Below are 52,507 nucleotides of genomic sequence, written 5' to 3' on the forward strand. Positions count from 1 at the left end.
CGCCCGGTTACATTCCGAACCCGGAAGCTAAGCCTCACAGCGCCGATGGTACTGCAGGGGGGACCCTGTGGGAGAGTAGGACACCGCCGAACAATTTTTGAGAAAGGCCCACGCCGGATGGCGTGGGCCTTTCTGCGTTTTCAGAAGTTCACGTCGGCCGTTTTCACCGTTCCGCCCCGACGACCGGGTGCGCGCTGGCCGCTCCAGTAGAGATTGGTGTGGGCGATCACCTTCTCGGGGGCTGGCGCGCCGTACTCGGTGAGGTCCTGTGTGGTGTGCGCGTCGGCGACGAGCGTCGCGTCGTAACCCCGCGCCAGGGCGCCGTGCAGGGTCGAGCGGATGCAGAAGTCGGTCTGGGCGCCCGTGACGAGGAGCCGGCCCACCCCGCGCTCGGACAGTACGGATTCAAGGTCGGTGTCCTCGAAGGAGTCCCCGTAGCTCTTGTCGATCAGGGGCTCCGTGGCGAGTCGCTTCAGTTCGGGGACGTACTCCCAGGCCTCCGTGCCCGGCACCAGATCCTCGTCCTGGTGCTGGATCCAGACCACCGGCACGTCCGCCGTACGAGCCCTGTCGATCAGAATGTTGATGTTGGCGATGACGTCGTCGCGGTGTGGGGAACCCGGCACCACCACGCCGTTCTGCACGTCGATGACGAGGACGGCGGTGTTCGGTCGTTGGGACAGAGTTGTCATGGCGTCCACAATATGTGGATGCCTCCGGGCGTGTGGGGCACTACGGTGACCCCATGAGTACCAGCTATGACTACGTCGTTCGGGCCATACGCCCTGGGGAGTGGGCCGAGGTGAGGCAGCTGCGGTTGGACGCGCTGCGGGACCCGGTCGCTCACCTCGCCTTCCTGGAGTCGTACGAGGAGGCCGCGGGCCGGGCGGACGCCTTCTGGCAGGACCGGGCGGTCGGCTCGGGTGAGGGGTCCACGGCGGCCCGGCAGTTCATCGCCGAGGCGGCCGACGGTGTCTGGGCGGGCACGGTCACCGTGCTCATGGAGGAGGCAGGGACGACGGACTGGGCCGGGTATGCCGTCGATCGCCGGCAGGGGCATGTGGTCGGCGTGTACGTCAGGCCCGAGCACCGGGGGACCGGGCTGATCAAGACCCTGTTCGACGTGGGCGTGGAATGGGCGCGGTCGCGGGGCGCGGAGCGGGTGCGGCTGTTGGTGCACGAGGACAACTCGCGGGCCCAGGCCGCGTACCGCAAGGCGGGGTTCGTGCCGAGTGGCGTGGTCGTGCCGTTCGTGAAGGACGCGACGCGGAACGAGCTGGAGTTCGTGCGGGAGTGGCCGTCCTAGACCGGCAGTTCCCGGTGTGGCCAGCGGGAGCGGGCCTGTTCGCGGGAGCGGAGCAGGGCGAGGGTCGGCAGGCCCTGCTCGTTGCCGGTCGCGAGCAGGTCGGGGAGCTGGGGGAGCGGGGCCACGGCGGCGATGTCGTCCAGGACCAGGGTGAGTGGTGGGTCGAGCCGACCGGAGGATGACCGTTCGGCCATGCGCCGGCCGCGCTCGACCACGCTCGAGACGAGGGCCGTCAGGAGGGGCATGGCACCCGGGTTGGTCCTGGGGTCCTCGATGGATTCGCCTACCACATAAAGCGTGCCCCCTTCGTGGACGAAGGAATCCAAGGCGAGCGCATCAGTTCGGTTTGGACTGCAGGCCTCGCGGACGTTGACCGTGAACAGGGCCGACAGGGCGCGGCTGGTCAACTCCTGGGCGATGTCGCGGCGTTCGGGATGGGCGGTGAGCGCTGCCTCGAGTTCGCCCGCGGCGCCGGGAGCGGCCTTGGCGTGGGTGCGGAGGGTGCGTACGGCCTCCTGGACCTGGGTGCCCTGGGACCAGCGGTGGACATGGCGGATGGTGCGGTTCTCCAGGGCCGCCGCGTGGAGGTAGCTGCGCAGGAGGGTCGTTGCCGTCTCGGCCACCGTCTGGTCGATCTTGGCGGTGGGCTGTACGGGAGTGAGGAGCGCGGTTGCCCTCTGCAGGGCCGTTTGCCTGTCCTCGCAGCCGGAGACGGGGGACCAGTGGAGGCGGGCCGGGGTGTCGCACAGGTGGGTGGGGTCGTAGAGGAGGGTGGGGCCCAGTTTGGCTCGGGCGTCCTTCGTCTCCGACCAGAGGGTGGGGTTCGAGGTGACGACGAGGGCGGGGCCCGGAGCGTCCTGGATGGCCTGGGCCGCGGTCGTCTGGCGGCTTTCCCTCGGTGCTGTGAGGACCTTCTCCCACTTGCCCACTCGTTCGTCGTCGGCCGGCGGGGCGCCCGGCCCCTGAGGGGCGGGGTCGGGCTCGCTGCGGGGCGCGGGCACGCCGTGCTGAGGCGCGGGTACCTCGTGCTGAGGTGCGGGCGGGCTCACACGTACCGGGGCAGGGGTGGGCGCGGTGACCTGGGGTGCCGCTCCCGCTGACGCCGCCGTTGCGGCCTCCGGCGCCACTTTGTTCTCGGCCCGTCGTCTGGCCCTTCCTGCCCGCCATCTCGCCACCGTTCCCAATACGAACATGGTGAGGACGAACAGGACCATCAACTGAGCTATGAACAGGCCCCAGAACAGTCCCCAGCCGGACAGGTGGGAGGCGGGGGTGTCGGGCCAGGCGCCGGTGATGTCGTGGGGCCGGCCGATGAGGTGGCGCATGGCCAGGGGGGTGCGGGTGAAGGTGACGCCCTCGGGCCAGGCGCCCTTGGCGAAGAGGGCCGCGAGGCCGGTGGCCGTCCACACCAGCACGGTCATGCCGAGGAGGAACGCGAGTATGCCGATCAGGAGGCCGTCGGGGATGCCGCCCTGGCCGTCCCGGCGGTCCTCGCGGCGGTCGCGAGCGTCCGGTCTCACCGTTCCTCCCCTGCCTGTGCCCCTACGCCACCGTCGATTCGGAGTCGCCGAGGTGCTGTTCCACGAAGGCCGCCGCCCGCTGCTCGGCCTCCAGCTCGGCGGCGCGCAGGGCCTCGTCGGCCGCCAGGTCGCTGGAGGACTCGGTCATCGCGCGGTCGGTGAAGACCAGCGGGCGTTCCGTCTCCGTGATCAGGTGTTTGACCACCTGGACGTTGCCGTTGACGTCCCATACGGCGATGCCGGGCGTCAGTGTCGGGATGATTTCCACCGCCCACCTCGGCAAACCCAGCACCCGGCCGGTGGCCCGTGCCTCGTCGGCCTTCTGGGCGTAGATCGTCCTGGTCGAGGCCATCTTCAGGATCGCCGCCGCCTCCTTGGCCGCCGCTCCGTCCACCACGTCGGACAGATGGTGGACGACCGCGACGAACGAGAGGCCCAGCCGGCGGCCGAACTTCAGCAGGCGCTGGAACAGCTGGGCGACGAACGGGCTGTTGATGATGTGCCAGGCCTCCTCGACCAGGAAGATGCGCTTCTTCCGGTCGGGGCGGATCCAGGTGTGCTCCAGCCACACGCCGACGATCGCCATGAGGATCGGCATGGCGATGGAGTTGCGGTCGATGTGGGACAGGTCGAAGACGATCAGGGGCGCGTCGAGGTCGATCCCCACCGTCGTGGGGCCGTCGAACATGCCGCGCAGGTCACCGTCGACCAGACGGTCCAGGACCAGGGCGACGTCCAGGCCCCAGGCGCGTACGTCGTCTATGGCGACGTTCATCGCCTCGGCCGACTCCGGTTCGGGGTGCCGTAGCTGCTCGACGATGTCGGAGAGGACCGGCTGGCGGGCGACGATCGACTCGTTGACGTAGGAGTGGGCGACCTTGAGGGCGAAGCCGGAGCGTTCGTCGAGGCCGTGACCCATCGCGACCTCGATGATCGTCCGGAGCAGCGCGAGCTGCCCGGTGGTGGTGATCGCCGGGTCCAGGGGGTTGAGCCGGATCCCGTGGTTCAGGGCGGCCGTCGGGTCGAGCCGGATGGGTGTTATCCCCAGCTCCTCGGCGATGAGGTTCCACTCGCCCACGCCGTCCTCGCCCTGGGCGTCCAGGACGACGACCTGGCGGTCCTTGAAGCGCAGCTGGCGCAGGACGTACGTCTTCTCCAGGGCCGACTTGCCGTTCCCGGACTCGCCGAGGACGAGCCAGTGCGGGGCCGGGAGCTGCTGGCCGTACAGCTGGAAGGGGTCGTAGATGTAGCCCTTGCCGGAGTACACCTCGCGGCCGATGATGACGCCGGAGTCACCGAGGCCGGGTGCGGCCGTCGGCAGGTAGACCGCCTGGGCCTGGCCCGTGGAGGTGCGTACCGGCAGCCGGGTCGTCTCGACCTTCCCGAAGAGGAAGGAGGTGAAGGCGTCGGTGAGGACGGACAGCGGATCCCGCATCGGCGAATCAGCCCCTACCTGCGGATGCCGGTGGCGAAGGGAAGTGTGTTCACGAAGGCGCGGTGGTGCTCGCGGTCGCACCACTCCAGCTTCAGGTACGACTTTCCGGCGGAGGCCCTTATGGTCCGCTTGTCGCGGTTGAGGGCCTCCGGGGAGCGGGCGGAGACGGTGATGTAGCCGACGAGGTTGACGCCGGCGGCACCGCTGGCCAGGTCTTCGCCTCTCTGGTCGAGGCGGTTGTGGGCGGCGACGTCCCGCGGGTCCACCGTCCGGTTCATCTTGGCGGCGCGGGAGGCCTCGGCCTCGTCGTTGGTCTTCTCGGTCAGCATGCGTTCGATGGCTACCTCGGTGGGTTCGAGATCCATCGTGACGGCGACCGTTCGGATGACGTCGGGGGTGTGGACGAGGAGGGGCGCCAGGAAGTTGACGCCCACCGGGGTCATCGGCCACTCCTTCACCCAGGCGGTGGCGTGGCACCAGGGGGCGCGGGTGTTGGACTCGCGGGTCTTGGCCTGGAGGAAGGTGGGCTCGGTGGCGTCCAGCTCGGCCGGCCAGGCGTTGCGCTGGGTCATGGCCTGGATGTGGTCGATGGGGTGGTCCGGGTCGTACATGGAGTGGATGAGGGACGCCAGCCGTCCTTGTCCCAGCGGCTGCCGTACCCGGATGTCGGCCTCCTGCAGGCGCGAGCAGATGTCGGTCAGCTCGCGGGCCATGACGACGGCGAGGCCGGCGTCCCGGTCGACCTTGCCGGTGTGGCCGCGGACGGCGCGGGCCATGGCCTGGGCCTCGGCGGCCAGTTCGCGGTTGTAGTGCATACAGGCGACGAGATAGGCGCGGTGCTGCTCGCTGCTCGTGGACACCATGGACTGCAGCTGGTCGTAGGACTGCTGGAGCCAGTCGGGGGAGCGGCTGTCGCCGCGCAGGGCGACGTCCTTGGCGTGCGCGTCGGGGTCGGCGGGCAGGGTGCGGGCGAGCATCTGCAGCCGGGTCACGAACCCGTCGCCGTTGGCGACGTGCTTGAGCAGGGTGCCGAACCGGTCGACCAGGGCCTCCTGGTCCTCGGAGTCGCGCAGGCCGACGCCCGGGCCCTCGATCTCGATGGCGGCGGTGACCGTCTTGCGGTCGGCGTGCAGGAGCACGGCGATCTCGTCGGGCCCGAAGGGGGCGGCGAGCCAGGTGATGCGGCCGATGCCGGGCGGCGGGCCGACCTCGACCTCCTGCCCGTCGAGGGCGGTGCCCGCCTCCATGGCGCCGGACCGGTAGACGGCGTTGCCGCCCTTGGCGGTCCGCTTGAAGCTGCGGTTGATCTCGAACCACTTGTAGAAGGTGCGGCGCTTGTAGGGCACGTAGACCGCGGCGAGCGCGAGCAGCGGGAAGCCCGTGAGCAGCACGATCCTGAGGGACAGGACCGGGACGAGAAGGCCGCACATCATGCCGAGGAACGCGCCGACGATGATCAGCGCGATCTCGCCGGACTCGCGGTTCCGGCCGACGATCGCGTTCGGCCGGGCGCGGCCGATCAGATATGTACGGCGGGGCGTGACCGGATGGGACAGATGGGACTCGGTCGTCAACGCCCTTCACCTCCCGTGCGGTTGTTGCGGGTGTTGCCTGCGTGCGGGGTGTTGACCGGGCTGGGCGCGCGGGGCGCGGGCGTGGCGGAGGGGACGGATCCGCCGCCCCCGGTGGGGGTACGGCTGCTGTGGGCGGCGACTCCGCCGGTGGCGGGGTTGGCCGGGCGGGGGGCGCTGCTGGACTGTCCCGCGCCGGCTCCGTTGTTGTCGGCACGGGTGCTGTGGGTCTTGATGCCCTGGGCGACGAGGGTGGCGGGCGAGCTGATGACGGCGGCGGCCTTGCTCTCGGCGCCCTGCATGATGCGGTTGTTGCGGCCGTTCGCGATGTCGTCGCCGAAGCCGGGGACGAAGCGGTAGATCATCGCGCTGGCGAAGATGGCGAGCAGGATGATGGCGAGGCCGGAGACGACGGCGGAGAAGGCGTCGGGGCCGTTGCCGCTGGACAGGGCCCCGGCGAGGCCGAGCACTATCACGATGACGGGCTTGACGAGGATCACGGCGATCATGATTCCGGCCCAGCGGCGTACGTGGCCCCACAGGTTCTTGTCGACGAGGCCCGCGTAGACGACGGTGCCGAGGAGGGCGCCGACGTAGAGGAGTGCGGCCCTGATGACCAGCTCCAGCCACAGGACGCCGGCGGCGAGGATGCTGACCAGGGAGACGACGATCAGCATGATGGGGCCGCCGCCGATGTCGGTGCCCTTGCCGAGGGCGCCGGAGAAGGTGCCGAAGAACGTGTCGGCCTGGTCGCCGGTGGCCTTGGCGAGGACGTCCGTGACGCCGTCCGTGGCCGACACGACCGTGTACAGGATCAGGGGGGTGAAGGCGGAGGCGAGGACGGTCAGCCACAGGAATCCGACGGCTTCCGAGATCGCGGTGGTCAGCGGCACGCCGCGCACGGCTCGCTTGGCGACGGCCAGCAGCCAGAGGAGGAGGGTGAGGATCGTGGACGCGGCGAAGACGATGGCGTACTGCTGCAGGAACTTGGGGTTGGTGAAGTCGACGTTGGCGGTCTCCTTCACGGCGTCACTGAGCTTGCCGATGGTCCAGGACGCAGCGTTCGCACATCCCTTGGCCAGGGAGGAGAGGGGGTCGAGGGTGTCGGTGAGGGGGTTCTGGGGCCCGGTGAGGCCTTTGTTGGAGCCGCCGCTGTCGTTCTGGCAGTACTTTTTGGCGGGCCCGGCGATCAGAGAACAGGGGTCGCTGCTCTTTGAGGGGCTTGGTCCAGGAGCTGCGACTGCGCTCGTGGAGAGGAGCACGACGGCGGTTTGGAGCGCGGCCACTAGGCCGGTGAGCTTGAGCGCTGTGTGTCGGCTACCGGGCATAGGTGAAGCCTCCGAACTCCTGGACCGCCTTGCTGATCTCGTCGGCTCCGGACACAGGGTTGTCACCGGTGACAGGAGTGGGGCCGGTCTTCTGGGTGGATGCCACGACCTTCCAGTCCCCGCTGCTCCAGTTCAGCGTCATGGTCACGGTGAACCAGCTGCTGGTCACCGGATTGGTCGAACTGGCGCCGGCGAGGCCGAAGAGGCCGTTGCACCAAACCTCGACCGTGGCCGCGTTGGTGCTGAGCGATGTGACCTTGGTGCCGGCCGGCAGGGTCCGGTTCACGAATGTGTTGCCCTTGGGAGCGCTGCCGTCGTTGTTGAGCCCGACCTTCTTCAGGAAGGCTGCGGAGTAGTCAGCATCGAATCCGGACTGCAGGCTGCTCAGACTGCTGGGATCAGCGATGGCCTGCACGATTTCGTGCCGTCGGACGGTATTGAACATGCCGTCAGAGCCCAGGACGGTCGCATAATTCGCCGCCGCACTCTCCGCCCCCTGCTCCGTATGGGCGAAGCCCGAGGGGATGCCGCTGGTCTTTGTGTCCACCGGGCGGGTGCCCGTGGGGGCCGTAGGGGCGGTGCTGGGTGGGGAGCCCTTTGTTGTCGTGTTGTTGGCAGACGAACCACCCCCCCTGTTGGCGAAAGCGATTGCTGCGATCAGGAGGGCCACTACGCCGACCACCGTGACCAGGCTTCGGGAGGAGGAGCGGTGGGGGGTGCGGCGGGGGGCGCCGCCGTAGGGGTCGGTGTCGGGGAGGCGGGTACGGGTGTGGCCGGTGTCGCCGTAGGCCTGTTCGTCTCCGGGGTTCATGCCGCGTACGCCCTCTCCACCTCGTAGAGATACGACGGTAGCCGTGCTGGTTCCCGCGCGGGCGCGGTGTGGTGACTCGACATCAGGGACGCGTCAGACCGCCATGCCGTACACGATCGTGAACAGGGTGCCGAGGGAGCCGATGATGAAGACCCCGGTCAGGCCGGCGATGATGAGGCCCTTGCCCTGCTCGGCGCTGAAGGTGTCGCGGAGGGCCGTCGCGCCGATGCGCTGCTTCGCCGCGCCCCAGACCGCGATGCCCAGGCACAGGAGGATGGCCACGGCCATGACCACCTCGATCATCACCTTGGCCTCGTTGCCCAGGCTGCCGAAGGGGCCCCAGTCCGGAGCGATCCCGCCGATGATGGTGTTGATGTCTCCCTTGTCGGCCGCGAACAGCATGTAAGTCACCGCCCCTGGTGGGTAGTTCCGCTGGCCCCCTGCGGTGTGCAGAGGTCAGGCCTCATTGTCGCCGACAACGTCGCCAACGTATGTCGACTTGACGTCATTGACTGGCGGGTTTCGTACGAATGGCGAGTACGGTCACTCTGTGTATCACGGCAGGTCACGCCGGGCAACGAGGTGCGACCGGAACCTGTCGTGTGGTTCGGTCGTTGTCCTCCTTTACGACCTGGTCCGGTTTCTGACGGCCGGTCGGGTGAGGCGTCGAGATGATGTTCTCACGGGCGGGGGAGCGAGAGCCTTCGACGTGCGTGGTGTGCTGCTCGGCGTACGGCACCAAGCCTGCCAAGAGAGCCGGACAGGGAAGAACGGGCCGCGGCTGGTTGCCGTGGCCCGTCTTCCGCTCCGCGCCGCCGAGGGGACCCCACGTCCCCCTCACCTGGCGGCTCCCCGTGACCCGACGGGGTGGTTCAGGCGGTGCTCAGCTCGCGCCGAAGGCGCCCGTGCCCTCGGGGGTGCCCCAGCCGGTCGGGCCGTCGTAGCCGGACCTGGCGGTGCAGAAGTACGACGTCGAGCAGCTGCCGTTGCTGCCGCTGGTCACGTCGTTGAGGGCGGAGGTGCCGGCCGCGGCGTACGGGTACCGGGCCGGGTAGTCGCTGCTGCCGGGGGTGCCGGCGAGGGCGTAGACCGAGGCGATGATCGGCGAGGAGGCGCTGGTGCCGCCGTAGGTGTTCCAGCCGGTGCCGTCGGAGCCGTAGGTGTCGTAGACGGAGACGCCGGTGGCGGGGTCGGCCACCGCGGACACGTCGGCGATCATGCGCTTGGAGCAGCCGGAGTCGGTCTGCCAGCTGGGCTTGGCGTCGTAGCCGGAGCAGCCGGAGCCGGTGCCCTCGGTGCTGGAGGTGTTCCAGACGGACTCCGTCCAGCCGCGGCTGGTGGAGGACGTCTTGAGGGCGGTGCCGCCGACGGCGGTCACGTACCTGGAGGCGGCCGGGTACTCGGCGCCGTAGCCCTCGTCGCCCGCGCTCGCGGTGATGGCGACGCCCGGGTGCTTGTAGTACGAGGAGTCGTAGGTGGTGTCGGAGGAGGACTCCGAGCCGCCGTAGCTGTTGGAGACGAACCTGGCGCCCAGCTTGACGGCCTCGTTCACCGCGGTGCCCAGGTTGGCGTCGCTCGCCGACTTGGCCTCGACGAGGAGGATGTTGCAGTTCGGGCAGACCGCGCTGACCATGTCCAGGTCGAGGGACTCCTCACCGGCCCAGCCGCTGTCGGCGGCGGGCAGGGAGGTCGTCGAGCCGGTCTGGCTGACCTTGGAGAAGCAGCCGTTGTCGCTGGTGCAGTCCGGCAGGCCGTAGTACGACCGGTAGGCCGCGAGGTCGGACTCCGCGTTCGGGTCGTCGTAGGCGTCGACGATCGCGACGGTCTCGCCCGAGCCGTTCGAGGAGGCCGCGTCGGTCAGGCCGTACGCGGACTGGAGGTCGGAGGGGCCGTAGCCGGTCGGGGAGTCGGAGGCGGCCTTCGGCGAGACGGTCTTGGGCGTGACGCCCTTCAGGGCCGCCTGCTTCTCCATGAAGGCGGTGGTGCCGCCGGTGACGCGCAGGGCGTTGCAGGCGGCGTAGCCCTTCTTCGGGGTGGCGCCGCACGCCTTCTCGTACCGGACGTGGGCCTTGGCGACCTGGGCGGCGACGGCCTTGGCGCTGATCTTGTGGGGGGTGGTGACGGCCTCGGCGTGGGCCGCGGTGGTCAGGCCGGCGGCGAGGAGTGCGGCGGTGGCCGCTGCTGCCGAGCCGATGCGGCGCCGTCTGCCGCGTATGTGGGGGAAGTCGGGCGTGGTCGTACGCAAGGTACAGCCTCCTGGAAGTGGTGGACAGAGGCCTGCGGGTATGGGGGTCCACCGGTGGGTGACCGGTGGGGGCGGCGGCCCGCGAACGACCCTCGCTTGTTGAGTACGCGACAACAAGGGGCTTTCGGAATCCTGACTACCGCGTTACTGAAGGCGGTTGGGGGCTTACTGGTCAATGAAGGTGTGCTGGCGCTGTGCTGGGCGCTGCTTGACCCGGCGCACAGGGAGCACAGGGCGCACACACAAGGCGGTGCGCCTCAACGGGGCTTGAGGCCGTGCAGCAGCAGGTGGACGTGTTCGTCCAGGCCGCTCATGGCCTCCTCGGCGTCGAGTGCGCAGCCGGCGATGAGGGCGGCGAGGCCGTGCAGGCTCGCGGCGGCGACCATGGTGATCCGCTCGGGATCGCCGGCCACGATCTCGCCCTGCTCCTGGGCCGCCGAGATCATCCGGGTGAAGGAGCCGAGGGACTCGTCGACGGCCGCGGCGAGCTGGGCCGAGCTGTCGGGGTCGTGCTTGCGCGCGAACATCAGCTCCAGCAGCTCGGGGTTGTCGACGGTGAAGCCGAGGTAGGCCCGGGCGAGGGCGGCCATGCGCGCCTCGAAGGGGAGGCCGGGCTGTCCGGCGGCACTGCCCAGGGCCTGGTTCAGCCGTTCGTACCCGTCCAGCGCGAGCGCGTCCATCAGGGACTGCTTGTCCTTGAAGTGCCGGCCGGGGGCCGCGTGGCTCACGCCGATGTCCCGGGCCAGCTCGCGCAGTGAGAGCGCGCCGGCCCCCTTCTCGCGCAGGGTGCGCTCGGCGCTCCTGAGCAGGGCGGCGCGCAGGTCTCCGTGGTGGTAGGGGCGGCTTGCTGGCCGGGACGTGCGCGACATGCCGACCATCGTATCTCGATGTTGACGCTGTCAATATAGTGGGCGCCGCCATCATTGTTGTCATTGACAGCATTGTTGTCGATGCCTACATTGGCTCCCATGACTACTGACTGGAACGTGACCGACCTCCCCGACCAGACCGGCCGTACGGCCGTGATCACCGGCGCCAACAGCGGCCTCGGTCTCGCCACCGCCGAGGCGCTGGCCCGGGCCGGAGCGCACGTGGTGTTCGCCGTGCGGGACCTCGCGCGGGGCGGGGCCGCCGCGGCGAAGGTCGGCGGCAGCACCGAGGTGCGCCGCCTGGACCTGGCCGACCTGGACTCGGTGCGCGAGTTCGCGGACGCCTGGGACCGCCCGCTGGACCTGCTGATCAACAACGCGGGCGTGATGATGCTGCCGGAGCAGCGCACCAGGCAGGGCTTCGAGATGCAGTTCGGCACGAACCACCTCGGGCACTTCGCGCTGACCGGCCTGCTGCTGCCGTACGTCACGGACCGCGTGGTGACGGTGTCCTCCGGCGCCCACCGCTTCGGCGACGGAGCGATCCACTTCGCCGACGTCAACCTGCGCGGCCGCTACACCCCGGTCCGGGCCTACGCCCAGTCCAAGCTGGCCAACCTCCTGTTCACCCTGGAACTCCAGCGCCGTCTGGCCGAGTCCGCCTCCCCCGTACGGGCCCTCGCCGCCCACCCCGGCTACGCGGCCACCAACCTGCAGAGCCACAGCGCGAATCCCCTGGCCCGGGCCTTCATGGCCGTCGGCAACAGGGTGTTCGCCCAGAGCGGCAGGGCCGGCGCCCTGCCCACTCTCTACGCCGCCAGCCAGGACCTGCCCGGAGCGTCCTACGTCGGCCCCGCCGGCCTCGGCGAGATGCGCGGCGCCCCCACCCTGGTCGGCCGCAGCGCAGCGGCCAGCGACCCGCAGGCGGCCCGCCGACTGTGGACGCTGTCGGAGGAGCTGACCGGCGTGGAGTGGGGGCTCAGGCCGGTCAGCCGACCTTGATGTGCCGGTCCATGCCGAGCTGCTTGTGACCGTCGACGGGGCAGTACACGTCGTAGGTGCCCTTCTTCAGGGTCACCGTCAGCGTGGCCTCGTGGCCGCTGGGGATGGTCTTCGTCATGGCGTCCTCCACGCCGGGGCCGTCGACCGACAGCGCGTGCGTGACCCGGCCGTGGTTGGCGGAGACGAAGGTGTAGGTGCCCGGTGCGAAGGAGGACCGGGACAGTTTCAGCGCGTACTCGGTCTCGGTGACGGTCACGCGGGTGCCCTCGCCGGCCTTGGGGGTGCCGCTCGCGCCGCTCGTGTGACCGCCGACGCCTCCGCCTGAACAGGCGGCCAGGAGGAGGGCGGCGGCGCAGGCGGCCGCCGCCGTGCCGAGTGCCGTACGGGTCGTGGGGGTCGAGGTTGCCATCCGGCTCATCACCTTCTGAACCTTCTGAGTGAAAGGCTGCCTTTCCGAACAAAGGGCGCCCATTGGGAGTACGTCCGGATATACGAAAGAGTTCATCGGCGGGCCCCGGCCGCGCACATCAGAAGGTTTCACAGGAAAATCTCAGTGAAGTCGGAGCGCGTTTCTCACTTTCCTGGGACAGAGTGGGGCCTGATGGAGCGCATCTCACGCATCATGGTCACCTCGCGTCCCACGCTGCTGGGCGCCGTGGTGATGCTCGCCCTGACCTCGGCTTCCGTGGCCTCGGCCGATGACGGGCCGGGACCCTTCGGGGTCACCGCGGAGGTCGTCGCGACGCGGCAGAGCGCGCGGGTCGGGGCCCTGTTCGGCGCGGACCGGGTCGGCCGGCTGGCCGGCGGCCACTTCTGCACGGCCTCGGTCGTGCACAGCCCCCAGGGCAACCTCCTGGTCACCGCGGCGCACTGCGTGGACGGCGTCGACGGCGACCTGGTCTTCGTCCCCGGGTACCGGGACGGAGAGGCGCCGTACGGGGTGTGGGCGGTGGGGGAGCGGTTCCTGCCGGACGGGTGGTCGAGGGACCAGGACGAGGACAGCGACCTCGCGTTCGTCCGTGTGGAGGACAGGGACGGCAGGCGGATCGAAGACGTCGTCGGAGCGAACCGGTTCGTGACGGGGACGGCCACCGGCGCCACCGGCGTGACCGTCGTCGGCTACCCGGACTCCCGTGAGGTGCCCATCCGCTGCACCAACAAGCCGAGTCCGCACAGCCGCACCCAGCAGCGCATCGACTGCCCCGGCTTCGCCGGCGGCACCAGCGGCAGCCCCTGGATCAACGGCGACGGTCAGGTGGTCGGGGTGCTCGGCGGACATGAACAGGGCGGTTCGACCGATGACGTGTCGTACAGCGTCGTGCTGGGGGGCGAGGCGGCCGGGCTGTACCGGGACGCGGCCGGCGCTCCCTGAGCCCCGGCGGCACGCGCGTGGGTGATCCCGCGTCAGGGCGGTAGCGCGTCCGGGGGTGTTGTGCGTCGGTCCGGGGTTCTCGTCCCGGAGCAGGTCCGCTCTTAGACTGCTGCGGTGGACTGACCGGTGGCGAGGGGCGGTTGACGGTGCGTAAGGCGTGGGTCGTCGGTGGTGCCCTCGTGGGGGGCGGGCTGAGCTTCGTCATGCTGCTCGTCGTCGGCGTGTACGTCGTCGCCGGGAACCTCCTCGAGAGCGCCACCTCGGGCAGCAGGGGGCTCGCGAAGGGCGCCGTACCGGCCGCCTACAAGTCGCTCGTCCAGCAGTGGGGCAATCTGTGCCCGGCGCTCACTCCGGCGCTGCTCGCCGCCCAGCTGTACCAGGAGAGTGGCTGGAATCCGACCGTCGTCAGCCCCGCCGACGCGCGCGGCATCGCCCAGTTCATCCCCAGCACGTGGGACACGCACGGCATCGACGGCAACGGGGACGGCAAGCGGGACATCTGGGACCCCAACGACGCGATTCCGTCGGCCGCTTCGTACGACTGCGAACTCGCCAAGGACGTGAAGAACGTTCCGGGGAACGTCTCCGACAACATGCTCGCCGCCTACAACGCCGGTGCCTACCGGGTCATAAACGCGGGCGGTGTGCCGGCCATCAGCGAGACGCAGAACTACGTCAAGCGGATCCGCAGCCTGGAGCAGAGCTTCGTCGCGCCGGTCAGCCGGATCGACCCCACCCGGCAGGCCGCCGGGGCCATCGCCTTCGCGCAGAGCAAGCTCGGCACGCCCTATCTGTGGGGCGGCGAGGGTACGACCCAGCAGGGCGGCCGCTTCGACTGCTCGGGGCTGACCCAGGCCGCGTACGCGAAGGTCGGGATCACCCTGCCGCGCGTCGCCAACGACCAGTACAACGCGGGCCCGCACCCCTCGCGGGACCAGCTCCTCCCGGGCGACCTGGTGTTCTTCTCCACCGACCTCGGCGACTCGCGGGCCATCCACCACGTGGGCATCTACGTGGGCGGCGGCTACATGATCGACGCACCGCGCACCGGGGCCGTCATCCGGTTCGATCCCATCGACGCACGCGACTACTTCGGCGCGACCCGGGTCACCGAGGCCGGCGCGAAAGCGCTCCCCACCACGGTTTGAGATGGTGTGACCCAGCGTGAACCACCCCCCTGAGCTGCGGTGATGAGTCTCTCTTCGATAACGTCTGCGTGATCATTCAGTGGAGAGTGGAACGTATTAACGGGGGCTGTGCGTTCCTGACCACGGGGGTAGGAGCGGCGCACACGAAGTGCGTCCGGCAGACGACGAAGGGGCCGCAGCACCATGGCTGTACTCGCCGAATCCGGATCGAACCCCGACGTCGACCTGCTCTACGACATCAATGGCCTGGCCAAGGAAGCCCCGCACTGGTTCGACCGGGTCATGGAGTTCGTCGGCGAGTACGGCCTGCTGCTCGCCATGGTCCTGCTGGTGCTGTGGTGCTGGTGGTCCGTGCGGCGGCGGGGCGGCGAGGACGCCGCGGCCTCGGTCGCCGCCCTGGTGTGGGCGCCGCTCGCGGCCGGCATCGCGGTGCTGGTGAACGTGCCCATCCGGGGGTTCGTGGAGAGGCCCCGCCCCTTCGTGCAGCACCAGGGCCTGGACGTCCTCGTCTCCGGCAAGACCGACTTCTCCTTCGTCAGCGACCACGCGACGATCACCATGGCGCTCGGGGTCGGTCTCTTCGTGGCCCACCGCCGCTTCGGCATCGCCGGGATCGCTCTCGCGCTGCTGGAGGGCTTCTGCCGGGTGTACATGGGCGTGCACTACCCGACGGACGTCGTCGGCGGCTTCGCGCTCGGCACGGCGGTCGCGCTGCTGCTGTCGCCGTTGGCCATGGCGTTGCTGACCCCGGTGCTGCGGGCGGTGGAGCGGTCGCCGCGCGTGGGATGGGTGGTGCGACGCCGGTCCGCGCGGGAGATGCCGGTCGTCCCGGGCGCCCGTCGCGCGGTCACGTCCGAGGAACGGGACCTGGCGGCGTAGCCGGTACGGCGTCGCGCCACCCCCGCGGACCCCGTCCTACAACCCCTGGGCGTACGAGAAGAACCTCTGCGGGTCGTACTGCTTCTTCACCTTGCCCAGCCGCGTCGCCGCATCCCCGTAGTACGCCTTCTTCCAGTCCGTCAGCGTCGGGTCCACGTAGTTCTGGTACGCGGCGCCGGAGGCGTAGGGGGACATCGCCTGGTGCGCCGAGGTCAGCCACGACTGGGCCGTACCGCCGGAGGCTCCCGCTCCCCAGGACGCGATGTACTGCGCCAGCATCCGGGAGCGGCGGTGCACGAAGGCCGTCGCCGTGGGCGCGACGCGGTTGACCGCACCGCCGAGGGCGGTGAACGCGATGCTGCCCGCGCCGCCCCGGACCGAGCCGATCTGCCGCAGCAGGGTCTGGATGCCCGCCGAGGACAGGGAGCGGTCGAAGAAGTCGGAGCGGGCGGCGTAGGTCTCGCGGCCCAGGCGGCCCTGGGGGGAGCGGCCGGGCGTGCTGCCCGGGAGGTGGCACTGGGCGTCCGTGGAGAAGGAGGAGCAGTTGGCGTAGATCTCCATCGCCTCCTCGTAGCCCCGGCGGCGCAGGGTCACGGAGCGGGCGTCGGCGCCGGCCTTGTGCGCCAGCTGGTCCACCGCGTTCTGGAGTTCGCCGTAGGTGCCGAGGGAGAAGCAGGACACGGAGATCGACGGGGTGCCGCCCGGGGTGTTCGACAGGTGGAGGGAGGACCAGATCTCGTCGGGCTGGGACGGCCCCCATTCCTGCCAGGCCTTGATCACCGCGGCCGCCTTCGACCACGGCCAGGTCATGTAGGCGGTCACCGCCTGCGGCGCGGCGTGCGTTCTGAAGTGCAGTTCGGTGACGACGCCGAAGTTGCCGTTGCCCGCGCCGCGCAGGGCCCAGAAGAGGTCGGAGTGGTTGTTCGCGTCGGCTGTCACCTGGGTGCCGTCGGCGGTGATGAGCGTCGCCTGGGTGAGGCTGTCGCAGGTCAGGCCGTAGGCGCGGGAGACGACGCCGTGGCCGCCGCCGAGGACCAGGCCGGAGACGCCGACGGTGGGGCAGGAGCCCGCGGGTATGGTCACGCCCTTCGCGGCCAGCGCCCGGTAGACGTCGATCAGCTTGGAGCCGGCGCCGACCACCGCCTGCCCGCCGCTGACCCGGATGCGGTTCAGCCGGGAGACGTCGAGGATGAGGCGGTTGTCGCCGGAGGAGTAGCCCGCGTAGGAGTGGCCGCCGTTGCGTATGGAGATGCGTATGTTGTGCGCGTGGGCGTAGGCCAGGGTCGTACGGATGTCGTCGGTGTGCGCCACATAGGCCACCGCGGCCGGTTTCAGACCGTCGAAGCGGGTGTTGTACAGCTGGTGGGCCGTCTGCCACGCCGTGTCGCCGGGCCGGATCAGGGTGCCGTCGAGGTCACGGGCGAGGGCCGCCCAGTTGGCGGCGGCGTTCTCGCTGGTGGTCTTGAGGGCCGTGAGGGACGATGAGCCCGTGGTCGCCGACGTGGTGGACCTGCCCGAGCCCGAGCCGCACCCGGTCAGTGCGGTCGCGGCCAGTGCGGCCGTGCCGCCAGCGATGAACCTACGCCGTTCCATGCCCATCGTCGTCTGTCACCCTTTCGCAGGCCGCCTTGGCCCTTCCTTGGGTGAGACGGCCCTGTGGGCACGTCGGTTCGTAACAGTTCACACACAGGGAAACGAACGTCGAATACGTGTGCGCGTAACCCGATCGTCGGAACCTCCATGTGTTCTCCCCGTAAGCATTCCGTGACCTCACCGGGCCGACGGCAGGGGTTCACCCCTCGTTCACTTCCGGCCATCGGCGGCTTCACCTGTTCTGCCTAATTTCGGCCGTGCACGGTGCGGAGCGCGGTCGTTCATGCGCTGGCGCATCCCAAGACCTCGCACGCCGCCGACAGCGGCGGCTCCTGGAAGGAACTCCCGAAAGTGAAGCTTCAGCGCAAGAACCGGCTGCGCGCCCTTTCGCTCGGTGCGATCGCCGTGACCGGTGCCCTGGCCCTGACGGCGTGCGGCTCCGACGACAACGGTGGTGGCGGCAAGGCCTCGGGCAACCCGTCCGGCTCCGCCAACGCTTCCTCCGCCAAGTGCGACAACGCCAAGGGCCAGCTGCTCGCGGACGGCTCCTCCGCGCAGAAGAACGCGATCGACGCGTGGGTCAAGGCGTTCTCGCAGGCCTGTGGCGTGCAGATCAACTACAAGGGCGGCGGCTCCGGCGCCGGTGTCACCTCCTTCAACCAGGGCCAGCTCGCGTTCGCCGGTTCGGACTCCGCGCTGAAGCCGGAAGAGGTCACCGCCTCCAAGAAGGTCTGCTCCGGCGGCCAGGGCATCGACCTGCCGATGGTCGGCGGCCCGATCGCCCTCGGTTACAACGTCCCGGGTGTCGACAACCTGGTCCTGGACGCCCCGACGATCGCCAAGATCTTCGACAGCAAGATCAAGAACTGGAACGACCCGGCGATCAAGAAGCTGAACCCGTCGGCGAAGCTGCCCGACCTGAAGATCCAGGCCTTCCACCGTTCCGAGGACTCCGGTACGACGGACAACTTCACCAAGTACCTGATCGCCACCGCCCCGAACAACTGGAAGTACTCCGGCGGCAAGGCCTGGCAGGCGCAGGGCGGCCAGGCGGCCTCCGGCTCCGCCGGTGTGGCCCAGGGCGTCAAGCAGAACGCCGGCGCGATCGGCTACTTCGAGCTGTCCTACGCCAAGGACATGACCACCGTCTCCATCGCCACCGGTGCCAAGACCCCGGTCAAGCCGTCCGTGGAGAGCGCCACCGCGGACATCGCGGCCGCCAAGGTCGTCGGCACCGGCAAGGACCTGTCGCTGAAGCTGGACTACGCCACCAAGGCCGAGAACGCCTACCCGATCACCCTGGTGACCTACGAGATCGTCTGCGACAAGGGCAACAAGGCCGACACCCTGCCGGCCACCAAGGCCTTCCTGCGCTACATCGCCAGCGAGGACGGTCAGAAGGCGCTGTCGAGCATCGACTACGCCCCGATCCCCGACGAGATCATCGCCAAGGTCCGCACCACCATCGAGGGCCTGAGCTGACCTGATCCGAGAGTGCGGCCCGTGCCCGACAGGGCCCGGGCCGCACCGTCCGGTGCACCGCCGCCATGAGCCGCCGCCCGTGAGGGTGCCCGGCTCCGCAGACCGGAGAACCCGATGGAAATATCGACCAAAACCGACGCATCTCCCCCCACGCCCCACTCCACGGTGACCGAGCAGAAGCGCAACGCCCGCGGCGCGACCCGCCCCGGCGACCGCGTCTTCCTCGGCCTCTCCCGGGGCTCCGGCATCCTGCTGCTGGTGATCATGGCCGCCATCGCGGTCTTCCTCACCTATCGCGCCTCGCTCGCGATCAGCAAGGACCACGGAAACTTCCTGACCACCTTCGAGTGGAACACCAACCTCACCCCGCCGAGCTTCGGCATCGCGGTGCTGGCCTACGGCACGGTCGTCTCCTCGATCATCGCCATGGTCATCGCGGTCCCGATCGCCGTCGCGATCGCGCTGTTCCTCACCCACTACGCCCCGCGCCGGCTGAGCGGTCCCATCGCCTATGTGATCGACCTGCTCGCCGCCGTGCCGTCCATCGTGTACGGCCTCTGGGGCGCCCTCATCCTCGTCCCGCACATGACGGGCCTGTACGGCTGGCTGAACGACTACCTCGGCTGGACCGGCCTGTTCTCCTGGGACGAGGGTGCCCCCCGCGCCATGCTCACCGTCGGCATCCTGCTGGCGATCATGATCCTGCCGATCATCACCAACGTCAGCCGTGAGGTGTTCCGGCAGGTCCCGCGGATGCACGAGGAGGCCGCGCTGGCCCTCGGCGCCACCCGCTGGGAGGTCGTCCGCATGGCCGTCCTGCCCTTCGGCCGCTCCGGTGTGATCTCCGCGTCCATGCTCGGCCTCGGCCGCGCCCTCGGCGAGACGATGGCCGTCGCCACCGTGCTCTCCCCGGACTACGTCATCCACCTCAGCCTGCTGAACCCGGGCGGCGGCACCTTCGCCCAGAACATCGCCAGCAAGTTCGGTGAGGCCACCGAGCAGGGCCGCGACGCGCTGATCGCCTCCGGTCTCGTCCTGTTCGTCATCACCCTGCTGGTCAACGGCGCGGCCCGCGCGATCATCGCCCGCCGCAAGGAGTACTCGGGGGCCAACGCATGACCACCGCAGCCGTCACCGACAAGCGCCCCAGCTCGCTGCGCGGCGCCAGCCTCCCGAAGTGGTCCCCGTGGGCCATCGCCGCCGGCTCGGTCGTCGTCGCCGTGGCGATCGGCCTGATCGGCGGGCTCAGCAGCAAGATCCAGTGGGGTCTGATCGCCGCGCTCCTGTTCGTCCTCGGCACCTACGGCATCGCCGCCCGCGTGGAGGGCCGCCGGCAGGCCAAGGACCGGATCGCCACCTCCTTCGTCTGGGTCGCCTTCCTGCTCGCCGTCGTCCCGCTGGTCTCCCTGATCTGGGTGACCGTCTCGCGCGGCGTGAAGGTCCTGAACGTCTACTTCCTCACCCACTCCATGGGGGTCGTCGCCGACTCCGAGCCCGGTGGCGGCATCTACCACGCCATCATCGGCAGCCTGGAGCAGGTCGGTCTCGCCACCGTGATCGGTGCGCCGATCGGCATCCTCACCGCGATCTACCTGGTGGAGTACGGCCGGGGCAAGCTCGCCAAGTCCGTCACGTTCTTCGTGGACGTGATGACCGGCATCCCGTCGATCGTCGCGGGTCTGTTCATCCTGTCGCTGATGCTCATCTTCAAGATGGAGCCGTTCGGCTTTGCCGGTTCGCTGGCCCTGGCCATCCTGATGATGCCGGTCGTCGTCCGCTCCACCGAGGAGATGCTCAAGCTCGTCCCGAACGAACTGCGCGAGGCCTCGCTGGCGCTCGGTGTGCCGAAGTGGCGGACCATCCTGAAAGTGGTCCTGCCGACCTCCATCGGCGGTATCACCACCGGCGTCATGCTGGCCATCGCCCGTATCGCGGGCGAGACCGCGCCGGTGCTGCTGCTGGTGTTCGGCAACCCGTTCATCAACAACAACCCGTTCGAGGGTGCGCAGGCGTCGCTGCCGCTGTACATCTACCAGCAGTACGCGCAGAGCGCGGGAGCCAACGCGGCGTACGACCGCGCGTGGGCGGCGTCCCTCACGCTGATCGCCTTCGTGATGATCCTCAACCTCGTGGCCCGCGGCATCGCCCGCTGGAAGGCCCCGAAGACCGGTCGCTAAGGCGACTATTTCCGGCTCCGCCGGGCGGGGCCCCTCAGCGACCGAGCTTGAATTCTGGAAGTGAAGTAGACATGGCCAAGCGAATCGACGTAAGCGGACTGACCGCCTACTACGGCTCCCACAAGGCGATCGAGGACATATCGATGACCGTCGAGCCGCGCTCGGTGACGGCGTTCATCGGCCCGTCCGGCTGCGGCAAGTCGACGTTCCTGCGCACCCTGAACCGTATGCACGAGGTCACCCCCGGTGGCCGCGTCGAGGGCAAGGTGCTGCTGGACGACGAGGACCTGTACGGCAACGGCATCGACCCGGTGGCCGTCCGCCGCGAGGTCGGCATGGTGTTCCAGCGGCCGAACCCCTTCCCGACGATGTCGATCTTCGACAACGTGGCGGCGGGTCTGCGCCTGAACGGCAAGTACCGCAAGAGCGAGCTGAACGACGTCGTCGAGAAGTCGCTCAAGGGCGCGAACCTCTGGAACGAGGTCAAGGACCGCCTGAACAAGCCGGGCTCCGGTCTGTCCGGTGGCCAGCAGCAGCGTCTGTGCATCGCCCGCGCGATCGCGGTCGAGCCGAAGGTGCTCCTCATGGACGAGCCCTGCTCCGCCCTGGACCCGATCTCCACCCTCGCGATCGAGGACCTGATCGGTGAGCTGAAGGAGCGCTTCACGATCGTCATCGTGACGCACAACATGCAGCAGGCCGCGCGTGTCTCGGACCGTACGGCGTTCTTCAACCTGGCGGCGGTGGGTCAGCCCGGCCGCCTCATCGAGATCGACGACACCGAGCGGATCTTCTCCAACCCATCGGTGCAGGCGACGGAGGACTACATCTCCGGTCGCTTCGGCTGATCGTCCCTGATCCCCTCGCGGTGCTGCATGGCGGTGCCACCGCGAGGACGCAAGAGGGCCCGCCCCTGGCTCCCGGGGGCGGGCCCATTGCGTTCGGCGAGCGCTTGCGGACTGAGATCCAGCACCCGCACCGGCTCGCCGACCCACCGGCCCGGGGTGGTGGTGGCGATGATCGCTCCGTCGGGACGGTCGGGGGTGGGCTGAGCGGCGTACTGACAGTGCGCCGCGGCCCACGTGCTCTGCCGGGCCACCGCCAGGGCGGCGGGCAGGTCCAGGTCGAGAACGGTGATGGCGGGGAGGGCGGCGAGATGCTCCGCCGTACCCGGACGGGCCCGGTCGGCTTCGACCAGTGCGCACGCCGGGGCGTACAGGTACCAGCCGGCCTCCACGTGGGCGCGGTGGATCAACCGGGAGGCAAGGACGTTGCCCCGGCCGGCCGCGGCCATGGCGGTGTCGTCCAGGACGATGTGCATCGCGTCGCTCACCTGGCCGCCGCCTGGGCCAGCCGGCGGTCCAGCTCGCCGTCGAGCTCCCGTTCCTCCGCGGGACTGGGCGCGTAACCGGTCCACTCCCTCAAGGCGGCGCGGGCCTGCTCGGCCCGCTCGGCCCGCTCTGCGGGGGTGAGCAGGGTTTCGGCGAGTCGGGCCAGGTAGGCGCGCAGCGACATCCCTTCGGCTGCCGCTATGGCGGCGAGCCGGTCCCGGGCTTCCTCAGGGATACGGACGTTGGCGTCGGACATCATCGGACTCCTCTGCACACCGCGGGTACGGGTACGTACCCGTACCCCACGGGGTGGGGCGGAGCGTGCGGGAACCTACAGCGCCACCAGCTTGACGACGCCGAAGGCCAGGGCGGCGGCCAGCCCGGCGGCCGGCATGGTGATGAACCAGCCCAGGACGATGTTCCTGGCCACGCCCCAGCGGACGGCGTTGAGGCGCTTGGTGGCGCCCACGCCCATGATCGCCGAGGTGATGACGTGGGTCGTGGAGATCGGCGCCTTGAAGAGGTACGCCGTGCCGAACATGATCGAGGCGCCGGTGGCCTCCGCCGCGAAGCCCTGCGGCGGGTCCAGCTCGATGATCTTGCGGCCCAGCGTGCGCATGATGCGCCAGCCGCCCGCGTAGGTGCCGAGGGAGAGCATCAGGGCGGAGACGATCTTCACCCAGACCGGGATCGGATCACCGAAGGTCTCGTGGCCGGAAATCACCAGTGCCATCACGACGACACCCATGGTCTTCTGGGCGTCCTGGAGACCGTGGCCCAGGGCCATGGCCGCCGCCGAGACGGTCTGGGCGATCCGGAAGCCGCGCTTGGCCTTGTGCGGGTTGGCCCGGCGGAACAGCCACATGATGGCCAGCATGACCAGGTAGCCGACGATCAGGCCGACCACCGGGGACAGGAACATCGGAATGATGATCTTGTCCACCACGCCGTTCCAGTGGACGGCGGTACCGCCGGCCAGGGCCGCGCCGACCAGGCCGCCGAACAGCGCGTGCGAGGACGAGGACGGCAGGCCGAAGTACCAGGTGATCAGGTTCCAGGTGATGGCGCCGAGGAGCGCCGCGAAGAGGATGCCCATGCCGGTCGAGCCGGACGGGCTCTCGATCAGGCCCTCGCTGACCGTCTTGGCGACACCGGAGCCGAGGAAGGCACCGGCCAGGTTCATCACGGCCGCCATGGCGAGGGCGGCCCGGGGGGTCAGGGCACGGGTCGACACGGACGTCGCGATCGCGTTCGCCGAGTCGTGGAAGCCGTTCGTGTACGTGAAGAAGAGCGCGACCGCGATGGTCACGACCAGGGCGAAGGTGTCCATCGACGCCTCAGGACTCCTTGACGGCGATGGTCTCCACCGTGTTCGCCACGTGCTCGAACGCGTCCGCCGCCTCTTCCAGGACGTCCACGATCTGCTTGAGCTTGAGCACCTCGATCGCGTCGTACTTGCCGTTGAAGAGGTGCGCGAGGAGCTTGCGGTGGATCTGGTCCGCCTGGTTCTCGAGGCGGTTGACCTCGATCCAGTACTCGGTCAGGTTGTCCAGCGTGCGGAGGTTCGGCATGGCCTCCGCCGTCAGCTCCGCGGCCCGGGCCAGCACCTCGATCTGCTGCTCGACGCCCTTGGGCAGTTCCTCGACGTTGTAGAGGACGACCAGGTCGACGGCCTCCTCCATGAAGTCCATGATGTCGTCGAGGGAGCCGGCGAGGGCGTAGATGTCCTCGCGGTCGAACGGCGTGATGAACGAGGAGTTCAGCTGGTGGAAGATCGCGTGCGTGGCGTCGTCACCCGCGTGTTCCGCGGCCCGCATACGCTCTGCGATCTCGGCTCGGGCAGGTGCGTCCGCCCCGAGCAGTTCCATCAGGAGTTTCGAGCCGGTGACGATGTTGTCCGCGGATGCGGCGAACATGTCGTAGAAGCTCGTCTCCCTGGGGGTCAGACGAAAGCGCACGTGGGGTCCTCGGGGTGCTTCGGTTTCGGTCAGGCTGATGCTAGGCGCATCATCCGGCCACGGCTATCGGGCCGCATCCCAGTGTCGCCCATCGGGCAGCGTGATCAGCACGGGGGCGTACCAAGGGCTCTCTACCCCGGAAAATTCGTTACGATATACCCTGTAGGGGTATGTATCCGCAGCTCGTTCCGAGAGGGAGGCCCGCGATGACGACGACCGAGGCCGGCGCCACGCACGGCTACCACAAGCAGAAGGACGAGCACCTCAAGCGGCTGCGCCGGATCGAGGGTCAGATCCGCGGGCTGCAGCGGATGGTCGACGAGGACACGTACTGCATCGACATACTCACGCAGGTCTCCGCCTCCACCAAGGCGCTGCAGTCCTTCGCGCTGCAGCTGCTGGAGGAGCACCTGCGGCACTGCGTCGCGGACGCGGCCGTCAAGGGCGGCGACGAGATCGACGCGAAGGTGGACGAGGCGACGAAGGCGATCGGCCGCCTGCTGCGCACCTGAGGCCTCAGGAGTCCTTCTCCTCGGCGACCCGCAGCACCTCGTCGATGCTCTCCAGGCTGAGCCGGTCCTCGGCCGCGGAGGCCGCGATGATCAGTTCTCCGCACAGCTCGATCTCGGCGAGGGCCACGTGGTCCTGCACCGCCGTACCGCCGCCCGGAGCCACCCGCCTCACCTCTTCCCTGCCGACACCGACTTCCAAGAGTAGGCAGCGCCCTACATACCGCGCATGGCACGGACGGGCTACTTACGGGGTGGTACGAGGGACTAGTTGTCGCCCTCGGCGATCCGGCCCGCGTAGATGTCCGCGGAGCGCGGCAGCCGTACGTCGGTGGGGGCGCCGAAGTCGTACAGCAGTGTCGTCGAGGCGACCGCCACGGGGGTCTTCTGCACGCTGTTGACGAAGCTGAAGCGCTGCCTGAGCTTGCGGATGCGGCCCTGGTCGTCCAGGTAGGCGTCGAACGGCACCCGGGTGGTGGCGAACCCTTTCGCCGCCGCCGCCAGTGGCGCCCGGTTCTCGGCGGAGGCCTGCCGGGCCGCGCTGCGCAGGTCGGCCGTGCCCTGGTAGTGCCGCACCGGGGTGCCGGCCACCTCGGTCCGGCCGACGAAGGTCGCCGTCCGCGTGCCCCGCAGCACCTCGGCCGCCGCATAGGGGTCGGTGACCCCGCCGGTGACCAGGTTGCCGTCGGACAGCGTGGCGGTGTCCACCCGCACCCACTTGTCGGCGGGCACACCCGCGCCCCGGTTCTTCATGAACAGGGCACCGGGGGCGAGGAGTTCGGTGATGGGCTGGTGCTCGGCGGTGCCCGCCGGGTCCTCGGGCAGGACGACCGTGAGCCGGCCGAGCCGCTGCCGGAAGTCGTAGACGCCCTTGCCGCGGATGGTGACGCGGGTGCCGCCCGTGGCCATCTCCATGGAGGTGGTGGCCTTGGAGCTGCCCGCGCCGCGCAGCGTGTCGGCGGCGCCGTGCAGGACGGCGACCGGATCGCGCCCGCCCTTGACGTCCTCGGCGGCGGCCCCGCTGCCGACACAGCCCGTGGCACCCGCCCCGAGGCCGAGCAAGATGCCGACCGCGACGACCGTCCTGCCCGCGTTCCTGTGCTGCCGCCGATCCATCGCCTGCCTACCCCCAGCCGGTACGTCCGCAACGGGCCCCCTGTCGTTCGGATAACGACGGGTGCCAGGCGCCGTCACGCGCCGCCGAGGAGAGCGGGGAGGCCGTGCGAGCCCTTTGCCGTGGGGTGGGTAACGTTGTCGGGGTGACAGTCACCGCGGCACAGCAGGACGGGCCCGAGCCCGTCCGGTCCGGGCAGGAACACCTCGTCACGACGACCGAACAGGGCCGCTTCTGCGTGGCCGGCTGCAGCTGCGGCTGGCGCGGCCCCGCCCGCAGAGCCCGCAGCCAGGCCCGCACGGACGCGGAGGACCACCGGGCGGGCCGGTGAGCACGGCGTTCAGAACGGCGGTCAGTCCTGCATGTGCTGGAACGGCCGGATCAGGGCGTCCACGAGGTCACGGTCGCGGGGCTGGGTGAGGCGGCCGCGGGCCGCGGCGGGGGAGAGCCACAGGATCCGGTCCACCTCGTCGTTCGGGGTGAAGTGCCCGAAGACCGCCTCGGCCGCCCAGTAACGGACCTGTTTGGGACGGCCGTTCACGAGATACCGCACGGTCGCCAGCTCCTCGCCGGGCTCGGCCGTGTACCCGGTCTCCTCCGCGACCTCCCGAAGAGCGCCCGCGAGCGGCTCCTCGCCGCGCTTGAGCTTGCCCTTCGGGTGCGACCAGTCGTCGTACTTCGGCCGGTGGACCAGGCAGACCTCCAGGTCCCCGGAGACCGGCGAGCGCCGCCACAGCACGCAGCCGGCCGCCCGCACCAGGGTGTCGCTCACACTGCCTCCTCGTGGGACTTCAGGGCGCGCTGACGGTCTGCTTCTGCCAGGCCTGCTGGAAGGCGAACCTGGCGGCCTCCACCTCGTGCCGCTGGTCGGCGTGGAGCACGCCGAGCGCGTACGCCGTCGCCGGGGCGATACGGGGCGTACGGGCGGCCTGGGCCGCCGCCGCAGCAGCCTCCGAGGCGTCCCGGTGCCGGTTCAGGGCCTGGCCCGCCGCCAGCAGCCGTACGTCCACGGGCGCGTTGCCCGCGTGCAGTGCCTCCAGCGCGTACCGGTGCAGGCGCAGCAGCAGCCGGACCTGGTGCCAGGGGCCGTCCTGGGGGTGGGGGGACGGTTCCGGGGACAGGCCGTGGACCAGGGCCTCCGCGTTGTACGGGTGGCCCGCGGTGACCAGGGGGAGCGCTGCGATCGCGTCGGTCAGCCGTTCCTCCGCAGCGGCTGACAGGGGGCGCAGGCCGGTGGTGGGGGCGGTGAGGGTGAGGGGGACCTCGCTGGCGAGTACGGCGACCTTGTCCGCGACGGCGTGGAACCGGCTCGACCCCAGGGCCTGGAGGGCCGTGGAGTGGGCTCGGGTCCGGGCCAGGGTCAGCTGGCGTTCGAGCAGGGCGCCCGCTTTGGCTGCGCCCACGGTGAGGTTGCCGCGTTCGGCGGTGTGGGCCGCCGGGCCACCGGAGCGGGCGTCGCCGGCCCCGACAGCCGCGGCCGTGACCGCCTGCGCCGGGAACACCGTCGCGCCGGACAGCCGGTGCAGGGCGAGCAACAGGCGTTCCAGACGGGCCTCGTACGCGTGCTCCAGACCCAATGTGCCCGACAGCCAGGCCAGTTCGGGGCGCATCTCCTCGGACCAGTCGGCGTCGAGGAGGGGGCGGAAGGTGTGCAGGCTGGCGCTGATGCGCCGGGCCGAGCGGCGCAGCAGTCGTGCCGCGTCGACGGACTCCTCCGGGCCGCCCGCCGTGTTGCCCCCCGTCTCGCGGTGCAGGCGCAGGGCGCGGAGGAACTCCGTGGCCTGGGCGCGCAGGTACGCCGCGAGGGCGTCCCCGGTCACCACCTCGGCCGTGGGGTCCGTCGGGTCAAGGTGTTGCTGTGCCACGCCGGCGCCTCCGGGCGTCTATGAGCATCTCCTGGACGTTGCGCAGGGGTTGGCCGTCCGCATCGGTCGCGTTGCGCGTCCACTCGCCGTCCGGGCCGAGGTGCCAGGAGGAGGTGGAGTCGGACATGCCGGTGTCGAGCAGCCGGTTCAGGGCCGCCCGGTGGGCGGGGTCCACGACCCGCACCAGGGCCTCTATCCGGCGGTCGAGGTTGCGGTGCATCATGTCGGCGCTGCCGAACCACACCTCGGGCTCGCCGCCGTTGCCGAACGAGAACACACGGGAATGCTCGAGGAAGCGGCCGAGGATGGAACGGACCCGGATGTTGTCGGACAGGCCGGTGACGCCGGGGCGTATCGCGCAGATGCCGCGCACCCATATGTCGACCGGCACGCCGGCCTGGGACGCGCGGTAGAGGGCGTCGATGACGGCCTCGTCGACCATCGAGTTCACCTTGATGCGGACGAAGGCCGGACGGCCCGCGCGGTGGTGCTGGACTTCCTTGTCGATGCGCGAGATCAGGCCGTCGCGCAGCGACTTGGGGGCCACCAGCAGGCGGCGGTAGGTCTCCCGGCGGGAGTAGCCGGACAGCCGGTTGAACAGGTCGGAGAGGTCCGCGCCGACCTGCGGGTCGGCCGTGAGCAGGCCCAGGTCCTCGTACAGCCGGGCGGTCTTCGGGTGGTAGTTGCCGGTGCCGACATGGCTGTAGCGGCGCAGGGTCTCGCCCTCCTGGCGGACCACCAGGGACAGCTTGCAGTGCGTCTTCAGGCCGACCAGGCCGTAGACGACGTGGCAGCCGGCCTCCTCCAGCTTGCGCGCCCACTTGATGTTGGCGTGCTCGTCGAAGCGGGCCTTGATCTCGACCAGGACGAGGACCTGCTTGCCGGACTCGGCGGCGTCGATGAGCGCGTCGACTATCGGGGAGTCGCCGGAGGTGCGGTAGAGGGTCTGCTTGATCGCGAGGACGTCCGGGTCGGCGGCCGCCTGTTCCAGGAAGGCCTGCACGGAGGTGGAGAAGCTGTCGTACGGGTGGTGCAGCAGCACGTCCCGGGTGCGCAGGGCCGCGAAGATGTCCGGCGCGGACGCGGACTCGACCTCGGCGAGGTCGCGGTGGGTGCCGGCGACGAACTTCGGGTACTTCAGCTCGGGCCGGTCGAGGGAGTGGACGCGGAACAGGCCGGTGAGGTCCAGCGGGCCGGGCAGCGGGTAGACCTCGGCCTCGCTGATCTTGAGCTCGCGGACCAGCAGGTCCAGCACCTCGCGGTCGATGGACTCCTCGACCTCCAGGCGCACCGGCGGCCCGAAGCGGCGCCGCATGAGCTCCTTCTCCAGGGCCTGGAGCAGGTTCTCGGCGTCGTCCTCCTCGACCTCCAGGTCCTCGTTGCGGGTGAGCCGGAAGGCGTGGTGCTCCAGCACCTCCATGCCCGGGAACAGCTCCTCCAGGTGCGCGGCGATGACGTCCTCGAGGGGGACGTACCGGCCGGGGCTGCTCTCCAGGAAGCGGGACAGCAGCGGCGGCACCTTCACGCGCGCGAAGTGCTTGTGGCCGCTGACCGGGTTGCGTACGACGACGGCCAGGTTCAGCGAGAGGCCGGAAATGTACGGGAAGGGGTGGGCGGGGTCGACGGCCAGCGGGGTCAGGACCGGGAAGATCTGGTGCCGGAAGAGCGTGAACAGGCGGGCCTGCTCCTTGTCGGTCAGCTCGCTCCAGCGGACCAGGTGGATGCCCTCGTCCGCGAGGGCGGGGGCGACGTCCTCGTGGTAGCAGGCGGCGTGCCGGGCCATCAGCTCGCGCGAGCGGGCCCAGATCATCTCCAGCACCTCGCGGGGCTGCAGCCCGGAGGCGGAGCGGGTGGCGACGCCGGTGGCGATACGGCGCTTCAGACCGGCCACCCGGACCATGAAGAACTCGTCCAGGTTGCTGGCGAAGATCGCGAGGAAGTTCGCGCGCTCCAGCAGGGGCGTGTTCGGGTCCTCGGCCAGCTCCAGGACACGCTCGTTGAAGGCGAGCCAGCTGCGCTCCCGGTCGAGGAAGCGGCCCTGGGGCAACGGTGCGCCGTCGACCTGCGACTCTTCGTACGCGTCGAGGTCGGCATCGATGTCGGGTTCCAGGTCGGAGACGACCGCGGCCACCGTGTGCGGGCGGTGCGCGGCGAGGGAGCCCACGGAGGGCTGGACGTGCTGGACCTCTGCTGCCTGGGTGTCTTGCTGACTCATGAACCCATTCTTCCGCGCCGAGGGGGAGACAGGCGCGTCGGAACGTGCGGGCGGGAGCGTCACGGCCCCGTTCCCCGCGGGCCCCTCGGGGGGCGGCGAAGGCTCTGGCACGGCGGGCTTCATTGGCCGAGCGTCGCAAGCCTGGCTGAATCGATGGTTACGGAGACATGACGTGCGGGATAGCGGGGGGCGGCTCGCGGGGGTCCTGCTCGCGAAAGCGGCGGTGCGCGGGCCGGGGGAGCGGCGGTGTGTGGGCCGCCTGACCGCTCGCGCACCCGTCGCCCCCGGCGGTCAGGTGGTACAGCGGCGCACGGCGTCCGCACGGGCCGCGTCGCAGGTACCCGCGGTGACCACCACGCCCGTGACCAGCGCGGGCAGCCTACGGCGCAGCACCAGGGCCGCCAAGGTGCCGGCCACCGGCCCGGCCAGGGCCGGCGCGGCGGTGGAACGACGGTCCGGGGCCGGCCGGACCGTGAGCCAGCGGGTCGGCGAGGTGCTCCGGGTCCTGGCCGGCTGGGCGGTGCCGGTCTCCGGCTCCCGGCCGGTCAGGGCGGCGGTGGCGTAGTCGTAGTGGTTCTTGCGGCGCAGGATCGCGGCCTGGCCGTGGCTTCGGCTCGGCAGCGGTGTACGCGCCGGCCCTCGGCGGGCCGTGCGTTCTCCTCGGCACCGTTCCTTGGCACCCGGTGCCCAGGACCGTGTCACGTCTCCGTGCGGTACATCAGGTCCGTCTCGTACGTGCTGAACCCCAGCCGCTCGTACACCGTCACCGCCGCCTGGTTGTCGGCGTCCACGTAGAGCATCGCGGCCGGCAGCTGCTCGGCGGCCAGGTGGCGCAGGCCGATCGTGGTGAGGGCCCTGCCGAGCCCACCGCCCTGCTCACCGGGGCGGACCCCGAGGACGTACACCTCGCCGAGCCCCTCCTCCGCGTGCACCTTGGTCCAGTGGAAGCCGACCAACTCCCCGCGCCGCTCGGCGAGGAAGAACCCGGCCGGGTCGAACCACGGTTCGGCCTTGCGGTCGTCGAGGTCCCGCTGGGTCAGCGAGCCCTGCTCGGGGTGGTGGGCGAAGGCGGCCGCGTTGACCTCGAGCCAGGCGGCGTCGTCCTTGCCGGGCACGAAGGCGCGCACGCTCACGCCCTCCGGCAGCACCGGGTCGGGCAGCTCCAGGTCGGTCAACGACCGCCGCATCTGGCGCAGTTCGCGGAACAGGGTCAGCCCGAGCACCTGGGCGAGGTGCCGGGCGGCGGAGTGCCCGCCGTGCGCCCACACCCGCAGCCGCTTGCCGGAGGCGCCGAGCAGGGCCGCGCCGAGCGCCCGGCCGTGCCCGTGCCCGCGGTGCGCGGGGTGGACGACGAGTTCGGCGGCGGGTGCCTCCACCGGGTCGGTGTCCTCCAGCTGGGCATAGCCGACGAGTTCGCCGTCGATGGTCAGCAGGAGGTGTGAGACGCCCTCGCGGGCACCTCCGCGCAGCTGCAGCCGGCCCTGCTCGGACACCGGCTGCTGCCCGTCGACCCGGGCGGCCTCGGCGAGCAGGGCCAGCACGGCCTCGGCCTGGTCCGGGGAGAGCGCGGAGTGGGTCTCGATGGAGCGGGCGGGAAAGGCTCGTGCGGTGTCGTCGCTGCTCATGCGTAGAGGGTACGGCAGGCACCCCGTAAGACCCATGTGAATGGCGCCGTGGTTCCCGGAATTCCCCGTGAATTACTCATAAGGCTCTTTAATTGAGGTCTCACCGGAATTGGCTTTTCCTGGCTTCCGAATCCCGTAATGTTTTCCATGCCGGAATTGGCCAGAGGGCGGCGGTGTCGACGAGGGTCCTGCCCTGGCGTACCTCGGTGGCGGCGACGGTGAGCACGGGTTTCCCGGTGGATAGGATGAGGATGACTGTGTGACGCATTAGCTGCGCCGCGCAGGAGAGTAGCGCTGTTTCGCTGTGCCGCGCAGTGAGTTTTGGAGGCGAGCCACGTGACGGACCCCAGCCGGGCCGGGCTGTACGAGGAGCTGGCGACGGAGTCGCGCCGCTATCTGGCGGCGTATGTGCTGTTCAACCAGGCCGTCGCCGACCATCTCGGCCTTCACCCGACCGATGTGCAGGCCCTCAGCCTGCTGACGGTCGAGCCCGAGCCGCTCACGGTCCGGCAGATCGCCGACATGACCGGCCTGACCACGGGCTCGGCCACCCGGCTGGTGGACCGGCTCGAACGCGGCGGCTATGTGGCCCGCACACCCGACCGGCACGACCGCCGCCGGGTGCTGGTCTCCCCGGTGCCGGAGCGCGTCGCCCGCGTCACCGCGGTGTGGGACGAACTCGGCCGGAGCTGGCAGACCCTGCTCGACGACCACAGCGAGGACGAACTGAGGGCCATCACCCGCCACATGCGCCGCGCGAACGACCTCAGCCGTACCCAGATCCAACGACTGCGCGCCCTGCCGAAGCCGCACTGACCGATCGACCGGCGTTTCTTCAGCCCGACAGGCCCGGCACGCCTTCCGGTGCGGCCGGTGCGTCCCGGATGTCCGGTGGCGGGGTCGGTGCGCCCGGGAGGCTGACCGTGGCCGTGGTGCCGGTGCCCGGTGCCCGGGACAGGGTGACCTCGCCGCCCGCCTGCTCGACCGTGCGGGCCACGATGGACAGGCCGAGGCCCGAGCCGGGCAGGGCGCGGGCGCTGGGGGAGCGCCAGAAGCGGTCGAAGACGTGCGGGAGTTCGTCCTCGGGGATACCGGGACCGTGGTCGCGGACCGTGAGGGTGCCCCCGGTCAGCCGTACCTCGATCGTGCCGCCCCCGGGGCTGAACTTCACCGCGTTGTCGAGGATGTTGACGACCGCCCGCTCCAGCGCGGAGGGCTCCGCCCGCACGTACCAGGGCTGCAGGTCCGCCGTGATCGTCAGCTCCGGGCCGCGCAGGCGGGCGCGGCGCAGGGCCGCCTCGACGGTGTCCTGGAACGACACCACCTGCACGCGTTCGCCGCGCTGGCCCTCCGAGCGGGACAGTTCCTGCAGGTCGCCGATCAGCGCGGCCAGTTCGGTCATCTGCGCCTTCACCGAGGCGAGCAGGGCCCTGCGGTCCTCCGGCGGGAGCGGACGGCCCGTCTCCTCGCTGCGGGTGAGGAGTTCGATGTTCGTCCGCAACGACGTCAGCGGCGTACGCAGCTCATGGCCGGCGTCGGCGATCAGCTGCTGCTGGAGGTCGCGGGAGCTGGCCAGCGAGGCGGTCATGGAGTTGAAGGACCGGGACAGCCGGGCGACCTCGTCCTCGCTGTCCTCCTCCACGGGGATGCGGATCGTCAGGTCCTCGGTCCGGGCCACGTGTTCCACGGCCTCGGTCAGCTTGTCCACGGGCCGCAGGCCCGCACGGGCGACCGCGAGGCCCGCGGCGCCGGCGCCGACGACGCCCACGCCGGAGACGAGAAGCAGGATGAGCGCGAGGTCGTTGAGGGTCTTCTCGGTGTTCTCGAGCGGAACGGCCATCATCCAGGCGGCACCGGGATACGACTGCGGCCCGGCGTTGGTCATCACCATGAGCGGCATGGTGAGCACCCGGACGGAGCGGCCCTCGGTGTCCGTGCCGTTGCGCAGGATGCCCCCCTCGCGGGAGTCTCGTCCGACGATCGCCCGGTCGGCCGCGGTGGTCCTCACCACGCCCGCGGAATCGGACCAGACGCACGGGGTGCCGTCCGCCTTGACCAGCTGGGAGTAGGCGCGCGGGCCGTTGTACACCGTGTCCGTCGGCTTCGGCGGGCACGCGGTCAGCAGGTCGAGCACCTTGCCGGACGGCACGGCGTGCTGCGAGGTGTTCTCCAGGTCCCTGTCGACCAGGTCGTACATCTTCCTCTGCACGATGAACCACGCCGTCATCGAGACCGCCGCCACCGCGAACGCCACCGCCGCCGCGACCAGCATCGCCAGCCGGGCCCGGATCGGCAGCGCCCGATAGCGCCGTACCAGCTTGTTCACTCCGCGCCGCCCTGGCGCAGCACGTACCCCACGCCCCGTACGGTGTGCACGAGGCGCGCCTCGCCGCCGGCCTCGGTCTTGCGGCGCAGGTACATGACGTAGACGTCCAGCGAGTTGGAGGACGGCTCGAAGTCGAAGCCCCAGACCGCCTTCAGGATCTGCTCGCGGGTGAGGACCTGGCGCGGGTGTGCCATGAACATCTCCAGGAGGGTGAACTCCGTGCGGGTCAGTTCGACCTGGCGGCCGCCCCGCGTCACCTCCCGGGTCGCGAGGTCCATGCGCAGGTCGGCGAAGGTGAGGGCCTCGTCCTCCTGGGCCTCGGCCGACACCGAGGCCGCGTACGAGCTGCGGCGCAGCAGGGCCCGGATGCGGGCGAAGAGTTCGTCCAGCTCGAAGGGCTTGACCAGGTAGTCGTCGGCGCCCGCGTCGAGGCCGGTCACCCGGTCGCCGACCGTGTCGCGGGCCGTCAGCATCAGGATGGGTGTCGTGTCGCCGGCCCCGCGGATGCGGCGGGCCGCGGTGAGGCCGTCCATGCGCGGCATCTGGATGTCGAGGACGACCAGGTCGGGCTGGTAGGCGGTGGCCTTCTCCAGGGCGTCCGCGCCGTCGACGGCCACCTCCGTGTCGTACCCCTCGAACGCGAGGCTGCGCTGCAGCGCCTCGCATACGGCCGGCTCGTCGTCGACGATCAGGATGCGCTGGGGGTCACGGTCGCCTTCGGCGGGGCTCATCGCTCGCGGTTCCTCGGGGTGCGGTGGATGGGATGAACGGGCGGTGCGGTCGGGTCTCTCCCCGCCAGCCTGCCACGGCCGGGCGGGGGGCCGGGCGGCACACCGCCGGGGTTCAGGCCTGGACCGCGGTGAGACGGCGCAGCGGCACCTTGCGGCGGTGGGGGCGGGCGGCGGAGGTGCGCAGGCCCATCAGTTCGGGGACCGGGTTCACGGCCACCTTGGGGGCGCGGGGCACCGGGACGGGCGTGTGCAGATCGTGGACGATCGACAGGGCGAGGGTGACGTCGGCGGGACGGAGGCCGGCGATCTGGTGCGAGAAGTGCTGGATCATGACGTACTCCCTGCTGACTGGTGAGGCACCGGTCCGTGCGGCAGCGGTGTGGCGCGCTAGCTGTTGCTGCCGGCGCGCAGCTTGCCCAGGTCGGACTTGACGGTGTTGACGGGGATCGCGAAGCCGAGGCCGATGCTGCCGGCGTCCGAGGACGAGGAGGACTGCTGGCTCGACGAGTACATCGCGGAGTTGATGCCGATGACGTTGCCGTTCGCGTCGATCAGCGCGCCGCCGGAGTTGCCGGGGTTCAGCGAGGCGTCGGTCTGGATGGCCTTGTAGGTCGTCGTGGACGAGCCCGTGTCGCCGTTGAACTCACGGCCGCCGAACTGGAACGGCCACTGACCGTCGCCGCCCTGGCCCTGCTGGCCCTCGTCGGTGGAGACGGTCACGTCCCGGTTGAGAGCGGAGACGATGCCGCTGGTGACGGTGCCGGTCAGGCCCTCGGGGGAGCCGATCGCGACGACCGTGTCACCGACCTGGACCCCCGACGAGTTGCCGAGCGAGGCGACCTTCAGCCCGGAGGCGCCCCGCAGCTTGATCAGCGCGAGGTCCTTGGAGCTGTCGGTGCCGACGACCTCGGCGGAGTAGCTCGTGCCGTCGCTGGTGCGCACCTTGACGGACTGCGCGCCGGAGACGACGTGGTTGTTGGTGACGATCTCGCCGTTCGACGTGATGATCACGCCGGAGCCGGTGGAGGAGCCGTTGCCGAGGGACGCCTGGATCTCGACGACGCTCGGGCTGACGGCGGACGCGATGGCGGCGACGTCGCCCCGCTTGCTGGAGGGCACCACGTTCGTGGACGTACCGGCGGAGGCGGCCGTGTCCTTGCCGGTCAGCTCCTGGAAGCCGTACGCGGTGGCGCCGCCGACCGCCGCCGCCACCATCGCGACGGCCGCGAGGAGCGTGACGGGACCCCGGTTGCGCCTCTTGTTGTGGGCGGAGGGCTCAGCGGCCGGCTGGTACGGCGGCGGGGGCGGCCACTCGGGGTTCACGGGAGCGGAGTAGGAGTGCGGCTGCTCGTGTGTGCCCTGGCTCTCGGTCATGACAAACAGCCTCCCCCGTGACCATGAGAGCTTCCTGAGTGCTCGCTGAGAAGCCCGGCAGAACCTCGTTTGCCCGATATAAAGACGGTCGGCGAGGCTCAGGCCCCGCAGCCGCAGCTCGTCCGTACCACCAGCCGGGACGGGAACGTCTTCAGCCGCTCCCGCCGTGACCCCGCCACCCGCAGCCCGTCGTCCAGCACCAGGTCGACCGCCGCCCGGGCCATCGCCGAGCGGTCCGAGGCGACCGTGGTCAGCGGCGGGTCCGCCAGCGCGGCCTCCTTGATGTCGTCGAACCCGGCCACCGCCAGCTCGCCGGGCACGTCGATGCGCAGCTCGCGCGCGGCCCGCAGCAGGCCGATCGCCTGGTCGTCGGTGGAGCAGAAGATCGCCGGCGGCCGCTCGGGGCCGGAGAGGATGTCGAGGGCGACCCGATAGGCGTCGTAGCGGTTGTACGGCGCCTCGAACAGCCGGCCCTCGGTGGACAGCCCCGCCTCGGCCATGGCCCGCTTCCAGCCCTCGACGTGGTCGGAGACCGGGTCGCCGACGGCCGGGGTCTCGGCCGTACCGCCCATACAGGCCACGTACTCGTAGCCGTGCTCCAGCAGGTGGCGTACGGCGAGCTGGGCGCCGCCGAGGTCGTCCGTGACCACGGCCACGTCGTCGATGGCCTCGGGACGCTCGTGCAGCAGCACCACCCGGGCGTCCCAGGCGTCGATCTCGGCGGCGGCGAGATCGTTCAGCGCGTGCGAGACGAGGATCATGCCCGAGACGCGCATGCCGAGGAAGGCGCGCAGATAGTGGACCTCGCGCTCGCCGATGTAGTCGGTGTTGCCGACCAGGACCATCTTTCCGCGCTCGGAGGCGGCCTGCTCGACCGCGTGCGCCATCTCGCCGAAGAAGGGCTGGCGGGCGTCCGGGATGATCAGGCCTATCAGGTCGGTGCGCCGGGACGCCATCGCCTGGGCGACCCGGTCGGGGCGGTACCCCAGTTCCTTGATCGCCGCGAGGACACGCTCGCGCGTGGCCGGGGCGACCGGCCGGGGTCCGTTGTTGATGACATAACTGACGACGGCCGTGGAAGTTCCAGCCAGCCGTGCCACGTCATCCCGAGTCACCTTCGCCACGCGCGGAGTCTACGCGGATTGACCTGCTCCGGGCAGGGCGTTTCAGCCCTTGGATGTACGGAGCGTTGCCCCGCCCGGGCGGTCGTCACACCTGCCCGGCCGGAACCCGTCGGTAACTTTCCGGGGCCTAGGCGTCCGCGTGGAGCTCGGCACCGTCCCGGGCGGCCGGCGCATCCACGTCCTCCGCCTTCGCCCGGTCGGCCTTCGCCCGCTCGGCCTTGGCCCGGGCCTCCTCGGCAGCCCGGTCGTTCTTCTCGGGGGTGACGAACCGATAGCCGACGTTGCGGACCGTGCCGATCAGCGACTCGTGCTCGGGGCCGAGCTTGGCGCGCAGCCGCCGTACGTGCACGTCGACCGTCCGGGTGCCGCCGAAGTAGTCGTAGCCCCACACCTCCTGCAGCAGCTGGGCGCGGGTGAAGACGCGGCCCGGGTGCTGCGCGAGGTACTTCAGCAGCTCGAACTCCTTGAAGGTCAGGTCGAGCACCCGGCCCTTGAGCTTGGCGGAGTAGGTCGCCTCGTCCACCGACAGATCGCCGTTGCGGATCTCCATCGGGGAGTCGTCGTTGACGATCTGCTGCCGGCCCATGGCCAGCCGCAGCCGGGCCTCCACCTCGGCGGGGCCGGCGGTGTCGAGGAGTACGTCGTCGATGCCCCAGTCGGCGGTGACGGCGGCGAGGCCGCCCTCGGTGACGACGAGGACCAGCGGACAGCCGGGGCCGGTGGAGCGCAGCAGCTGGCACAGGCTGCGCACCTGGGGCAGGTCGCGGCGGCCGTCGACGAGGATGACGTCGGCGCCTGGGGTGTCGACGAGGGCGGGGCCCTCCGCCGGGGCGACCCGCACGTTGTGCAGCAGCAGGCCGAGGGCGGGGAGCACCTCCGTCGACGGCTGGAGGGCGTTGGTCAGGAGCAGCAGAGAACTCATACGTCTGGTTCCTCCTCGGTCCCTGCGAGGACTGTGCGGACGGGCACTGCTCTGCGATCCCGAAGGCCCCGTACACCCACGGTTTCCCGCTTCGTATACAACGCGTCCGAAAGCACAAAAGGACCCGGGGGCTACGCTGCCCGAGTCCTCTGCCCAGCAGAATAGCCCACATGAGCAACGGTCCGGCAGGTCATGTGGCACGTTCCACCGTTCGTCCGAACTCCGAGACAGGCAGACAGGCCCCTATCCGGACGTTTCTGCGCACTGCCGACGGAATTCCGGTCGATTCCGTATACGACCCGGGCACGGTCGTATACGAAACGCCTCCGGATGCCTCCCGTACACCCGCCCGCGACCTGGTGTTCGTCGTCGCCCACGGCTTCACCGGGGACGTGGACCGTCCGCACGTACGACGGGTGGCGGGCGCGCTGCGCACTTACGGCGCGGTCCTCACCTTCTCCTTCCGCGGCCACGGACGCTCCGGCGGCCGCTCCACCGTCGGCGACAGGGAGGTCCTGGACCTCGCCGCCGCCGTCGACCGGGCCCGCGCTCTCGGGCACGCGCGCGTGGTGACCGTCGGCTTCTCCATGGGCGGCTCGGTGGTCCTGCGGCACGCGGCCCTGTATCCCGGCACCGTCGACGCGGTGGTCTCGGTCAGCGCGCCGGCCCGCTGGTACTACCGGGGCACGGCCCCCATGCGCCGCCTGCACTGGCTGGTCACCCGTCCCGAGGGCCGCCTGGTCGGCCGCTACGGCCTGCGCACCCGCATCCACCACCGCGACTGGGACCCGGTCCCGCTGTCCCCGGTGGAGTCGGTCCCCAGGATCGCCCCGACCCCCCTCCTCATCGTCCACGGCGACCAGGACGGCTACTTCCCCCTCGACCACCCCCGGATGCTCGCCGAGGCGGCCGGTGACCACGGGGAACTCTGGGTGGAGCCGGGCATGGGGCACGCGGAGCACGCCGCCGGCGACACGCTCCTCACCCGGATCGCGGACTGGGCAGTGGGCCGGGCGGGCTAGCCTGACACCATCTGTCTTCTGTCCCTGTCCCTGCCTGCCGCCGATTGAGGAACGAGATGCCCAAGGTCACGGTGCGCTACTGGGCCGCCGCCAAGGCCGCGGCCCGGGTCGCCGAGGAGCCGTACGACGCGGACACGCTCGCGGACGCGCTGGCCGCCGTGCGCGCGCGACACCCCGGTGAACTCACGCGCGTGCTGCAGCGATGCTCCTTCCTCGTCGACGGTGACCCCGTGGGGACCCGCGGACATGAGACCGTACGGCTTGCCGAGGGCGGCACGGTCGAGGTGCTCCCGCCGTTCGCAGGAGGGTGAGGCGATGAGCGACCAGCCGTATCAGGGCGGACAGCCGTATCAAGGCGGTCCCTACGAGGGCTACGACCCGTACCAGCAGCAGTGGTCCGGGTACGAGCAGGAGCAGTACGGACAGCAGCAGCAGTACGGCCGGCCGCAGGGCTACGACCCCCAGCTGACCCAGCAGTGGCAGGGGCAGACCTGGGAGGCGCAGACGCACCCGTCGGTGCAGATGCCCGTGCAGGGCGGGGAGCCGGCGTACGCGCCCCAGCAGACGTTCGAGGGGCAGTACCAGCAGCAGTACGCGCAGTCGTACCCGTCCGCTGCTCAGCCCCAGCCGGCACCCGCACCCGCACCGGAAGACGAACCGGAGGCCGAGCCGGCGTACGGTCCCGCCACGGTCGGCGGCAACTCCCGGATCACGGATGCCCAGCGGGCGCGCCTGGAGGGCCGTTCGCCGATCATCGAGCCCGGGATGCAGCCGGCGCTGCTGACCGCGCTGCTCGGCGTGCTGCTGGCCGCGACGGCGCCGGTCGCGTCGTACGCGCTCGTCGTCCCGCTCGTGCTGCTCCAGGCGGTGACGGCGGCGGGCTGGTTCCGGCTGAACGGCATGTGGCCGGCCCGGCAGGGCATCGCGCTCGCCTTCGCGGGCGGGCTCGCCGCCGACGTTGCCGTCCTGGTCGCCGGCCGTGACCACGTGCCCGCCGCGATCCTCGGCCCGCTCGGCGTCTGGGTCCTGCTGTGCCTGGTCCTGCAACTGCGCTCGCACGCCTCGCCGGACGAGCGGATGTACGGCCTGATGGCGACGGTCGTCTCGGCGGCGCTGTCGGTACTGGCCACCGGCTATCTGGGCGCCGACCCGCACGCGGTGTCCGTGGGCGCGGCGGCCGTGGCGGTGGCGATCCTGGCCCGGGCCCTGCCGCTGCCGTCACCGGTGTCGGTGGTGGTCGCGGTGCTGGCGGCAGCGGGCGCCGGAATCGCCGTGGGCGGCATGACGGGGCTGGGAGCGAAGGGCGCGCTGCTGGGCGGTGCCGCCGCGGTGTGCGCCCTGATCGGCCACCGGGTGGCCAGCTACGACTACCCGTCCCGGTTCGTGCACTTCACGGCGGGGGTCGCACTGCCCCTGTCGGCCGCCGCGCCGGTGGTATGGGTCCTGGGCCGCGCCCTGGGCTAGCCGCCCCGCAGCGGCCCCACGACGGAGCCGCACTGTGTGATGGCGGAGTGCCCCGCAGGGGGGCGCGGGGAACTGCGCGACCGGCCACGACGGCCCGGCACTGTGCGACGGCGGGGGTGCCCCGCAGGGGGGCGCGGGGAACTGCGCGATCGACCACGACGGAGCCGCACTGTGTGATGGCGGAGTGCCCCGCAGGGGGGCGCGGGGAACTGCGCGACCGGCCACGACGGCCCGGCACTGTGCGACGGCGGGGGTGCCCCGCAGGGGGGCGCGGGGAACTGCGCGATCGACCACGACGGCCCCGCACTGTGCGACGGCGGAGTGCCCCGCAGGGGGGCGCGGGGAACTGCGCGACCGGCCACGACGGCCCCGCACCGGGCGATGGCCACGATGGCCCCCGCCCGCCGACGGCGAAGCCCCCACCGCGGGAAGCCGAAGGGCCGTACCCCCACTGGTGTCCAACCCCGGGGGTACGGCCCTTCGGCCCGTCACTGAGTCCGCTCAGATCGCGATGGCGACCTCAGCCAGCCCGCCCTGCTGGGCGACAACCGTGCGATCGGCGGAGCCGCCCGGGACCAGCGCCCGGAGGGTCCACGTGCCCTCGGCCGCGTAGAACCGGAACTGGCCGGTCGCCGAGGTGGGCACCTCCGCGGTGAACTCGCCGGTCGAGTCGAGCAGTCGGACGTAGCCCGTCACCGGCTCGCCGTCGCGGGTCACCTGACCCTGGATCGTGGTCTCACCGGGCTTGATCGTCGAGGCGTCCGGACCGCCGGCCTTAGCTCCACACATGCTGTTTCTCCTGAAGAAGGGGGTGTCTTACTTGCCGGTGCCGAGCTCGATCGGCACGCCGACGAGGGAGCCGTACTCGGTCCAGGAACCGTCGTAGTTCTTGACGTTCTCGACGCCGAGCAGCTCGTGCAGCACGAACCAGGTCAGGGCCGAGCGCTCACCGATGCGGCAGTAGGCGATCGTGTCCTTGGCGAGGTCCACGCTCTCCTCGGCGTAGAGGGCCTTCAGGTCCTCGTCCGACTTGAACGTGCCGTCGTCGTTGGCGTTCTTCGACCACGGGATGTTCTTCGCGCTCGGGACGTGGCCCGGACGCTGCGACTGCTCCTGCGGCAGGTGCGCGGGGGCGAGCAGCTTGCCGGAGAACTCGTCGGGCGAGCGGACGTCCACCAGGTTCTGGCTGCCGATCGCGGCGACGACGTCGTCACGGAAGGCACGGATCGAGGTGTCCTGGGGCTTGGCCTTGTAGTCGGTGGCCGGGCGCTCGGGGACCTCGTCGCCGGCGACCAGCTCGCGGGCGTCCAGCTCCCACTTCTTGCGGCCACCGTCGAGGAGCTTGACGTTCTCGTGGCCGTACAGCTTGAAGTACCAGTAGGCGTACGACGCGAACCAGTTGTTGTTGCCGCCGTAGAGGATCACCAGCGTGTCGTTGGCGATGCCCTTCTTCGACAGGAGCTTCTCGAAGCCCTCCTGGTCGATGAAGTCACGGCGCACCGGGTCCTGGAGGTCCTTGGTCCAGTCGATGCGGATCGCGTTCTTGATGTGGTTCTTCTCGTAGGCGGACGTGTCCTCGTCCACCTCGACGATGGCGATGGCCGGGTCGTCCAGGTGCTCCTGCAGCCAGTCGGCGTCGACCAGGACGTCGGTGCGGCTCATGCTCTTTCTCCTCCGGGGCAGTTGCGGCGGGGCGTGCGAGTAGAGGGGTGCGCGCGCGGGGTGCGGGCGACGCACGGGTGCCCTTCCAGCAGGGCGGCTGAGGGATGCGGAAGTCGGGGACTTTCGCTCAGAAGGGGCGACAGAGCATGGCGGCAACGCGGCACAGGTCCACTGCCCGCCGCTTCGTGAGATCCGCCTGTCGCTTCATGGGCTCGATCGTAGGGACGTCCGGGCGGGCGTGTCACCGGTGTGTCACATGGCGAGACACGATCGTCCGTATGGCGGAACGAGTAAGCGCCCGGCGGCCGCAGTGCGGCCCTCCGGGCGCTCGCGTGGGTCTCCGCATCTACGCTACGGACGACCCTGTCTCGCCAGTCGGACGACCGGCGTCCGTCGGCAGTGCGTCTACCCCGCCAGCCTGACGTTGGAACCCTTCACCGTGATCTCCACACCGTTCTTCGCGGCCTGCACCTGGTCCAGCTTGATGCCGCCGGGCAGCTGGTCGATGGCCTGCTGGAAGTCGGTGATCTCACGGATGCGGTTCTCGGCGATCGCGGCGGCGCCGAGCCTCGGCAGCGAGTCGGCGTGGACCTGCACCTTGTCGTTCTCGACGGTCACCGAGCTGAGCACGGGCACGGTCTGCTTGATCCCGAGGGACGAGACGCTGCCCTCCACCATGACCTTGATCTTGCCGTTGCCGCCGTCGGAGAGGCCGACGATCCGGGCCGTGATGCCCGGTGCGACCTCGGTCGGCTCGGCCCTCGCGGTCTTCAGCAGCTCGGCGTAGGAGATCGTCGCGGTGCCGGTGGCACTGGACGCGGTGGCGGAGCTGTAGTCCCCGGAGAACGCGACGCCCTTCATGTGGGCCTTCAGGTCGTCGATCCGGATGGTCTGCCCGGACTTGCCGGTGGCGGCCTGGTAGTCCTTGATCCCGACCTCGACGTCGTCGAGCGACCCGCCCGCCACCTGGGTGAGGAACGGGAACCCCTTGATGTTCACGTCCGGCGTCGAGGCCAGGTTCTCGGTCGCCTTCAGCTTGTCGGCGGCCTCCCCCTCGGCGAAGTGCACGGCGACCCGGTCCGCGATCACGAACAGCCCGCCCAGGATCACGACGAGGATCAGGATTATTCGCAGGGCGCGCATGGTGGTTGTTTCCCCCGGGTCGTCGGCATGTGTGGCTACGCCACGGTAACCCCGCCGAGGGCGGCCGAGCGGAAATTGGTGATCTCTTGTGACAGGCGCGGCCGACCTACCCTGGAGTCATGTACGCACGGCGGCGGCACGTGTACTTCGCCATGATGGGGACCTGCATCGGGCTCTTCGTCCTGGCGTGGGGGGTGGTGCGCCTCTGGTCGGTGCCGGCGGCCGTCGGTATGTGCGTCGTGGCCATGGTCATCCCGCCGGTCGCGGCGATGATCGCCAACCGGCGGGGCCCGGACGACCGCTGGTGGGACGATCCCTCCGGCGATCCCCAGTCCGACGAGTGGTGGGACGAGCTGGACGGCAAGAAGCGCCCGCGCTCCTAGGGCGCCAGGGGGAGTGAGGGGCCACGACGGTGGTGCTGTTTGGGCGGAATTCCGCCTTCCGCCCCCCACCGCAAAATCAGTGGGACAGAGGTGCAAAGATCCGGACAATGATCCGGGCGCTCCCCCGTACCCGTGCGGAGCGCACCGCCTGATTCCGCACACCTCATGGAGTCATACGTGACCCAGCCTTCCCGACGTGCGCGCGCCCTGTCGCGTCTCGTCACCCCGGCGATCGCCCTCGCCGCGGTCGGTGCCACCGCAGGCACCGCCCTGGCCGACGCCCCCGCGACGACCGGTACGGCGAAGACCGCCGCCGAAAGCGCCGCCACGGCCGGGGTGCACAAGCCCACCCCCGCCGCGCCGTCCTTCTTCCTCTCAGGGGTCCTGCCGTCGGGCCAGATGTACGTCTACATGCAGGACGGGAAGGGTGGCTTCGAGGACCGGTCGGGCGCGTACGTCTGGCCGCACTTCCGGCACGGGGTGTCGGTCGACCCCGACCTGACCGGTTACCAGGACGGCGCGTACCACATCATGGACGACGGCACGCTGAACCTCTGGCGCAACGGTCGCCTCAAGAAGGTGGCCACCGGCTGGGGTCAGTACAACGTCGCCTTCTCTCCCGGCACCCTGAGCGGCGCCAAGCACCCCGACCTGCTGGCCCGCGACAAGCAGGGCGTCCTGTGGCGCTTCCAGACCAAGGCGGACGGCACCCTGGCACCGCGCGTCGAGGTCGGCCCCGGCTGGAACCAGTTCACCCAGATCACCGGCCAGGGCGACCTCAGCGGAGACGGCAGGCCGGACATCGTCGCCCGCGACAAGCAGGGCGTCCTCTGGCTGTACAAGGGCACGGGCGACGCGCGCAGGCCGTTCGCCTCCCGCGTGAAGGTGGGTTCCGGCTGGAACCAGTTCAACACGCTGGTGGCCACGGGTGACGTCGACGCCGACGGCCACAGCGACCTGCTCGCCCGGGACCCCCAGGGCAACCTGTGGCTGCACAAGGGGACGGGCCGGGCGTCCGCGCCCTTCAAGGCCCGCGTCAAGATCGGCACGGGCTTTAACCAGTACCGCGACCTCTTCTGACGCTCAGTAGACGAGCGCCTGGGTGTCGTCGGCGAGGGCCTCCTGCACGAAGACCTGCGCCCCCGCGATCCGTACGCCCTCGATGACGTCCTTCTCGGTGATCTCCCGCCGGGCCGCGCACTGCGTGCACAGCGTGATGCGCCCGGCGGCGAGGATCGACTCGACCAGGTCCGGCAGCGGTGCCGCGTGCGGCAGCTCGAACTCGGCGGCCCGTCCCGGCAGCGCGAACCAGGACGACTCCCCGGTCAGCCACAGCGACACCTCGACCCCGCTGGCCACCGCCACCGCCGCCACGGTGAACGCCTGCGAGCAGCGCTCGGGGGCGTCCGCCCCTGCCGTCACCTTGATCACGAGCTTCTTGGTCATGCGGGAAGCGTAGCCGCGGCGACGATCGTGACGAGCAGCGTGGCGACGCAGAGAGCGGTGAGTACGCCGCTGACGGTCGCGCCGTCGAAGCGCGGCGGCCGTCGGTGCCGGTGCCGGTGCCGGTCGGCGTAACCGGGGTGGAAGGGCGGGATCGCATAGCCCGGTGACAGCGGGGTCCGGTCACGTGGTGCGCCCGGTTCCGCCCGGGACCGCTTGCACTCCTCGTACGGCAGGCCGCCCTGGATCCCGCTCATGCCCGGTGCTCCTTTCGCCGGTGCTGCCTGAGCAGCACGTTCGCGTCACTCTCCGCACTCCGGTCCTCCCGCGCCCGCGCCGTCTGCCGCCGCTCGGCCAGCTCCGCGCAGGCGGCACAGCCGGGGACGGGGTGGGGAGGCCGGCTCGTCTCGTCCAGGGGCGGGGGCAGCGACGGCAGTGTTCCGCTGCGGTGATTGACCGCTCTGACACTCGCGCCGAGCCGTTCCCGGTCGGTGGCCGGGCGCAGCGTCCGTGGATCGGCCTCCCACTCCAGCCCGCCTCCGACGGGCCGGAGCATCACGTAGGGGCCGGCCCGGTCCCGGTACTCGCCGACCTTGTCGGTCGCCGGGTCGTAGAGGAGGGATCCGGGTTCGAGGGGCTCCGACTTCGTCGTCATCGGGCTTCGCTCCTTTCCGTGAACGCCTGTGCGCAGCGCGAACGTAGGACTACGCTGCGTGTTCGGTGCTTTACGAGCATGGCGTACGGCGAGGGCGTTTGGGCTGTTGAGGGGGCCAACTTCAACGCTGGGCCGGCCAAATTCAACAAATTCAACAGGAGCGCGATGCCGCAGCGGTTGGTGATCACGGGACGGAGCCAGGAGCCCAGGGCGCGGTTCGCCGAGGAGTTACGGCGCCTGCGGAGCGAGCGCGGCCTGAGCCTGCGGGACCTCGCGAAGGAGGTGGGCTGGGACGCGTCGCTGTTCAGCAAGATGGAGGGTGGGCGGACGCTGGGTGGTCCGGAGGTCGTACAGGCGCTTGACCAGCACTACGGGACGCCGGGGTTGCTGGTGACGCTGTGGGAACTGGCGGTGGCGGACCCGACGCAGTTCAAGGAGCAGTACCGGCGGTACATGGTGCTGGAGTCGGAGGCGGTGAACCTCTGGCACTACGCGGTGAGCAGGCCGCCGGGGCTCCTCCAGACGGACGCGTACGCACGCGAAGCGCTCGCGGCGGGTGGCCTTGAAGGGCGGGAGCTGGACCAGCAGGTCGAAGCACGCGTCGGTCGACGCGAGCTGCTCACGGGCCGCGATGCGCCGACGTTCCGGAGCATCCTCTCCGAGGCGGTGCTGCGGACCCCGTTGCGCAATGCGCGGGAGTGGCAGGAGCAGCTGGAATACCTGGTGGAGGCGTCGGAGTATCCGAACATCACGCTCCAGGTGCTGCCGCTCTGTGCGGGTCCTCATGGTTTGGTGGGCACCGCCATGATGTTCCTCCGGCTGCTGGACAGCCGTACCGTGGCTTACGCCGAGAACGACGTTGTCGGTGAACTGGTCGAAGAACCAAGCAGGGTTGAGCGTTTCCAGCGCACTTATGATGCCGTGCGTGACATGGCCCTGCCCCCGGTCGAGTCGCGGAAGTTCATCTTGCGGATGTTGGAGGAAGTACCGTGCGAGCCATCGACCTGAGCAACGTGACGTGGCGCAAGAGCAGCTACAGCAACTCGGACGGTGGCGAGTGCGTTGAAGTTTCCGACGACCTTCTCCGCGCAGCCGACTGGCGCAAGAGCAGCTACAGCAACCCGGACGGTGGCGAGTGCGTCGAAGTCGCCGACAACCTCCCCCTCGTCCCCGTCCGCGACAGCAAGGACACCACCCGTACCCCCCTGCTGATCGGCGCGGGCGCCTGGGCGGCTTTCGTGGGCGGGGTCAAGCGCGGCTCAGAAGATTCCCGCGTTCAGCGGGGCGCCCACCAGGCCTGTGACGTCTGACAGGGCCGAGGAATCATCGGCGCTGGGAGCGGGGGCGGGTTCCATGGAGCCGATGTCCTGGGCGTGGGCGATAGCCGGTGTGACCGCCAGCAACAGACCGGCGGCCACACCCGCCGCCATCGTTCGCAGCACCTTGAGCACGCTCTTCCCTCCGATCGCGGGCTGAACCTGGATCAAGGTTCGGTGCCGGCAGATCCCCGGGCGAGCCAGGCGGACCGAATGGCTGAGACCCCGTACAGCGCACCTCGCAAAGTGAGCCCGAGCCCGGCCGCGTAAGCTGGGCCCCGGCCCTGTCGTACGCCCGCCCCCGCTCAAGGAGCACTCGTGGAAGCATTCTTCGAAACCCTGCTGGTCCTGGTCTGCGTCGGTGTGCTCGCCTTCGCCGGTCTGACCGTGAAGAAGCTGTACCAGGGCCAGCGCTGACCCCCACCTAGGAACCGCCCCTCATGATCGAGATCCCGTCCGACCTGCACAAGGACCTCGTCCCGCTCGCCTTCCTGCTCGGCAACTGGGCCGGTGCGGGCGTGCACGACTTCCCCGGCTCCGAGAAGTGCAACTTCGGCCAGGAGGTCAGCTTCACCCACGACGGCCGGGACTTCCTGGAGTACCGCTCCCACACCTGGGTGCTGGACAACGACGGCAACAAGGTCCGCCCGCTGGAGTCGGAGTACGGCTTCTGGCGGATCGACGCCGACCGCAAGGTCGAGGTGACGATGACCCGTGACGACGGTGTCATCGAGATCTGGTACGGCGAGATGGCCGACAAGAAGCCGCAGATCGACCTGGTCACGGACGCCGTCGCCCGGACGGCCGCCTCGCAGCCGTACAGCGGTGGCAAGCGGCTCTACGGCTACGTCAAGAGCGACCTGATGTGGGTCGGCGAGAAGCAGACCCCCGAGGTCGAGCTGCGCCCCTACATGTCGGCCCACCTGAAGAAGGTCGTCACCCCGGAGGACGTGGAGCGCTGGGCCAAGGCCCTGCCGGACGACATGCCGGACGACGGCATCGCCTTCTTCAAGTGAGCACATGAGCAACTGACGCCGGAGCGGTCAGAGGCGTCCGAAGAGTTCCCCCGTGAGATCGCCGAAGAGTCCCTCTTCCGGTTCTTCCTCGGGGGTCTTTTCCGTCTTGAGGTGCCTGCTGTGGCTGCTGTGCTTGCTGTCGGCAGTGGACCCGTTCGGGATCTCGATGGTGGGACCGGACCGGATGTCGGCAGGGGGTTCGGGCCGGGCGGACGCCCCGCTCGATCCCAGGGCGGCGAGTAGGACCGGGGTGGCGATCGCGATGACCAGGGCTCTGCGTGCGCGCATGGGCTTCTCCTCTTCCAGGACGACAGGTCGCCGACTGGCTACCACCGGCGTTCACCCCGAAAAACCGCTGATCGAACTATCCGCTCGTACGGCCGAACCGCACGCGGACCCGTCGGTCCTAGACTTGGCCCCGTGGTGAGCACCGACTGGAAGAGCGACCTCAGGCAGCGCGGCTACCGACTGACGCCGCAGCGCCAGCTTGTCCTCGAAGCCGTGGACACCCTTGAGCACGCGACCCCCGACGACATCCTCGTGGAAGTGAGGAAGACGGCGTCGGGGGTCAACATTTCCACGGTCTACCGGACCCTGGAACTGCTGGAGGAGCTGGGCCTGGTCAGCCACGCCCACCTCGGGCACGGTGCGCCGACGTACCACCTCGCCGACCGCCACCACCATCTGCACCTGGTGTGCCGTGACTGCGAGAACGTGATCGAGGCCGACGTGGAGGTCGCCTCCGAGTTCACGGCGAAGCTGCGGCAGCAGTTCGGCTTCGACACAGACATGAAGCACTTCGCGATCTTCGGCCGGTGCAAGGACTGTTCGCTGAAGAGTTCAACTACCACGTCGTAGGCTGGCGGTATGAAGAGCCCTCTGCTGTCCCTGCCCGGCGCCGTTCCCGCCGAGGGTGTGGACGAAGGTGTAGCCGCCCACTACGGCGACCTGTTCCGCGAGCAGCGCGCCCTCGCCGACGGCACCGGTTTCGTCGACCTGTCCCATCGCGGGGTCGTCACGGTCACCGGCGAGGACCGGCTGAGCTGGCTGCACCTTCTGCTCACGCAGCACGTCAGCGACCTGCCCGTCGGCCAGGCCACCGAGGCGCTGATCCTGTCCGCGCACGGGCACATCGAGCACGCGCTGTACCTGGTGGACGACGGCAGCACCGTCTGGGCGCACGTGGAGCCCGGCACCCAGGACGCGCTGGTCGCCTACCTGGAGTCGATGAAGTTCTTCTACCGGGTGGAGGTCGCCGACCGGACGGGTGACTTCGCCGTGGTGCACCTGCCCGCCGGGTCCATCGGCGAGGTGCCGGAGGGCGTCGTCGTACGGGAGACGGCGTACGGCCGTGATGTGTTCCTGCCGCGCGAGGACCTGGAGTCCTTCGCGGCCACGCACGGGCCCGCCGTCGGCCTTCTCGCCCACGAGGCGCTGCGCGTCGAACACCACCGGCCGCGGCTCGGCTTCGAGACCGACCACCGGACCATCCCGCACGAGCTGGGCTGGATCGGTACGGCGGTGCATCTGCAGAAGGGCTGCTACCGGGGTCAGGAGACCGTGGCCCGGGTGCAGAACCTGGGCAAGCCCCCGCGCCGGCTGGTCTTCCTGCACCTGGACGGCAGCGACGTCCACCTGCCGGTGCCGGGCACGGAGATCCGCGTCGCGGACGAGGGGCCGGAGGGCCGCAAGATCGGTTTCGTGACGACCTCGGTACGGCACCACGAACTGGGTCCGGTGGCGCTGGCCCTGGTGAAGAGGAACGTGCCGCTCGACGCGAGGCTCCTGGCCGGAGAGACGGCGGCCGCGCAGGAGGTCGTGGTCGAGCCGTAGTCGCGCGGCTGCGGGTGTGTGGGGGCTGGTCGCGCCGTTTCCCGCGCCGCTTCGGGTCGCTTCTCCAGCAGGGCCCGCGGTTCCCCGCGCCCCTCGGGGTGCTTCAGTAGCCGCCCAGCAGGGCCCGTACCCTGCGCAGGGCCTCCGGGCCGGCCGAGCTGTGCCAGCGGGTGGGGTCGGCGGGGCGACGTCCCCACAGCAGCAGGACGCGGGTGGCCGCGTCGCTCTCGATCGTGGCGGGTCCCTCCGGGGCGGCGAACCGGATACTGCTGCCGTCGGCGTCGGCGGTCACCACGACGTCGTCCGTACCCGGCGCGCGCAGGCGGCCCTCGACCCGTCCGCCGGGTCCCGGATCCAGGCCGGCGCTGCCCCGTGCCAGCAACGGCCGGCCCACCGACACCACGCTGTGCTCCGTCATCCACGGCTCGTCGAGCGCCCGCACCGCGGTCGGGTCGTCGCCGGTCAGGTCCCAGCGGTGCAGGATCAGCTCCTCCCGCATGTGCTCCGCGAAGAACGGGACGGTCACGGTGCGGCCGGTCCACTCCACCTCCGTGTCCGGCGGCAGGTCCTCGGCGGCGGCCGCGGCGACCTCGGTGAGCCGTTCGCAGCGGTTCAGGAACGCCGCCCAGAGCTCGGAGTCGGACATCCGCCGGAAGGGGGCCTCCCGGTCGAAGCCCCTGGTCTCCACCGGGGTGCCCGCGTGGAACGCCCGCAGCACCCGGGCCAGTTCCTCGGCGTTGCCCGTCTGGTGGATCAGGACGTCCCGTACCGTCCACGCTTCGCACCACGTGCCGGCGTCGGGCCTTCGCGCCCACACGGCGTCGACGAAGGGGGCCAGCTCCGGCAGGGTGTCATCGACCTCGGAGGGAATGGAGGGAATCACGCGCCGTGGGTATCCAGGCCGGGCCTCCCGTCAAACCCGCCGTCCTCGCGGGCCGGGCCGGCTAGATCTCCAGCAGCACCGTGAACGGCCCGTCGTTCGTCAGGGACACCCGCATCTGCGCGCCGAACCGGCCGGTGGCCACCGTCGCCCCCAGCCCCCGCAGCTGCGCCACCACCTCGTCGACCAGCGGTTCGGCGACGTCACCCGGGGCCGCCGCGTTCCAGGTGGGCCGGCGGCCCTTGCGGGCGTCGCCGTACAGGGTGAACTGGCTGATCACCAGCAGCGGGGCGTCGATGTCGCTGCAGGACCTCTCGTCCTGCAGCATGCGGATCGACCAGAGCTTGCGGGCCAGCTGCGCCGCCTTCTCCTTGGTGTCCTCATGGGTGACCCCGACGAGGACGCACAGCCCCTCGCCCTCGATCGCGCCGACCGTCTCGCCGTCCACGACGACGCTCGCGCCGTCCACTCTCTGCACCACCGCACGCATGCGGACCATCATGCCGGGTGCCCGGTACGAGGTCACAGGGGGTCCAATATAGATCCCTTACCCCCCATCTGGGGCCGTTCGGGGGCACTCGGTCACTTAGTGGCCAGTTGGGGTGGCACGATGCTTCCACACGCCGGTCGAGGGGACGGTCACCACCACATGAGCACACCGAGTACCAGCGGGCGGCTGGAGACGCAGGGGACGTACCGGCCGCCCGCCCAGCGCGCCGACGCCGCGGGGGATCCGGCCCTGTCCGTGGAGCCCGAAGAGCCCGATCTGGCCCGGCTGAGCCTGCCCGAGCTGCGCACCCTGCGCCGGGACGCCCAGCGCGACGAGGCGGACCTCAGCTATGTGCGGCGGCTGCTGCAGGGCCGGATCGACATCCTGCGCGCCGAGCTGTGCCGGCGCGGCCGGGCGTCCGTGCCCGCGCCGGCGGACGGCTCCATGGTCGACCGGCTCCCGGAGATCCTCAAGGACGCCCCGGCCCGGCACCGCTCCTCGGCCCGCCATGTCACGCTCGGCACTCCGCACAACGAGGAGTACCGGCAGCTGGCCGCCGAGATGCTCGCGGAGGTCGAGCTGAGCGATCTCCAGGCGCGTACGGACCTGGAACTGACCGCCGCGATGGGGCGCCTGGTCCGGTACGAGCAGGAGGTCTCCCGCCGCCGCCAGCACCTGCAGCGCACGGCCGACGACTGCAGCGCGGAGATCGCCCGCCGCTACCGCGAGGGCGAGGCCCAGGTGGACGACCTGCTGCTCTGAGCCGATGGGAGGACGGTGGGGGCGAAAGGGTGGCGACAGGTTCCGGGCCGCCGCCTACCGTGAGCCCATGAGCGACGTCCGGATCGTCACCGAGGCCGAGTTCGGGGACTGGCTGCGCGCGCATGCCGTCGGGTTCCTGCGGCCGCCCGTCCTGACAGTGGAACAGCTCGCCTTCCGCAAGGAGCAGTTCGTGCCGGGCCGGCTGCTCGGGGCCTTCGACGGCGGCCGCTGTGTGGCCACCTTCCGGTCCTTCGCCCAGGAACTGACCGCGGTCGGTGGCGCGCCCGTCGCCGCGGACGCCATCACCAACGTCAGCGTCAGCCCCACCCACCGCCGCCGCGGCCTGCTGGGCCGCATGATGGCGCAGGACCTCGCGGCGGCGAAGGAGCGCGGTGACGTCGTCGCCACCCTGATCGCCGCCGAGTACCCGATCTACGGCCGCTACGGCTTCGGCCCGGCCACCTGGTCGACCTGGTGGACCGTCGAGGTGCCCCGGGCCGGCCTCGACCCCCGCTGGTCGGGACCCGGCGACGGCGGCCGGATCGACCTGGTGGACGGCGAGGACGTGCGGCGGCTCGGGCCCGAGCTGTTCGAGCGGTTCCGCCG

At 70.5% G+C, this 52,507-nt stretch carries 61 protein-coding genes, 1 rRNA gene and 1 pseudogene (1 of these 63 cut by a window edge); 25 read left to right on the plus strand and 38 right to left on the minus strand.

The window, feature by feature from the left end; genetic code table 11:
* Nucleotides 1-92 (plus strand): 5S ribosomal RNA (rrf, locus tag ACZ7HQ_RS18475); the annotation flags it as partial.
* A gap of 48 nt (nucleotides 93-140) precedes the next feature.
* Here rrf and ACZ7HQ_RS18480 read toward each other — a convergent pair.
* Nucleotides 141-692, minus strand: coding sequence for a cysteine hydrolase family protein (locus ACZ7HQ_RS18480; protein WP_470990726.1), 552 nt, complete (start codon nucleotides 690-692; stop codon nucleotides 141-143).
* Nucleotides 693-745: 53 nt separating this feature from the next.
* On the opposite strand from ACZ7HQ_RS18480, the gene ACZ7HQ_RS18485 reads away from it, so the two are divergent.
* Nucleotides 746-1,306, plus strand: a complete 561-nt coding sequence (locus ACZ7HQ_RS18485) for a GNAT family N-acetyltransferase (RefSeq protein WP_470990728.1) — start codon at nucleotides 746-748, stop codon at nucleotides 1,304-1,306.
* Here ACZ7HQ_RS18485 and ACZ7HQ_RS18490 read toward each other — a convergent pair.
* From ACZ7HQ_RS18490 to ACZ7HQ_RS18525, 8 genes are all read right to left on the minus strand, one after another.
* Nucleotides 1,303-2,826 carry a type IV secretory system conjugative DNA transfer family protein gene (locus ACZ7HQ_RS18490; RefSeq protein WP_470990730.1) on the minus strand — a complete coding sequence of 508 codons (1,524 nt, stop codon included), beginning with the start codon at nucleotides 2,824-2,826 and terminating at the stop codon, nucleotides 1,303-1,305. The genes ACZ7HQ_RS18485 and ACZ7HQ_RS18490 overlap by 4 nt on opposite strands.
* A gap of 22 nt (nucleotides 2,827-2,848) precedes the next feature.
* On the minus strand, nucleotides 2,849-4,261 hold the full coding sequence (locus ACZ7HQ_RS18495) for an ATP-binding protein (protein ID WP_470990732.1): 1,413 nt from the start codon (nucleotides 4,259-4,261) through the stop codon (nucleotides 2,849-2,851).
* Nucleotides 4,262-4,275: 14 nt separating this feature from the next.
* Entirely contained in the window at nucleotides 4,276-5,835 is a 1,560-nt protein-coding gene (locus ACZ7HQ_RS18500) for an SCO6880 family protein (protein ID WP_470990734.1), read from the minus strand.
* Entirely contained in the window at nucleotides 5,832-7,160 is a 1,329-nt protein-coding gene (locus ACZ7HQ_RS18505) for a hypothetical protein (protein ID WP_470990736.1), read from the minus strand. The genes ACZ7HQ_RS18500 and ACZ7HQ_RS18505 overlap by 4 nt, the downstream gene beginning before the upstream one ends.
* Nucleotides 7,150-7,971 (minus strand): DUF8175 domain-containg protein, encoded by an 822-nt coding sequence (locus tag ACZ7HQ_RS18510; RefSeq protein WP_470990738.1) that lies wholly within the window; start codon nucleotides 7,969-7,971, stop codon nucleotides 7,150-7,152. The genes ACZ7HQ_RS18505 and ACZ7HQ_RS18510 overlap by 11 nt, the downstream gene beginning before the upstream one ends.
* A gap of 93 nt (nucleotides 7,972-8,064) precedes the next feature.
* The gene (locus ACZ7HQ_RS18515; RefSeq protein ID WP_014673544.1) at nucleotides 8,065-8,373 is read right to left on the minus strand and encodes a hypothetical protein; all 309 of its coding nucleotides are present in this window, start codon (nucleotides 8,371-8,373) and stop codon (nucleotides 8,065-8,067) included.
* A gap of 481 nt (nucleotides 8,374-8,854) precedes the next feature.
* Entirely contained in the window at nucleotides 8,855-10,216 is a 1,362-nt protein-coding gene (locus tag ACZ7HQ_RS18520) for a S53 family peptidase (RefSeq protein ID WP_470990740.1), read from the minus strand.
* Nucleotides 10,217-10,473: 257 nt separating this feature from the next.
* On the minus strand, nucleotides 10,474-11,085 hold the full coding sequence (locus ACZ7HQ_RS18525; RefSeq protein ID WP_470990742.1) for a TetR/AcrR family transcriptional regulator: 612 nt from the start codon (nucleotides 11,083-11,085) through the stop codon (nucleotides 10,474-10,476).
* Between the two features lie 99 nt (nucleotides 11,086-11,184).
* Between ACZ7HQ_RS18525 and ACZ7HQ_RS18530 the strand changes: the two genes are divergently transcribed.
* Nucleotides 11,185-12,087 (plus strand): oxidoreductase, encoded by a 903-nt coding sequence (locus tag ACZ7HQ_RS18530; protein ID WP_470990744.1) that lies wholly within the window; start codon nucleotides 11,185-11,187, stop codon nucleotides 12,085-12,087.
* On the opposite strand, the gene ACZ7HQ_RS18535 is transcribed toward ACZ7HQ_RS18530, so the two are convergent.
* Entirely contained in the window at nucleotides 12,074-12,496 is a 423-nt protein-coding gene (locus ACZ7HQ_RS18535; RefSeq protein WP_470990746.1) for a cupredoxin domain-containing protein, read from the minus strand. The genes ACZ7HQ_RS18530 and ACZ7HQ_RS18535 overlap by 14 nt on opposite strands.
* 192 nt (nucleotides 12,497-12,688) lie before the next feature.
* Between ACZ7HQ_RS18535 and ACZ7HQ_RS18540 the strand changes: the two genes are divergently transcribed.
* The 3 genes from ACZ7HQ_RS18540 to ACZ7HQ_RS18550 all read left to right on the plus strand — a co-directional run bounded on the left by ACZ7HQ_RS18540 (nucleotide 12,689) and on the right by ACZ7HQ_RS18550 (nucleotide 15,486).
* On the plus strand, nucleotides 12,689-13,459 hold the full coding sequence (locus ACZ7HQ_RS18540; protein WP_470990748.1) for a trypsin-like serine peptidase: 771 nt from the start codon (nucleotides 12,689-12,691) through the stop codon (nucleotides 13,457-13,459).
* Nucleotides 13,460-13,599: 140 nt separating this feature from the next.
* Nucleotides 13,600-14,607 carry a C40 family peptidase gene (locus tag ACZ7HQ_RS18545; protein WP_470990750.1) on the plus strand — a complete coding sequence of 336 codons (1,008 nt, stop codon included), beginning with the start codon at nucleotides 13,600-13,602 and terminating at the stop codon, nucleotides 14,605-14,607.
* A 183-nt stretch (nucleotides 14,608-14,790) separates the two neighbouring features.
* A complete protein-coding gene (locus ACZ7HQ_RS18550) occupies nucleotides 14,791-15,486 on the plus strand; it encodes a phosphatase PAP2 family protein (protein WP_470990752.1) in 696 nt (231 codons plus the stop codon).
* Nucleotides 15,487-15,522: 36 nt separating this feature from the next.
* On the opposite strand, the gene ACZ7HQ_RS18555 is transcribed toward ACZ7HQ_RS18550, so the two are convergent.
* On the minus strand, nucleotides 15,523-17,079 hold the full coding sequence (locus ACZ7HQ_RS18555) for an FAD-binding oxidoreductase (protein ID WP_470990754.1): 1,557 nt from the start codon (nucleotides 17,077-17,079) through the stop codon (nucleotides 15,523-15,525).
* A gap of 351 nt (nucleotides 17,080-17,430) precedes the next feature.
* Between ACZ7HQ_RS18555 and pstS the strand changes: the two genes are divergently transcribed.
* The 4 genes from pstS to pstB all read left to right on the plus strand — a co-directional run bounded on the left by pstS (nucleotide 17,431) and on the right by pstB (nucleotide 21,586).
* A complete protein-coding gene (gene pstS, locus ACZ7HQ_RS18560) occupies nucleotides 17,431-18,561 on the plus strand; it encodes a phosphate ABC transporter substrate-binding protein PstS (protein WP_470990756.1) in 1,131 nt (376 codons plus the stop codon).
* Nucleotides 18,562-18,675: 114 nt separating this feature from the next.
* Nucleotides 18,676-19,680 carry a phosphate ABC transporter permease subunit PstC gene (pstC, locus tag ACZ7HQ_RS18565; protein WP_470990758.1) on the plus strand — a complete coding sequence of 335 codons (1,005 nt, stop codon included), beginning with the start codon at nucleotides 18,676-18,678 and terminating at the stop codon, nucleotides 19,678-19,680.
* The gene (gene pstA / locus ACZ7HQ_RS18570; RefSeq protein WP_470990759.1) at nucleotides 19,677-20,738 is read left to right on the plus strand and encodes a phosphate ABC transporter permease PstA; all 1,062 of its coding nucleotides are present in this window, start codon (nucleotides 19,677-19,679) and stop codon (nucleotides 20,736-20,738) included. Before pstC ends, pstA begins: the two co-directional genes overlap by 4 nt.
* Nucleotides 20,739-20,809: 71 nt before the next feature.
* On the plus strand, nucleotides 20,810-21,586 hold the full coding sequence (gene pstB, locus ACZ7HQ_RS18575; RefSeq protein WP_470990761.1) for a phosphate ABC transporter ATP-binding protein PstB: 777 nt from the start codon (nucleotides 20,810-20,812) through the stop codon (nucleotides 21,584-21,586).
* A 107-nt stretch (nucleotides 21,587-21,693) separates the two neighbouring features.
* Here the strand turns inward: pstB and ACZ7HQ_RS18580 are convergent.
* The 4 genes and pseudogenes from ACZ7HQ_RS18580 to ACZ7HQ_RS18595 all read right to left on the minus strand — a co-directional run.
* Nucleotides 21,694-22,059 (minus strand): annotated as a pseudogene (locus ACZ7HQ_RS18580) (PIN domain-containing protein); the annotation flags it as partial.
* A gap of 8 nt (nucleotides 22,060-22,067) precedes the next feature.
* On the minus strand, nucleotides 22,068-22,325 hold the full coding sequence (locus ACZ7HQ_RS18585) for a hypothetical protein (RefSeq protein WP_470990763.1): 258 nt from the start codon (nucleotides 22,323-22,325) through the stop codon (nucleotides 22,068-22,070).
* 75 nt (nucleotides 22,326-22,400) lie between these two features.
* The gene (locus tag ACZ7HQ_RS18590; RefSeq protein ID WP_470990765.1) at nucleotides 22,401-23,399 is read right to left on the minus strand and encodes an inorganic phosphate transporter; all 999 of its coding nucleotides are present in this window, start codon (nucleotides 23,397-23,399) and stop codon (nucleotides 22,401-22,403) included.
* A gap of 7 nt (nucleotides 23,400-23,406) precedes the next feature.
* Nucleotides 23,407-24,027 (minus strand): DUF47 domain-containing protein, encoded by a 621-nt coding sequence (locus ACZ7HQ_RS18595; protein WP_433451194.1) that lies wholly within the window; start codon nucleotides 24,025-24,027, stop codon nucleotides 23,407-23,409.
* Nucleotides 24,028-24,233: 206 nt separating this feature from the next.
* Between ACZ7HQ_RS18595 and ACZ7HQ_RS18600 the strand changes: the two genes are divergently transcribed.
* Nucleotides 24,234-24,539 (plus strand): metal-sensitive transcriptional regulator, encoded by a 306-nt coding sequence (locus ACZ7HQ_RS18600; protein ID WP_345059085.1) that lies wholly within the window; start codon nucleotides 24,234-24,236, stop codon nucleotides 24,537-24,539.
* 4 nt (nucleotides 24,540-24,543) lie between these two features.
* Here ACZ7HQ_RS18600 and ACZ7HQ_RS18605 read toward each other — a convergent pair whose 3' ends face one another.
* A complete protein-coding gene (locus ACZ7HQ_RS18605) occupies nucleotides 24,544-24,702 on the minus strand; it encodes a hypothetical protein (protein WP_470992296.1) in 159 nt (52 codons plus the stop codon).
* Between the two features lie 101 nt (nucleotides 24,703-24,803).
* Nucleotides 24,804-25,652, minus strand: coding sequence for an SCO4651 family lipoprotein (locus ACZ7HQ_RS18610; RefSeq protein ID WP_470990768.1), 849 nt, complete (start codon nucleotides 25,650-25,652; stop codon nucleotides 24,804-24,806).
* A 143-nt stretch (nucleotides 25,653-25,795) separates the two neighbouring features.
* On the opposite strand from ACZ7HQ_RS18610, the gene ACZ7HQ_RS18615 reads away from it, so the two are divergent.
* The gene (locus ACZ7HQ_RS18615; RefSeq protein ID WP_470990770.1) at nucleotides 25,796-25,981 is read left to right on the plus strand and encodes a hypothetical protein; all 186 of its coding nucleotides are present in this window, start codon (nucleotides 25,796-25,798) and stop codon (nucleotides 25,979-25,981) included.
* 21 nt (nucleotides 25,982-26,002) lie between these two features.
* Here the strand turns inward: ACZ7HQ_RS18615 and ACZ7HQ_RS18620 are convergent, their stop codons facing one another.
* The 5 genes from ACZ7HQ_RS18620 to mshD form a co-directional block, all read right to left on the minus strand.
* Nucleotides 26,003-26,422: an NUDIX hydrolase gene (locus ACZ7HQ_RS18620; RefSeq protein ID WP_470990772.1), complete on the minus strand. Its 420-nt coding sequence runs from the start codon at nucleotides 26,420-26,422 to the stop codon at nucleotides 26,003-26,005.
* A gap of 19 nt (nucleotides 26,423-26,441) precedes the next feature.
* Nucleotides 26,442-27,515 carry a CHAD domain-containing protein gene (locus tag ACZ7HQ_RS18625; protein ID WP_470990774.1) on the minus strand — a complete coding sequence of 358 codons (1,074 nt, stop codon included), beginning with the start codon at nucleotides 27,513-27,515 and terminating at the stop codon, nucleotides 26,442-26,444.
* Nucleotides 27,496-29,853: an RNA degradosome polyphosphate kinase gene (locus tag ACZ7HQ_RS18630; protein WP_470990776.1), complete on the minus strand. Its 2,358-nt coding sequence runs from the start codon at nucleotides 29,851-29,853 to the stop codon at nucleotides 27,496-27,498. Before ACZ7HQ_RS18630 ends, ACZ7HQ_RS18625 begins: the two co-directional genes overlap by 20 nt.
* A 168-nt stretch (nucleotides 29,854-30,021) precedes the next feature.
* Entirely contained in the window at nucleotides 30,022-30,432 is a 411-nt protein-coding gene (locus ACZ7HQ_RS18635) for a hypothetical protein (RefSeq protein ID WP_470990778.1), read from the minus strand.
* Nucleotides 30,429-31,355, minus strand: coding sequence for a mycothiol synthase (gene mshD, locus ACZ7HQ_RS18640; RefSeq protein ID WP_470990780.1), 927 nt, complete (start codon nucleotides 31,353-31,355; stop codon nucleotides 30,429-30,431). Before mshD ends, ACZ7HQ_RS18635 begins: the two co-directional genes overlap by 4 nt.
* Nucleotides 31,356-31,691: 336 nt before the next feature.
* Here mshD and ACZ7HQ_RS18645 point away from each other — a divergent pair, with 336 nt between their 5' ends.
* On the plus strand, nucleotides 31,692-32,171 hold the full coding sequence (locus tag ACZ7HQ_RS18645; protein ID WP_470990782.1) for a MarR family winged helix-turn-helix transcriptional regulator: 480 nt from the start codon (nucleotides 31,692-31,694) through the stop codon (nucleotides 32,169-32,171).
* Between the two features lie 19 nt (nucleotides 32,172-32,190).
* Here the strand turns inward: ACZ7HQ_RS18645 and ACZ7HQ_RS18650 are convergent, their stop codons facing one another.
* The 6 genes from ACZ7HQ_RS18650 to ACZ7HQ_RS18675 form a co-directional block, all read right to left on the minus strand.
* Nucleotides 32,191-33,681: a HAMP domain-containing sensor histidine kinase gene (locus tag ACZ7HQ_RS18650; protein WP_470990784.1), complete on the minus strand. Its 1,491-nt coding sequence runs from the start codon at nucleotides 33,679-33,681 to the stop codon at nucleotides 32,191-32,193.
* Complete coding sequence (locus ACZ7HQ_RS18655; RefSeq protein ID WP_470990786.1) at nucleotides 33,678-34,412, minus strand: response regulator transcription factor; 735 nt, start codon at nucleotides 34,410-34,412, stop codon at nucleotides 33,678-33,680. Before ACZ7HQ_RS18655 ends, ACZ7HQ_RS18650 begins: the two co-directional genes overlap by 4 nt.
* 112 nt (nucleotides 34,413-34,524) lie before the next feature.
* The gene (locus ACZ7HQ_RS18660; RefSeq protein ID WP_470990788.1) at nucleotides 34,525-34,743 is read right to left on the minus strand and encodes a hypothetical protein; all 219 of its coding nucleotides are present in this window, start codon (nucleotides 34,741-34,743) and stop codon (nucleotides 34,525-34,527) included.
* 56 nt (nucleotides 34,744-34,799) lie between these two features.
* On the minus strand, nucleotides 34,800-35,786 hold the full coding sequence (locus ACZ7HQ_RS18665) for a S1C family serine protease (RefSeq protein ID WP_470990790.1): 987 nt from the start codon (nucleotides 35,784-35,786) through the stop codon (nucleotides 34,800-34,802).
* A 98-nt stretch (nucleotides 35,787-35,884) separates the two neighbouring features.
* Nucleotides 35,885-36,910, minus strand: coding sequence for a LacI family DNA-binding transcriptional regulator (locus tag ACZ7HQ_RS18670; RefSeq protein ID WP_470990792.1), 1,026 nt, complete (start codon nucleotides 36,908-36,910; stop codon nucleotides 35,885-35,887).
* A gap of 127 nt (nucleotides 36,911-37,037) precedes the next feature.
* Nucleotides 37,038-37,832, minus strand: a complete 795-nt coding sequence (locus ACZ7HQ_RS18675) for a winged helix-turn-helix transcriptional regulator (RefSeq protein ID WP_470990794.1) — start codon at nucleotides 37,830-37,832, stop codon at nucleotides 37,038-37,040.
* 170 nt (nucleotides 37,833-38,002) lie between these two features.
* On the opposite strand from ACZ7HQ_RS18675, the gene ACZ7HQ_RS18680 reads away from it, so the two are divergent.
* The 3 genes from ACZ7HQ_RS18680 to ACZ7HQ_RS18690 are packed head-to-tail and all read left to right on the plus strand — an operon-like array spanning nucleotide 38,003 to nucleotide 40,318.
* Complete coding sequence (locus tag ACZ7HQ_RS18680) at nucleotides 38,003-38,854, plus strand: alpha/beta hydrolase (RefSeq protein ID WP_470990796.1); 852 nt, start codon at nucleotides 38,003-38,005, stop codon at nucleotides 38,852-38,854.
* A 56-nt stretch (nucleotides 38,855-38,910) separates the two neighbouring features.
* Entirely contained in the window at nucleotides 38,911-39,165 is a 255-nt protein-coding gene (locus ACZ7HQ_RS18685; protein ID WP_470990798.1) for a MoaD/ThiS family protein, read from the plus strand.
* A gap of 4 nt (nucleotides 39,166-39,169) precedes the next feature.
* A complete protein-coding gene (locus ACZ7HQ_RS18690; protein ID WP_470990800.1) occupies nucleotides 39,170-40,318 on the plus strand; it encodes a hypothetical protein in 1,149 nt (382 codons plus the stop codon).
* 501 nt (nucleotides 40,319-40,819) lie between these two features.
* On the opposite strand, the gene ACZ7HQ_RS18695 is transcribed toward ACZ7HQ_RS18690, so the two are convergent.
* The 4 genes from ACZ7HQ_RS18695 to ACZ7HQ_RS18710 form a co-directional block, all read right to left on the minus strand.
* The gene (locus ACZ7HQ_RS18695; RefSeq protein ID WP_031173301.1) at nucleotides 40,820-41,107 is read right to left on the minus strand and encodes a DUF1416 domain-containing protein; all 288 of its coding nucleotides are present in this window, start codon (nucleotides 41,105-41,107) and stop codon (nucleotides 40,820-40,822) included.
* Nucleotides 41,108-41,134: 27 nt separating this feature from the next.
* Nucleotides 41,135-41,980, minus strand: a complete 846-nt coding sequence (locus tag ACZ7HQ_RS18700; protein ID WP_470990802.1) for a sulfurtransferase — start codon at nucleotides 41,978-41,980, stop codon at nucleotides 41,135-41,137.
* 127 nt (nucleotides 41,981-42,107) lie between these two features.
* Nucleotides 42,108-42,188 (minus strand): Ms5788A family Cys-rich leader peptide, encoded by an 81-nt coding sequence (locus ACZ7HQ_RS18705; RefSeq protein WP_350751515.1) that lies wholly within the window; start codon nucleotides 42,186-42,188, stop codon nucleotides 42,108-42,110.
* 197 nt (nucleotides 42,189-42,385) lie between these two features.
* Nucleotides 42,386-43,123, minus strand: coding sequence for an LmeA family phospholipid-binding protein (locus ACZ7HQ_RS18710; protein ID WP_470990804.1), 738 nt, complete (start codon nucleotides 43,121-43,123; stop codon nucleotides 42,386-42,388).
* Between the two features lie 119 nt (nucleotides 43,124-43,242).
* Here ACZ7HQ_RS18710 and ACZ7HQ_RS18715 point away from each other — a divergent pair, with 119 nt between their 5' ends.
* Complete coding sequence (locus tag ACZ7HQ_RS18715; protein WP_470990806.1) at nucleotides 43,243-43,506, plus strand: DUF3099 domain-containing protein; 264 nt, start codon at nucleotides 43,243-43,245, stop codon at nucleotides 43,504-43,506.
* 177 nt (nucleotides 43,507-43,683) lie between these two features.
* Nucleotides 43,684-44,586 (plus strand): FG-GAP repeat domain-containing protein, encoded by a 903-nt coding sequence (locus ACZ7HQ_RS18720; RefSeq protein ID WP_470990808.1) that lies wholly within the window; start codon nucleotides 43,684-43,686, stop codon nucleotides 44,584-44,586.
* 3 nt (nucleotides 44,587-44,589) lie between these two features.
* Here ACZ7HQ_RS18720 and ACZ7HQ_RS18725 read toward each other — a convergent pair whose 3' ends face one another.
* From ACZ7HQ_RS18725 to ACZ7HQ_RS18735, 3 genes are read right to left on the minus strand one after another with little or no spacing between them, the layout of a single operon-like run.
* The gene (locus ACZ7HQ_RS18725) at nucleotides 44,590-44,952 is read right to left on the minus strand and encodes a DsrE family protein (RefSeq protein WP_470990809.1); all 363 of its coding nucleotides are present in this window, start codon (nucleotides 44,950-44,952) and stop codon (nucleotides 44,590-44,592) included.
* A complete protein-coding gene (locus ACZ7HQ_RS18730) occupies nucleotides 44,949-45,206 on the minus strand; it encodes a hypothetical protein (protein ID WP_470990811.1) in 258 nt (85 codons plus the stop codon). Before ACZ7HQ_RS18730 ends, ACZ7HQ_RS18725 begins: the two co-directional genes overlap by 4 nt.
* Complete coding sequence (locus ACZ7HQ_RS18735) at nucleotides 45,203-45,604, minus strand: hypothetical protein (protein ID WP_470990813.1); 402 nt, start codon at nucleotides 45,602-45,604, stop codon at nucleotides 45,203-45,205. The genes ACZ7HQ_RS18730 and ACZ7HQ_RS18735 overlap by 4 nt, the downstream gene beginning before the upstream one ends.
* A gap of 165 nt (nucleotides 45,605-45,769) precedes the next feature.
* Here ACZ7HQ_RS18735 and ACZ7HQ_RS18740 point away from each other — a divergent pair, with 165 nt between their 5' ends.
* The 3 genes from ACZ7HQ_RS18740 (at nucleotide 45,770) to ACZ7HQ_RS18750 (ending at nucleotide 47,936) form a co-directional block, all read left to right on the plus strand.
* Entirely contained in the window at nucleotides 45,770-46,612 is an 843-nt protein-coding gene (locus ACZ7HQ_RS18740; protein ID WP_470992198.1) for a helix-turn-helix domain-containing protein, read from the plus strand.
* Nucleotides 46,594-46,914: a DUF397 domain-containing protein gene (locus ACZ7HQ_RS18745; protein WP_470990815.1), complete on the plus strand. Its 321-nt coding sequence runs from the start codon at nucleotides 46,594-46,596 to the stop codon at nucleotides 46,912-46,914. The genes ACZ7HQ_RS18740 and ACZ7HQ_RS18745 overlap by 19 nt, the downstream gene beginning before the upstream one ends.
* A gap of 446 nt (nucleotides 46,915-47,360) precedes the next feature.
* Nucleotides 47,361-47,936 (plus strand): heme-binding beta-barrel domain-containing protein, encoded by a 576-nt coding sequence (locus ACZ7HQ_RS18750; protein ID WP_470990817.1) that lies wholly within the window; start codon nucleotides 47,361-47,363, stop codon nucleotides 47,934-47,936.
* A 27-nt stretch (nucleotides 47,937-47,963) separates the two neighbouring features.
* Here the strand turns inward: ACZ7HQ_RS18750 and ACZ7HQ_RS18755 are convergent, their stop codons facing one another.
* Nucleotides 47,964-48,224, minus strand: a complete 261-nt coding sequence (locus tag ACZ7HQ_RS18755) for a hypothetical protein (RefSeq protein ID WP_470990819.1) — start codon at nucleotides 48,222-48,224, stop codon at nucleotides 47,964-47,966.
* A gap of 132 nt (nucleotides 48,225-48,356) precedes the next feature.
* Between ACZ7HQ_RS18755 and ACZ7HQ_RS18760 the strand changes: the two genes are divergently transcribed.
* Both ACZ7HQ_RS18760 and ygfZ read left to right on the plus strand, forming a co-directional pair.
* Nucleotides 48,357-48,794, plus strand: coding sequence for a Fur family transcriptional regulator (locus ACZ7HQ_RS18760; protein ID WP_470990820.1), 438 nt, complete (start codon nucleotides 48,357-48,359; stop codon nucleotides 48,792-48,794).
* 9 nt (nucleotides 48,795-48,803) lie between these two features.
* Nucleotides 48,804-49,769, plus strand: a complete 966-nt coding sequence (ygfZ, locus tag ACZ7HQ_RS18765) for a CAF17-like 4Fe-4S cluster assembly/insertion protein YgfZ (RefSeq protein ID WP_470990822.1) — start codon at nucleotides 48,804-48,806, stop codon at nucleotides 49,767-49,769.
* 103 nt (nucleotides 49,770-49,872) lie between these two features.
* On the opposite strand, the gene ACZ7HQ_RS18770 is transcribed toward ygfZ, so the two are convergent.
* Nucleotides 49,873-50,652 carry a maleylpyruvate isomerase N-terminal domain-containing protein gene (locus tag ACZ7HQ_RS18770; RefSeq protein WP_470990824.1) on the minus strand — a complete coding sequence of 260 codons (780 nt, stop codon included), beginning with the start codon at nucleotides 50,650-50,652 and terminating at the stop codon, nucleotides 49,873-49,875.
* Between the two features lie 61 nt (nucleotides 50,653-50,713).
* Nucleotides 50,714-51,139: a D-aminoacyl-tRNA deacylase gene (dtd, locus tag ACZ7HQ_RS18775; protein WP_363216986.1), complete on the minus strand. Its 426-nt coding sequence runs from the start codon at nucleotides 51,137-51,139 to the stop codon at nucleotides 50,714-50,716.
* A gap of 159 nt (nucleotides 51,140-51,298) precedes the next feature.
* Here dtd and ACZ7HQ_RS18780 point away from each other — a divergent pair, with 159 nt between their 5' ends.
* Together ACZ7HQ_RS18780 and ACZ7HQ_RS18785 are read left to right on the plus strand one after the other, a co-directional pair.
* The gene (locus ACZ7HQ_RS18780) at nucleotides 51,299-51,901 is read left to right on the plus strand and encodes an RsiG family protein (protein ID WP_470990826.1); all 603 of its coding nucleotides are present in this window, start codon (nucleotides 51,299-51,301) and stop codon (nucleotides 51,899-51,901) included.
* Nucleotides 51,902-51,968: 67 nt separating this feature from the next.
* Nucleotides 51,969-52,507 carry the start of a GNAT family N-acetyltransferase gene (locus ACZ7HQ_RS18785; RefSeq protein ID WP_470990828.1) on the plus strand. Its footprint extends 700 nt past the window's final position, so 539 of the gene's 1,239 nt are visible here — the first part of the coding sequence; it begins with the start codon at nucleotides 51,969-51,971; its stop codon lies off the right edge, out of view.

The sequence above is a fragment of the Streptomyces sp. NPDC037290 genome, assembly GCF_055603245.1.

What these genes read in the sequence shown, in the direction of transcription:
- ACZ7HQ_RS18735 (WP_470990813.1), bottom strand. Translation starts at nt 45,604, where the DNA reads ATGACGACGAAGTCGGAGCCCCTCGAACCCGGATCCCTCCTCTACGAC.
- ACZ7HQ_RS18485 (WP_470990728.1), top strand. Translation starts at nt 746, where the DNA reads ATGAGTACCAGCTATGACTACGTCGTTCGGGCCATACGCCCTGGGGAG.
- dtd (WP_363216986.1), bottom strand. Translation starts at nt 51,139, where the DNA reads ATGCGTGCGGTGGTGCAGAGAGTGGACGGCGCGAGCGTCGTCGTGGAC.
- ACZ7HQ_RS18540 (WP_470990748.1), top strand. Translation starts at nt 12,689, where the DNA reads ATGGAGCGCATCTCACGCATCATGGTCACCTCGCGTCCCACGCTGCTG.
- ACZ7HQ_RS18700 (WP_470990802.1), bottom strand. Translation starts at nt 41,980, where the DNA reads ATGAGCCGCACCGACGTCCTGGTCGACGCCGACTGGCTGCAGGAGCAC.
- ACZ7HQ_RS18730 (WP_470990811.1), bottom strand. Translation starts at nt 45,206, where the DNA reads ATGAGCGGGATCCAGGGCGGCCTGCCGTACGAGGAGTGCAAGCGGTCC.
- pstA (WP_470990759.1), top strand. Translation starts at nt 19,677, where the DNA reads ATGACCACCGCAGCCGTCACCGACAAGCGCCCCAGCTCGCTGCGCGGC.
- ACZ7HQ_RS18655 (WP_470990786.1), bottom strand. Translation starts at nt 34,412, where the DNA reads ATGAGCCCCGCCGAAGGCGACCGTGACCCCCAGCGCATCCTGATCGTC.
- ygfZ (WP_470990822.1), top strand. Translation starts at nt 48,804, where the DNA reads ATGAAGAGCCCTCTGCTGTCCCTGCCCGGCGCCGTTCCCGCCGAGGGT.
- ACZ7HQ_RS18505 (WP_470990736.1), bottom strand. Translation starts at nt 7,160, where the DNA reads ATGCCCGGTAGCCGACACACAGCGCTCAAGCTCACCGGCCTAGTGGCC.
- ACZ7HQ_RS18510 (WP_470990738.1), bottom strand. Translation starts at nt 7,971, where the DNA reads ATGAACCCCGGAGACGAACAGGCCTACGGCGACACCGGCCACACCCGT.
- ACZ7HQ_RS18690 (WP_470990800.1), top strand. Translation starts at nt 39,170, where the DNA reads ATGAGCGACCAGCCGTATCAGGGCGGACAGCCGTATCAAGGCGGTCCC.
- ACZ7HQ_RS18780 (WP_470990826.1), top strand. Translation starts at nt 51,299, where the DNA reads ATGAGCACACCGAGTACCAGCGGGCGGCTGGAGACGCAGGGGACGTAC.
- ACZ7HQ_RS18755 (WP_470990819.1), bottom strand. Translation starts at nt 48,224, where the DNA reads ATGCGCGCACGCAGAGCCCTGGTCATCGCGATCGCCACCCCGGTCCTA.
- ACZ7HQ_RS18685 (WP_470990798.1), top strand. Translation starts at nt 38,911, where the DNA reads ATGCCCAAGGTCACGGTGCGCTACTGGGCCGCCGCCAAGGCCGCGGCC.
- ACZ7HQ_RS18535 (WP_470990746.1), bottom strand. Translation starts at nt 12,496, where the DNA reads ATGGCAACCTCGACCCCCACGACCCGTACGGCACTCGGCACGGCGGCG.
- ACZ7HQ_RS18710 (WP_470990804.1), bottom strand. Translation starts at nt 43,123, where the DNA reads ATGCGCGCCCTGCGAATAATCCTGATCCTCGTCGTGATCCTGGGCGGG.
- pstC (WP_470990758.1), top strand. Translation starts at nt 18,676, where the DNA reads ATGGAAATATCGACCAAAACCGACGCATCTCCCCCCACGCCCCACTCC.
- ACZ7HQ_RS18585 (WP_470990763.1), bottom strand. Translation starts at nt 22,325, where the DNA reads ATGTCCGACGCCAACGTCCGTATCCCTGAGGAAGCCCGGGACCGGCTC.
- ACZ7HQ_RS18740 (WP_470992198.1), top strand. Translation starts at nt 45,770, where the DNA reads ATGCCGCAGCGGTTGGTGATCACGGGACGGAGCCAGGAGCCCAGGGCG.
- ACZ7HQ_RS18675 (WP_470990794.1), bottom strand. Translation starts at nt 37,832, where the DNA reads ATGAGTTCTCTGCTGCTCCTGACCAACGCCCTCCAGCCGTCGACGGAG.
- ACZ7HQ_RS18725 (WP_470990809.1), bottom strand. Translation starts at nt 44,952, where the DNA reads ATGACCAAGAAGCTCGTGATCAAGGTGACGGCAGGGGCGGACGCCCCC.
- ACZ7HQ_RS18750 (WP_470990817.1), top strand. Translation starts at nt 47,361, where the DNA reads ATGATCGAGATCCCGTCCGACCTGCACAAGGACCTCGTCCCGCTCGCC.
- pstB (WP_470990761.1), top strand. Translation starts at nt 20,810, where the DNA reads ATGGCCAAGCGAATCGACGTAAGCGGACTGACCGCCTACTACGGCTCC.
- ACZ7HQ_RS18660 (WP_470990788.1), bottom strand. Translation starts at nt 34,743, where the DNA reads ATGATCCAGCACTTCTCGCACCAGATCGCCGGCCTCCGTCCCGCCGAC.
- ACZ7HQ_RS18600 (WP_345059085.1), top strand. Translation starts at nt 24,234, where the DNA reads ATGACGACGACCGAGGCCGGCGCCACGCACGGCTACCACAAGCAGAAG.
- ACZ7HQ_RS18610 (WP_470990768.1), bottom strand. Translation starts at nt 25,652, where the DNA reads ATGGATCGGCGGCAGCACAGGAACGCGGGCAGGACGGTCGTCGCGGTC.
- ACZ7HQ_RS18550 (WP_470990752.1), top strand. Translation starts at nt 14,791, where the DNA reads ATGGCTGTACTCGCCGAATCCGGATCGAACCCCGACGTCGACCTGCTC.
- ACZ7HQ_RS18525 (WP_470990742.1), bottom strand. Translation starts at nt 11,085, where the DNA reads ATGTCGCGCACGTCCCGGCCAGCAAGCCGCCCCTACCACCACGGAGAC.
- ACZ7HQ_RS18495 (WP_470990732.1), bottom strand. Translation starts at nt 4,261, where the DNA reads ATGCGGGATCCGCTGTCCGTCCTCACCGACGCCTTCACCTCCTTCCTC.
- ACZ7HQ_RS18480 (WP_470990726.1), bottom strand. Translation starts at nt 692, where the DNA reads ATGACAACTCTGTCCCAACGACCGAACACCGCCGTCCTCGTCATCGAC.
- ACZ7HQ_RS18665 (WP_470990790.1), bottom strand. Translation starts at nt 35,786, where the DNA reads ATGACCGAGAGCCAGGGCACACACGAGCAGCCGCACTCCTACTCCGCT.
- ACZ7HQ_RS18590 (WP_470990765.1), bottom strand. Translation starts at nt 23,399, where the DNA reads ATGGACACCTTCGCCCTGGTCGTGACCATCGCGGTCGCGCTCTTCTTC.
- ACZ7HQ_RS18515 (WP_014673544.1), bottom strand. Translation starts at nt 8,373, where the DNA reads ATGCTGTTCGCGGCCGACAAGGGAGACATCAACACCATCATCGGCGGG.
- ACZ7HQ_RS18555 (WP_470990754.1), bottom strand. Translation starts at nt 17,079, where the DNA reads ATGGAACGGCGTAGGTTCATCGCTGGCGGCACGGCCGCACTGGCCGCG.
- ACZ7HQ_RS18705 (WP_350751515.1), bottom strand. Translation starts at nt 42,188, where the DNA reads ATGAAGCGACAGGCGGATCTCACGAAGCGGCGGGCAGTGGACCTGTGC.
- ACZ7HQ_RS18630 (WP_470990776.1), bottom strand. Translation starts at nt 29,853, where the DNA reads ATGAAGCCCGCCGTGCCAGAGCCTTCGCCGCCCCCCGAGGGGCCCGCG.
- ACZ7HQ_RS18530 (WP_470990744.1), top strand. Translation starts at nt 11,185, where the DNA reads ATGACTACTGACTGGAACGTGACCGACCTCCCCGACCAGACCGGCCGT.
- mshD (WP_470990780.1), bottom strand. Translation starts at nt 31,355, where the DNA reads ATGAGCAGCGACGACACCGCACGAGCCTTTCCCGCCCGCTCCATCGAG.
- ACZ7HQ_RS18680 (WP_470990796.1), top strand. Translation starts at nt 38,003, where the DNA reads ATGAGCAACGGTCCGGCAGGTCATGTGGCACGTTCCACCGTTCGTCCG.
- ACZ7HQ_RS18715 (WP_470990806.1), top strand. Translation starts at nt 43,243, where the DNA reads ATGTACGCACGGCGGCGGCACGTGTACTTCGCCATGATGGGGACCTGC.
- ACZ7HQ_RS18695 (WP_031173301.1), bottom strand. Translation starts at nt 41,107, where the DNA reads ATGTGTGGAGCTAAGGCCGGCGGTCCGGACGCCTCGACGATCAAGCCC.